The sequence below is a fragment of the Corallococcus macrosporus genome, assembly GCF_017302985.1.
Lineage (GTDB): Bacteria > Myxococcota > Myxococcia > Myxococcales > Myxococcaceae > Corallococcus > Corallococcus macrosporus_A.
Window position 1 is genome coordinate 111,043 of sequence record NZ_JAFIMU010000007.1, and the last position, 56,658, is coordinate 167,700.

At 70.8% G+C, this 56,658-nt stretch carries 48 protein-coding genes and 1 pseudogene (2 of these 49 cut by a window edge); 23 read left to right on the forward strand and 26 right to left on the reverse strand.

Annotated elements, in window-relative coordinates:
• On the forward strand, nucleotides 1-247 hold the 3' end of the coding sequence (locus JYK02_RS12750) for an SH3 domain-containing protein (RefSeq protein WP_207051202.1). It extends 1,208 nt beyond the left edge of the window; the window shows 247 of its 1,455 coding nt (coding positions 1,209-1,455); its start codon lies beyond the left edge, outside the window; its stop codon occupies nucleotides 245-247.
• A gap of 1 nt (nucleotide 248) precedes the next feature.
• Here JYK02_RS12750 and JYK02_RS12755 read toward each other — a convergent pair whose 3' ends face one another.
• A complete protein-coding gene (locus JYK02_RS12755) occupies nucleotides 249-617 on the reverse strand; it encodes a winged helix-turn-helix transcriptional regulator (RefSeq protein WP_207051203.1) in 369 nt (122 codons plus the stop codon).
• Nucleotides 618-714: 97 nt separating this feature from the next.
• On the opposite strand from JYK02_RS12755, the gene JYK02_RS12760 reads away from it, so the two are divergent.
• Nucleotides 715-1,530 (forward strand): alpha/beta fold hydrolase, encoded by an 816-nt coding sequence (locus tag JYK02_RS12760; protein ID WP_207051204.1) that lies wholly within the window; start codon nucleotides 715-717, stop codon nucleotides 1,528-1,530.
• 119 nt (nucleotides 1,531-1,649) lie between these two features.
• Entirely contained in the window at nucleotides 1,650-2,273 is a 624-nt protein-coding gene (locus JYK02_RS12765; RefSeq protein ID WP_242588925.1) for a methyltransferase domain-containing protein, read from the forward strand.
• Between the two features lie 4 nt (nucleotides 2,274-2,277).
• Here JYK02_RS12765 and JYK02_RS12770 read toward each other — a convergent pair whose 3' ends face one another.
• The 4 genes from JYK02_RS12770 to JYK02_RS12785 are packed head-to-tail and all read right to left on the reverse strand — an operon-like array spanning nucleotide 2,278 to nucleotide 3,980.
• Nucleotides 2,278-2,679: a DUF1801 domain-containing protein gene (locus tag JYK02_RS12770; protein ID WP_207051206.1), complete on the reverse strand. Its 402-nt coding sequence runs from the start codon at nucleotides 2,677-2,679 to the stop codon at nucleotides 2,278-2,280.
• Nucleotides 2,672-3,076, reverse strand: coding sequence for a DoxX family protein (locus JYK02_RS12775; RefSeq protein ID WP_207051207.1), 405 nt, complete (start codon nucleotides 3,074-3,076; stop codon nucleotides 2,672-2,674). Before JYK02_RS12775 ends, JYK02_RS12770 begins: the two co-directional genes overlap by 8 nt.
• Nucleotides 3,077-3,078: 2 nt before the next feature.
• Nucleotides 3,079-3,642, reverse strand: coding sequence for an SRPBCC family protein (locus tag JYK02_RS12780; RefSeq protein WP_207051208.1), 564 nt, complete (start codon nucleotides 3,640-3,642; stop codon nucleotides 3,079-3,081).
• Nucleotides 3,639-3,980: an ArsR/SmtB family transcription factor gene (locus JYK02_RS12785; RefSeq protein WP_207051209.1), complete on the reverse strand. Its 342-nt coding sequence runs from the start codon at nucleotides 3,978-3,980 to the stop codon at nucleotides 3,639-3,641. The genes JYK02_RS12780 and JYK02_RS12785 overlap by 4 nt, the downstream gene beginning before the upstream one ends.
• 54 nt (nucleotides 3,981-4,034) lie before the next feature.
• Here JYK02_RS12785 and JYK02_RS12790 point away from each other — a divergent pair, with 54 nt between their 5' ends.
• The 5 genes from JYK02_RS12790 to JYK02_RS12810 all read left to right on the forward strand — a co-directional run bounded on the left by JYK02_RS12790 (nucleotide 4,035) and on the right by JYK02_RS12810 (nucleotide 10,810).
• Nucleotides 4,035-6,338 carry an ATP-binding cassette domain-containing protein gene (locus JYK02_RS12790; protein WP_207051210.1) on the forward strand — a complete coding sequence of 768 codons (2,304 nt, stop codon included), beginning with the start codon at nucleotides 4,035-4,037 and terminating at the stop codon, nucleotides 6,336-6,338.
• A 194-nt stretch (nucleotides 6,339-6,532) separates the two neighbouring features.
• Nucleotides 6,533-7,045, forward strand: a complete 513-nt coding sequence (locus JYK02_RS12795; RefSeq protein ID WP_242588723.1) for a hypothetical protein — start codon at nucleotides 6,533-6,535, stop codon at nucleotides 7,043-7,045.
• 9 nt (nucleotides 7,046-7,054) lie between these two features.
• Nucleotides 7,055-8,071 carry a hypothetical protein gene (locus JYK02_RS12800; protein ID WP_207051212.1) on the forward strand — a complete coding sequence of 339 codons (1,017 nt, stop codon included), beginning with the start codon at nucleotides 7,055-7,057 and terminating at the stop codon, nucleotides 8,069-8,071.
• A gap of 1 nt (nucleotide 8,072) precedes the next feature.
• Nucleotides 8,073-9,386 (forward strand): Dyp-type peroxidase, encoded by a 1,314-nt coding sequence (locus JYK02_RS12805; RefSeq protein ID WP_207051213.1) that lies wholly within the window; start codon nucleotides 8,073-8,075, stop codon nucleotides 9,384-9,386.
• The gene (locus JYK02_RS12810) at nucleotides 9,383-10,810 is read left to right on the forward strand and encodes a dihydrolipoyl dehydrogenase family protein (protein ID WP_207051214.1); all 1,428 of its coding nucleotides are present in this window, start codon (nucleotides 9,383-9,385) and stop codon (nucleotides 10,808-10,810) included. Before JYK02_RS12805 ends, JYK02_RS12810 begins: the two co-directional genes overlap by 4 nt.
• A 1-nt stretch (nucleotide 10,811) precedes the next feature.
• Here JYK02_RS12810 and JYK02_RS12815 read toward each other — a convergent pair whose 3' ends face one another.
• From JYK02_RS12815 to JYK02_RS12825, 3 genes are read right to left on the reverse strand one after another with little or no spacing between them, the layout of a single operon-like run.
• The gene (locus JYK02_RS12815) at nucleotides 10,812-11,186 is read right to left on the reverse strand and encodes a VOC family protein (RefSeq protein WP_207051215.1); all 375 of its coding nucleotides are present in this window, start codon (nucleotides 11,184-11,186) and stop codon (nucleotides 10,812-10,814) included.
• Nucleotides 11,187-11,235: 49 nt separating this feature from the next.
• A complete protein-coding gene (locus JYK02_RS12820) occupies nucleotides 11,236-11,928 on the reverse strand; it encodes a helix-turn-helix transcriptional regulator (protein WP_207051216.1) in 693 nt (230 codons plus the stop codon).
• Nucleotides 11,929-11,971: 43 nt separating this feature from the next.
• Nucleotides 11,972-12,577, reverse strand: coding sequence for a glutathione S-transferase family protein (locus JYK02_RS12825; protein WP_207051217.1), 606 nt, complete (start codon nucleotides 12,575-12,577; stop codon nucleotides 11,972-11,974).
• Between the two features lie 104 nt (nucleotides 12,578-12,681).
• Between JYK02_RS12825 and JYK02_RS12830 the strand changes: the two genes are divergently transcribed.
• On the forward strand, nucleotides 12,682-13,575 hold the full coding sequence (locus JYK02_RS12830; protein ID WP_207051218.1) for a LysR family transcriptional regulator: 894 nt from the start codon (nucleotides 12,682-12,684) through the stop codon (nucleotides 13,573-13,575).
• A gap of 3 nt (nucleotides 13,576-13,578) precedes the next feature.
• Here JYK02_RS12830 and JYK02_RS12835 read toward each other — a convergent pair whose 3' ends face one another.
• The 4 genes from JYK02_RS12835 to JYK02_RS12850 form a co-directional block, all read right to left on the reverse strand.
• A complete protein-coding gene (locus tag JYK02_RS12835; RefSeq protein WP_207051219.1) occupies nucleotides 13,579-14,718 on the reverse strand; it encodes a serine hydrolase in 1,140 nt (379 codons plus the stop codon).
• Between the two features lie 122 nt (nucleotides 14,719-14,840).
• Entirely contained in the window at nucleotides 14,841-15,641 is an 801-nt protein-coding gene (locus tag JYK02_RS12840; protein WP_207051220.1) for a LytR/AlgR family response regulator transcription factor, read from the reverse strand.
• Entirely contained in the window at nucleotides 15,638-16,780 is a 1,143-nt protein-coding gene (locus JYK02_RS12845) for a histidine kinase (RefSeq protein ID WP_207051221.1), read from the reverse strand. The genes JYK02_RS12840 and JYK02_RS12845 overlap by 4 nt, the downstream gene beginning before the upstream one ends.
• Nucleotides 16,781-16,863: 83 nt before the next feature.
• Entirely contained in the window at nucleotides 16,864-17,862 is a 999-nt protein-coding gene (locus JYK02_RS12850; protein ID WP_347402478.1) for a GlxA family transcriptional regulator, read from the reverse strand.
• Between the two features lie 75 nt (nucleotides 17,863-17,937).
• Between JYK02_RS12850 and JYK02_RS12855 the strand changes: the two genes are divergently transcribed.
• A complete protein-coding gene (locus tag JYK02_RS12855) occupies nucleotides 17,938-18,765 on the forward strand; it encodes a dienelactone hydrolase family protein (RefSeq protein WP_207051222.1) in 828 nt (275 codons plus the stop codon).
• 51 nt (nucleotides 18,766-18,816) lie between these two features.
• Complete coding sequence (locus JYK02_RS12860; protein ID WP_207051223.1) at nucleotides 18,817-20,064, forward strand: hypothetical protein; 1,248 nt, start codon at nucleotides 18,817-18,819, stop codon at nucleotides 20,062-20,064.
• Here JYK02_RS12860 and JYK02_RS12865 read toward each other — a convergent pair.
• From JYK02_RS12865 to JYK02_RS12875, 3 genes are all read right to left on the reverse strand, one after another.
• Complete coding sequence (locus tag JYK02_RS12865) at nucleotides 20,061-22,169, reverse strand: WD40 repeat domain-containing protein (RefSeq protein WP_207051224.1); 2,109 nt, start codon at nucleotides 22,167-22,169, stop codon at nucleotides 20,061-20,063. The genes JYK02_RS12860 and JYK02_RS12865 overlap by 4 nt on opposite strands.
• Before the next feature lie 197 nt (nucleotides 22,170-22,366).
• Nucleotides 22,367-22,783 (reverse strand): hypothetical protein, encoded by a 417-nt coding sequence (locus tag JYK02_RS12870; protein ID WP_207051225.1) that lies wholly within the window; start codon nucleotides 22,781-22,783, stop codon nucleotides 22,367-22,369.
• Between the two features lie 22 nt (nucleotides 22,784-22,805).
• On the reverse strand, nucleotides 22,806-25,265 hold the full coding sequence (locus JYK02_RS12875) for an RCC1 domain-containing protein (protein WP_242588928.1): 2,460 nt from the start codon (nucleotides 25,263-25,265) through the stop codon (nucleotides 22,806-22,808).
• A gap of 236 nt (nucleotides 25,266-25,501) precedes the next feature.
• Between JYK02_RS12875 and JYK02_RS12880 the strand changes: the two genes are divergently transcribed.
• The 6 genes from JYK02_RS12880 (at nucleotide 25,502) to JYK02_RS12905 (ending at nucleotide 33,148) form a co-directional block, all read left to right on the forward strand.
• Complete coding sequence (locus JYK02_RS12880; protein WP_207051226.1) at nucleotides 25,502-26,398, forward strand: hypothetical protein; 897 nt, start codon at nucleotides 25,502-25,504, stop codon at nucleotides 26,396-26,398.
• 11 nt (nucleotides 26,399-26,409) lie between these two features.
• A complete protein-coding gene (locus JYK02_RS12885) occupies nucleotides 26,410-27,750 on the forward strand; it encodes a hypothetical protein (RefSeq protein ID WP_207051227.1) in 1,341 nt (446 codons plus the stop codon).
• A 122-nt stretch (nucleotides 27,751-27,872) separates the two neighbouring features.
• Nucleotides 27,873-28,961: an SGNH/GDSL hydrolase family protein gene (locus JYK02_RS12890; RefSeq protein WP_207051228.1), complete on the forward strand. Its 1,089-nt coding sequence runs from the start codon at nucleotides 27,873-27,875 to the stop codon at nucleotides 28,959-28,961.
• Nucleotides 28,962-29,115: 154 nt separating this feature from the next.
• Nucleotides 29,116-29,931 carry a DUF481 domain-containing protein gene (locus JYK02_RS12895; protein WP_207051229.1) on the forward strand — a complete coding sequence of 272 codons (816 nt, stop codon included), beginning with the start codon at nucleotides 29,116-29,118 and terminating at the stop codon, nucleotides 29,929-29,931.
• 25 nt (nucleotides 29,932-29,956) lie between these two features.
• Nucleotides 29,957-31,549: an AbgT family transporter gene (locus tag JYK02_RS12900; RefSeq protein WP_207051230.1), complete on the forward strand. Its 1,593-nt coding sequence runs from the start codon at nucleotides 29,957-29,959 to the stop codon at nucleotides 31,547-31,549.
• A gap of 36 nt (nucleotides 31,550-31,585) precedes the next feature.
• On the forward strand, nucleotides 31,586-33,148 hold the full coding sequence (locus tag JYK02_RS12905; RefSeq protein WP_207051231.1) for a leucyl aminopeptidase: 1,563 nt from the start codon (nucleotides 31,586-31,588) through the stop codon (nucleotides 33,146-33,148).
• 13 nt (nucleotides 33,149-33,161) lie between these two features.
• Here JYK02_RS12905 and JYK02_RS12910 read toward each other — a convergent pair whose 3' ends face one another.
• From JYK02_RS12910 to JYK02_RS12925, 4 genes are all read right to left on the reverse strand, one after another.
• Entirely contained in the window at nucleotides 33,162-34,505 is a 1,344-nt protein-coding gene (locus tag JYK02_RS12910; protein ID WP_207051232.1) for a DUF2254 domain-containing protein, read from the reverse strand.
• A 32-nt stretch (nucleotides 34,506-34,537) separates the two neighbouring features.
• On the reverse strand, nucleotides 34,538-36,025 hold the full coding sequence (locus JYK02_RS12915; RefSeq protein ID WP_207051233.1) for an aspartate ammonia-lyase: 1,488 nt from the start codon (nucleotides 36,023-36,025) through the stop codon (nucleotides 34,538-34,540).
• A gap of 87 nt (nucleotides 36,026-36,112) precedes the next feature.
• Nucleotides 36,113-37,987 carry a bifunctional metallophosphatase/5'-nucleotidase gene (locus JYK02_RS12920; protein ID WP_207051234.1) on the reverse strand — a complete coding sequence of 625 codons (1,875 nt, stop codon included), beginning with the start codon at nucleotides 37,985-37,987 and terminating at the stop codon, nucleotides 36,113-36,115.
• 72 nt (nucleotides 37,988-38,059) lie between these two features.
• Entirely contained in the window at nucleotides 38,060-38,461 is a 402-nt protein-coding gene (locus JYK02_RS12925; RefSeq protein ID WP_207051235.1) for a hypothetical protein, read from the reverse strand.
• Nucleotides 38,462-38,677: 216 nt separating this feature from the next.
• Between JYK02_RS12925 and JYK02_RS12930 the strand changes: the two genes are divergently transcribed.
• The 4 genes from JYK02_RS12930 (at nucleotide 38,678) to JYK02_RS12945 (ending at nucleotide 43,469) form a co-directional block, all read left to right on the forward strand.
• Complete coding sequence (locus tag JYK02_RS12930) at nucleotides 38,678-40,528, forward strand: glycoside hydrolase family 15 protein (protein ID WP_207051236.1); 1,851 nt, start codon at nucleotides 38,678-38,680, stop codon at nucleotides 40,526-40,528.
• Between the two features lie 179 nt (nucleotides 40,529-40,707).
• Nucleotides 40,708-42,132 (forward strand): RtcB family protein, encoded by a 1,425-nt coding sequence (locus tag JYK02_RS12935; protein WP_207051237.1) that lies wholly within the window; start codon nucleotides 40,708-40,710, stop codon nucleotides 42,130-42,132.
• Between the two features lie 128 nt (nucleotides 42,133-42,260).
• Nucleotides 42,261-42,857, forward strand: coding sequence for a hypothetical protein (locus tag JYK02_RS12940; RefSeq protein ID WP_207051238.1), 597 nt, complete (start codon nucleotides 42,261-42,263; stop codon nucleotides 42,855-42,857).
• 129 nt (nucleotides 42,858-42,986) lie between these two features.
• Nucleotides 42,987-43,469, forward strand: a complete 483-nt coding sequence (locus tag JYK02_RS12945) for a DUF1993 domain-containing protein (protein ID WP_242588724.1) — start codon at nucleotides 42,987-42,989, stop codon at nucleotides 43,467-43,469.
• Here JYK02_RS12945 and JYK02_RS12950 read toward each other — a convergent pair.
• Nucleotides 43,417-45,381 carry a 2,3-oxidosqualene cyclase gene (locus JYK02_RS12950; protein ID WP_207051240.1) on the reverse strand — a complete coding sequence of 655 codons (1,965 nt, stop codon included), beginning with the start codon at nucleotides 45,379-45,381 and terminating at the stop codon, nucleotides 43,417-43,419. The genes JYK02_RS12945 and JYK02_RS12950 overlap by 53 nt on opposite strands.
• Entirely contained in the window at nucleotides 45,381-46,427 is a 1,047-nt protein-coding gene (locus tag JYK02_RS12955; RefSeq protein ID WP_207051241.1) for a squalene/phytoene synthase family protein, read from the reverse strand. Before JYK02_RS12955 ends, JYK02_RS12950 begins: the two co-directional genes overlap by 1 nt.
• 57 nt (nucleotides 46,428-46,484) lie before the next feature.
• Here JYK02_RS12955 and JYK02_RS12960 point away from each other — a divergent pair, with 57 nt between their 5' ends.
• Nucleotides 46,485-48,014 carry an FAD-dependent monooxygenase gene (locus tag JYK02_RS12960; RefSeq protein WP_207051242.1) on the forward strand — a complete coding sequence of 510 codons (1,530 nt, stop codon included), beginning with the start codon at nucleotides 46,485-46,487 and terminating at the stop codon, nucleotides 48,012-48,014.
• A 131-nt stretch (nucleotides 48,015-48,145) separates the two neighbouring features.
• Here the strand turns inward: JYK02_RS12960 and JYK02_RS39625 are convergent.
• The 5 genes and pseudogenes from JYK02_RS39625 to JYK02_RS12980 form a co-directional block, all read right to left on the reverse strand.
• Nucleotides 48,146-49,054: pseudogene (locus JYK02_RS39625) on the reverse strand (glycosyltransferase); the annotation flags it as partial.
• Complete coding sequence (locus tag JYK02_RS12965; protein WP_207051243.1) at nucleotides 49,051-51,333, reverse strand: MMPL family transporter; 2,283 nt, start codon at nucleotides 51,331-51,333, stop codon at nucleotides 49,051-49,053. The pseudogene JYK02_RS39625 and the gene JYK02_RS12965, both read right to left, overlap by 4 nt.
• A gap of 194 nt (nucleotides 51,334-51,527) precedes the next feature.
• Entirely contained in the window at nucleotides 51,528-52,487 is a 960-nt protein-coding gene (locus JYK02_RS12970) for a sigma-70 family RNA polymerase sigma factor (protein WP_207051244.1), read from the reverse strand.
• Between the two features lie 492 nt (nucleotides 52,488-52,979).
• On the reverse strand, nucleotides 52,980-54,284 hold the full coding sequence (locus JYK02_RS12975; RefSeq protein ID WP_207051245.1) for a phytoene desaturase family protein: 1,305 nt from the start codon (nucleotides 54,282-54,284) through the stop codon (nucleotides 52,980-52,982).
• An 89-nt stretch (nucleotides 54,285-54,373) separates the two neighbouring features.
• On the reverse strand, nucleotides 54,374-54,841 hold the full coding sequence (locus JYK02_RS12980; RefSeq protein WP_207051246.1) for an Lrp/AsnC family transcriptional regulator: 468 nt from the start codon (nucleotides 54,839-54,841) through the stop codon (nucleotides 54,374-54,376).
• Nucleotides 54,842-54,905: 64 nt separating this feature from the next.
• On the opposite strand from JYK02_RS12980, the gene JYK02_RS12985 reads away from it, so the two are divergent.
• Nucleotides 54,906-56,658, forward strand: partial view of a M3 family metallopeptidase gene (locus JYK02_RS12985; RefSeq protein ID WP_242588726.1) — the 5' portion only. 362 nt of this gene lie beyond the right edge of the window; only the first 1,753 of its 2,115 coding nucleotides appear in the window; the start codon lies at nucleotides 54,906-54,908; its stop codon lies beyond the right edge, outside the window.

Genomic DNA, 56,658 nt, shown 5'->3' on the forward strand with positions numbered 1-56,658 from the left:
GCGGGCGGACGTGGGCGACCTCGTCGTCGTCCCCGGCCATGTGTTGATGATCATTGGCCACGTGAACGGCGAGCCCTACGTCATCCAGGACGTTCCCTACGCCGTGTTCAAGGACCCGGCCACGCAGCAGCTCCGCAAGACGAAGCTGAACCAGGTGTCCGTCACGCCCCTGCTGCCGCTGTATGCCGACGACACGACCCTGTACGTGGACGCGATGACCAGCCTCGTGCACGTCACGCGGCCATAGGCTAACGGGTCGAATCGAAGCGCTCGCGCGCCTTCTTGACGACGCCGATGTTGTCGATGGACCAGTTCCGGAGTGCGTCGACGACGCCATAGAGCGAGCGGCCGAGTGGCGTCACCTCGTACTCCACGGTGACGGGGACCGTCGCGAAGACGCGGCGCTCGACGAGTCCGTTCCGCTCCAGCCGGCGCAGCGTCTGTCCGAGCATCTTCTGGGTGATGCCTTCGACCTTGCGCTTCAGCGCGTTGAAGCGCACCGGTCCGTCAGACAGGGCCAGCAGGAGCAACACCGACCACTTGTCAGCGAGCTGGTCGAGCAGCTCGCGCGTCGGGCACGTGGCGACGAAGGGGCCTTCCGGTCTGCGTGCGGCCATCGTGGTTTCCTCCAGGTGCGCTGGTCCCATCCAGGTACCCTGGACTCCTCCTGGTATCCTCTTGATACCAGATATCCCGAAGCACATGGTTGGCCCCATGAACGACTTCCAGCATGACGCCGTCGAGGCCAACGGAATCGGGATCCACGTCGCGTCGGCGGGCAGGGGTCCGCCGCTCGTCTTCCTCCACGGGTTTCCGCACACCTGGTTCGTCTGGAGGAACGTGATGCGCGCGCTCGCCAGCGAGCATCAGGTCATCGCACCGGACCTCCGGGGCCTGGGCGCGACGACGCGCGCGACGTCGGGCTATGACCTCGACACGCTCGTCGCGGACGTGCTCGCCGTGCTCGCCGCGCGCACGAAGGAGCCCGCGGTCGTCATCGGCCTCGACCTCGGCGCGCCGATCGCGTTCCTCACCGCCGCGCGCCATCCCGAGCGGGTGAAGAAGCTCGTCGTGATGGAGGCGATCCTCGGCGGGCTCGCAGGCGCCGAGTCCTTCCGTCCGCCGTGGTGGTTCGCGTTCCACGCGATCCCCGACATGCCGGAGGCGGTCATCTCGGGCCACGAGGAGGCGTACTTCGACCACTTCTTCGCCATCGGCACGAAGCGCGGCCTCTCCGCCGAGGCACGCGCCGCGTTCCTCGATGCCTACCGAGGCCACGACGCGCTCCGCTGCGCCTTCGCGCACTACCGGGCGTTCCCCGAGAACGCCCGGCTCCTCGCGAAGGTCGAGCGCCTGACCGTCCCGACGCTCGCGGTCGCCGGAGGAGTCGTCGGCGACGCCCTCGCGCGGCAGATCGCACCGCTGTGTGACCACCTCGTGACCGCGCGCCTCCCCGACGCCGCGCACATCCTCCCCGAGGACCAACCCGAGGCGCTCGCCGAGCTCCTGCGTGATTTCGCCCGGTCATGAGCCGCCGGCTGTATCCTGCGGGCCTCCGGCAGGAGCGAAAGCGTGCATGACCAATCCAACGTGTCGCGCGGCAATGGGTCGATGACGACGGACTCCGCTCCAGCCTTCTCCTGTCCGTGATGACGCGCGCCGACATCCAGTCCGGTGCGTTGAGGGGCGACGCGTTCCGCGAACTCCTGCTCTCGGTGCCACTGGTCGAGCGGGACGGCTGGGTCGACGCGCTGCTCGGGTTTGATGCGCCACCGCCCGACAGCGCGGACCTTCCACGCGGTGCGGTGCCCTATCTGCCGTGCGGCGTGGACGAGATTCTCGCGATGGTGGCCGAGGTGCCGCTCCGGCGCGATGACACGTTCGTCGACCTTGGCTCAGGGATGGGACGCGTGGCGATCCTCGCGCACCTCCTGTCCGGTGCGCGAGCGCAGGGGGTGGAGGTCCAGGAGCCTCTCGTCCACCTCGCAAGGGCGCGCTGCGCGGAACTGGCCCTGCCGCGCGTCTCGTTCGTTCACGCCAACGCCGCCGACACCGACCTCGATGGCTCGGTGTTCTTCCTCTACGCCCCCTTCAACGGCGAGATGCTGTCGGCCGTGCTCCGCCGCATCGAGGAAGTCGCCCGGAGAAGGCCCATCGTCGTCTGTACGGTGGACCTGGAGCTTCACGGCGTGCCCTGGCTGCGGGCACGGACGACCGGGAACGTTTCGCTGACGCTCTACGACTCATGCGTGCGCGGCGTCCCCGTCCGCTGACGCGCTACCGCTTCTTCTTCGCCGGGCCGTTCAGCGCCACCGCGGCCTTCACCAGCGCCTTGAAGGCCCGCGCGTCGACCTTCTCGCCTTCGTGGATGTCGATGGCCCGGCGCGTGTTGCCCTCCAGGCTGGAGTTGAAGAGGCCCGACGGGTCCGGGACGCTGGCCCCCTTGATGAAGGTCAGCTTCACGGCCTTCTTGTAGGACTCACCCGTGCAGACGATGCCGTGGTGCGACCAGACCGGGGTGCCCATCCACTTCCACTCCTCGGTCATCTCCGGGTCGGCCTCCAGGATGAGCGCCCGCATGCGGGCCAGGGTCTCCCCGCGCCAGTCGCCCAGGTCGACGATGCGCTGATCAATCAGCTTGGACGCGGCGGCTCCGGTGGCCTGGTCACTGCTAGCCATGGGCGACCTCCAGCGAAGGGGCGTGCGCCCGGACCTGCAGTTGGCGCCAGAGGACATACGAGAGCCCCCAGAGCCCGCCGGTGCCCACCGCGAAGCCCCACGCCTGCGGGCCATCCCCCACCGCGACGTGGGCAACGAACGCGGCAATCAGGTTGAAGGCGAAGCCCGCGTAGGCCCACTCCTTCAACCGCGCCGGCACCGGCGCCAGCAGCACCGCCACGCCCAGGAACTTGGCCCAGGAGAGCCCCACCCGGAAGTAGCCCGGGAAGCCGAGGTGGGCGAACGACTCCGCCACCTGCGGCAGGGCCAGCTGCGCGTAGGCGGTGAAGCCGATCTGCAGGCAGAACAGCGCGGTGACGACCCAGAAGCCGATGAGGATTCCCTTGTTGCGGTGCATGGTCAGCTCCGGGGAGCGGAAGGAGGGTTGGGAGCTTCGACGCCGAACTGCTTCGCGTACTCGACGTTCAAGCGCTGCCATTCGAACTTCATGGCCTCGGCGCCGACGATGCGCCCCAGGGGCTCTCCGGCGAGCAGCTGATCCAGCACGTCGAAGCAGATGTGCCAGCCCGCGGCGCCCATCGAGATGAAGCCCCGCTGGATGTTGTGCCAGAGCGTGAGCCGGGTGCCGCCGCTGTCCAGCGGCTCCAGCTCCCAGCGCATGTCGTTCCCACCCCAGCCGTACTCGAGCAGCTTCGGCGCCTCCGCGCGCTTCACCTGGCTCTCGGAGACCATTTCCTTCGGCGCGCCCACGGTGGTCAGCTTCACGGCCCCCACGGCGCCCAGGTTCCGGCTGGAATCGAACGGCGCCCACTCGCGCAGGTGCTCCGGAGCCGTGATGGCCTCCCAGACCTTCGTGGGCGGATGGCGCAGGTCCCGGACGAGCACCAGCGTCCACTTCTCCCCTTCCTTCTGGATCCGGGCTCCCGCCGCGGGGCCGGGCGTGTACTTCGCACGGTGGCTCATCGCTTCTTTCCTTTCGTGGGTGTCTCGGGGGTCGCGTCCATCCGGTCCAGATGGCGCTCCAGCGCATCGACGTGGGCCGTCCAGAAGCGCCGGAAGGGCGTCAGCCATTCGTCCACCTCCATCAGCGGCTCGGGCCGCAGCCGGTAGACGCGCCGCTGGGCATCGACGCGCGCCTCCACGAAGCCGGCCTCGCGCAACACCTTCAGGTGCTTGGACACGGAGGACTGGGGCATCCTCAGCTGGCGCTCCAGCTCACCCACGGAGCACTCCGACGCCGCCAGCAGGCTGAGGATGCTCCGTCGGTTCGGCTCCGCGATGATCGCGAACGAAGATTCCATGCGGTTCATATACGCACTGGTTCATATTCCCGTCAAGGCATATACCCCACGCCCATGAACAAGCCCAAGACCGCCGCCCCGCCGCACCCCTCCGACAGCCACGACCTCATCCGCGTCCGGGGGGCCCGGGAGAACAACCTCAAGGACGTGAGCGTGGAGATTCCCAAGCGCCGGCTGACGGTGTTCACCGGCGTCTCGGGGTCCGGCAAGTCGTCGCTGGTGTTCGGCACCATCGCGGCGGAGTCGCAGCGGCTGATCAACGAGACCTACAGCACCTTCGTGCAGGGCTTCATGCCGTCGCTCGGCCGGCCGGAGGTGGACGTGCTGGAGGGGCTGACGACGGCCATCATCGTCGACCAGGAGCGGATGGGCGCCAACTCCCGCTCCACCGTTGGCACGGCGACGGACGCCAACGCGATGCTGCGGGTGCTCTTCAGCCGGCTGGGCAAGCCGCACATCGGCTCATCCAACGCCTTCTCGTTCAACCTCGCGGGCACCGGCGGCATGTGCCCGCGGTGCGAGGGCATGGGCTCGGTGAACGACATCGACCTGTCCCAGCTGTACGACGACACGAAGTCGCTCGCCGACGGTGCGCTCACCATCCCGGGTTACACCGTCGATGGCTGGCAGGTGCGCATCTTCACGGCCTCGGGGTTCCTGGACCCCCACAAGCCGATCCGGAAGTACACGAAGCAGGAGCTGCACGACTTCCTCTACCGGGAACCGACCAAGGTGAAGGTGGAGAGCATGAACCTGACCTACGAGGGGCTGGTTCCGCGCATCCAGAAGTCGTTCCTGTCCAAGGACGTCGAGGCGATGCAGCCGCACATCCGCGCGTTCGTGGAGCGCGCGGTGACGTTCAGCCCCTGCCCCGAGTGCGGCGGAACGCGGCTTAACGCGGCCGCGCGGTCCAGCAAGATCAAAGGCATCAACATCGCCGAGGCCTGCGCGATGCAGATCAACGACCTGGCCGCTTGGGTGCGCGGCCTGGACGAGCCGTCCGTCGCGCCGCTGCTGGCGACGCTGCGGCAGACGCTCGACTCGTTCGTGGAGATTGGCCTGGGCTACCTCAGCCTGGACCGGCCGTCGGGGACCCTGTCGGGCGGCGAGGCCCAGCGCACCCAGATGGTCCGCCACCTCGGGTCCGCGCTCACCGACGTGACGTACGTGTTCGACGAGCCGACGGTGGGGCTGCACCCGCACGACATCCAGCGGATGAACGGCCTGCTGCTGCGGCTGCGCGACAAGGGCAACACCGTGCTGGTCGTCGAGCACAAGCCGGAGGCCATCGAGATCGCCGACCACGTCGTCGACCTGGGTCCGGGCGCGGGCACCGCCGGCGGTGAGGTCGTGTTCGAGGGCACCGTCGAAGGGCTGCGCGCCAGCAAGACGCTCACCGGGCGGCACCTGGGCTACCGGGCCCGGCTGAAGCCGTCGGTGCGCAAGCCCTCGGGGACGCTGAAGGTGCGGGGCGCCAGCGCCCACAACCTGCGGAAGGTCGACGTCGACATTCCCATGGGCGTGCTGGTGGTGGTGACCGGCGTGGCCGGGTCGGGGAAGAGCTCGCTCATCCACGGTTCGGTGTCCGGCCGGGACGGCGTGGTGACGGTCGACCAGGGCGCCATCAAGGGCTCGCGGCGCAGCAACCCGGCGACGTACACCGGCCTGCTGGAGCCGGTGCGCAAGGCGTTCGCGAAGGCCAACGGCGTGAAGCCCGCGCTGTTCAGCGCCAACTCGGAGGGCGCGTGCCCGACGTGCAACGGCGCCGGGGTCATCTACACCGACCTGGCGATGATGGCCGGCGTCAGCACGGTCTGCGAGGACTGCGAGGGCAAGCGCTTCCAGGCGGCGGTGCTGGACTACCGGCTGGGCGGGCTCAACATCGCGGAGGTGCTCGACCTGCCCGTCGCGGACGCGGTCACCTTCTTCGGCACCGGCGAGGCGAAGACGCCGGCCGCGCACGCCATCCTGAAGCGCATGACGGACGTGGGCATCGGCTATCTGCGGCTCGGTCAGCCCCTCACCACGCTGTCGGGAGGTGAGCGGCAGCGGCTGAAGCTCGCGACGCACATGGGCGAGGACGGCGGCGTCTACGTGCTGGACGAGCCGACCACCGGCCTGCACCTGGCCGACGTCGAGCAACTGCTCGGGCTGATGGACCGGCTGGTGGACTCCGGCAAGTCGGTCATCGTCATCGAGCACCACCAGGCGGTCATGGCGCACGCGGACTGGATCATCGACCTGGGGCCGGGCGCGGGCCACGACGGCGGGCGGGTCGTGTTCGAGGGCACCCCCGCCAGTCTGGTCGCGAAGCCGTCAACGCTGACCGGCAAGCACCTGGCGGCGTACGTCGGCTAGGGATTGAACGACCGCCCCCTGCTCCGCCCAGTGGGGGGCGCGTGCCGCGTGCCGCCGCCCTGAATGCCGGGACGACGGGACGGCCTGTGCTCTCCCGCTCGAAGGCGCTGTCCCCCTTGCAGGTGCGGATCCCCACCCCGAGCTTGAAGTGCACGAGCAATGGGAGACGGGCAATGGAAATCAAACCCCAGGCCATGGCGATACCCAGGTCGACGGACCATCTGGAGAAGGGGAAGTACGGTCCCATCTTCCCGAAGACCCCCGCCTGTTATGGCTTCACGATTGTCGCCAACGTCAAGCCGGGGCGCGCCGATACGCTGCGCGGCTACGGTCAGAGCCTGGCCGAAGCGCTCAAGGGCGCCCCGGACCTGCTCGCACCGCTCAAGCTCCACTACCTGCGCTGGGTGCTCTTCGATGACGACACCCGGTTCATGTATCAGGGCATCTTCGACACCGACTTCGACAAATACACCGAGGACGCGGTCGTCCTCTTCACGAAGTCCGGCATCAACACCGCCTTCGAAAACCTCGAGGGGTTTCCCATGGACTGGAAGACCAACGCGCCCGCGTTCGTCAAGTTCATCCGGGACCACCAGTGCAACAGCTTCCTCGAATACGGCGAGTATCCCTACTTCACGAGCGATGAGATCAAGAAGGCCCTGAAGCTCAAGGCCTCGTTCACCGAGATGCTCGAGCAGATGCAGTAGGGGCCTGTCATGAGCGAGCCATCCGGGCGCACGTACAACCAGAGCCACACTCCCAGGAAGTACTCGCGGGACCATCGGCGGGTCAGCGTGTACACGTCCTGGAGCTACCCCGGAGAGGCCAATCGCAACACCGCCGAGATGGACAACCGGTTCTCGACGATGGTCGAGGTCCGCCGGGTGCTCTGGCCCGCCTACGAGTCCCCTCAGTGGTCGGACGCGCGGAGGTTCCAGCAGGGGATCGCGGGCTCGCTGGAGCTCTTCTTCTGGGCGTGGGTGAAGTTCCAGCAGGTCATCGAAGAGGTCACCGGGCACAAGGTCCCCATGTTCCAGCGGGTGGACCAGGCGGGCTTCTCCCTGCCGCTCGACGAGCGGGTCCTCGGGGATGCGGACACGCTGCTCATCTTCGGTCTGGACCACGACGTCACCGAGCAGGAGGCCGCCCCGGAGGAGATCGAAGCGGTCCGCGCCTTCCTCGAGCGCGAAGGCACCTGTCTGGTGATTGGCCCCCACCATGACGTCGGGCACTCTCCGGACCTGGACGAGCGTGCCCAGGAATACGCCCACCATGGCGATGCGCTGGTGCCGCGGCAGCAACGCTTCGGCCGCTATGCGCGCTCGTTGATGAAGGGGCTGGGAATCCCCGTGGAGAATCGCTGGGGTCTGCGCCCCGCCGTCGTCGCGGGGACGAACCGGAGCGCCCCGCTGACGGTGATGGCGGACCTGGACACGCGCGGCTGGCTGACCGGGGTCCAGAACTTCAACTTCCACCTGCACCTGCCGCACTACGCGGTCACTTCGGAGGACTCCGGTTCGGCTCGCGTCCTGGCGAAGCAGCCCATCGACCGGACCCGGCCCCACCCGTTCACGAGCGCGGGCAACACCGAGTTCAACGCGCTGGTGTGGATGCCGCCAGGCGATGGCAGGGCCGGCGACGTGCTGGTGGCGGACTCCACCGTCTTCAGCACCCTGTTCGGGGCGGACGAGAGCCTCGTGCGTTTCTGGAAGAACCTCGCCACGGCCCACTGAGATGCTCGAACTGGACGACATCCAGAGCGGCGTGCTGCGGCCCCGGCCATCTCCGTACGTCGCGACGTACATCCTCCTGCGCATCGATGAGCGGAGCGCGGGACGGGAGTTGATGCGGCGGCTCGGCGCGGCGGTGACCCCGGCCAGCGATCCCGGCAGCGCGGCCGCCGACCCCGGGCTCGGCGTCGCGCTCACGTATCACGGGCTCGAGGCGCTGGGCGTTCCGCGGGACTCCCTGGACAGCTTCGCGTGGGAGTTCCGGCAGGGCATGGCCGCCCGGGCGAAGACCCTGGGCGACGACGGTGAGAGCAGCCCCGAACACTGGGAACCACCCCTGGGAACGAGCGAGGTCCACGTCGTATTGACGGCGCTTTCGCCCAATCAGGCCCGGCTCGAAGCCGCGCTGGACCGCGCGCACACGGCCCTGCGGGCGCTTGGCGGCATCACGGCCCTGTGGCGTCAGGACTGCCACGCCCTGAGCACGGGCAAGGAGCCGTTCGGGTTCAGGGACGGCATCAGCCATCCGGCCATCGAGGGGAGCGGCATTCCCGGGAGCAATCCCCATGAGGCGCCGCTCAAGCCAGGCGAATTCGTCCTCGGCTACCCGGATGAGACGGGCGGCATCTCCCCGATGCCCCGGCCCGACGTCCTGGGGCGCAATGGAACCTACGTCGCCTTCCGCAAGCTTCATCAGCGCGTGGCCGCGTTCAGGCAGTACCTGAAGGACGCCGCGAGCAGCCCGGAGGACGAGGAGGTCCTGGCGGCGAAGATGATGGGGAGGTGGCGGAGCGGCGCGCCGCTGGCGCTGTGCCCCCACCACGACGTTCCCGGCCTGGGCGCCGATGCGTCGCGAAACAATGACTTCCACTATTCCGATGACCCGACCGGATACAAGACACCTCCCGCGTCGCATATCCGGCGAGCGAATCCCCGCGACGCGTCGGTCGCTGGCGTGGTCAGGCTCCACCGGATGATCCGGCGCGGGACGGCCTACGGCCCCGAGCTGCCCGACGGCGTCCTCGAGGACGATGGCGTCGACCGGGGGTTGATGTTCGCCTTCATCGGCGCGCACCTCGGACGGCAGTTCGAGTTCGTGCAAGCGGAGTGGGTCAACGGCGGTGAGTTCCTGGGGCTGGGCGATGCGAAGGACCCCATCGCTGGCGCGCACGACGGGGCGGGCGACTTCTCCTTCCCGAAGCGGCCCATCCCCAGGCGGCTGCAGGGCCTTTCGCGGTTCGTGGTCACGCGCGGAGGCGAGTACTGCTTCATGCCCGGGTTGCGCGCGTTGCGGTGGCTGGCGGAGCTCCAGACATGAACGATTCAATCCCCATGGATGTGGTGGTCATCGGTGCCGGACCCGCGGGACTGCTCGCGGCGCTCCGCGCTGGCGACCTGGGTGCCCGGACCGCCCTGGTCACCCGCGACGAGTTCGGCGGCATGGCGGCCCACGACGGACCGGTTCCGGTGCGGACGCTGGCGCAGGCGGCGCGGCTGCTCCGCGACGCCCGGCAACTGGGGCGCTATGGCATCGCGGTGACAGAGCCCGTGCTGGACTACGAGCGGCTGCTCGAGCGCGTGCGCGAAGTGTCCGGCGACGTTCGCACCCACGCGGCCCTGCGCGAGCAGATCGCCGCGGCGGGGGTCACCGTGCACGAGCACGCCGGCGCCGCGCGCTTCACGGACCCGTACACGCTCGAGACCGGGCGTGGGCTCCGGTTTCGAGCGGAGAAGTTCATCCTCTGCTCCGGCGGCGTGAGCCGGCGCCTCCCCATCCCGGGATTCGAGCTCACGAAGACCCACAGCGATGCGTGGAGCCTGACCGCCGTTCCACCGACGATGCTGGTCGTCGGCGGTGGCGCCACGGGCGTCCAGGTGGCGTCGGTCTTCAATGACTTCGGCACACGGGTGCAGCTCTTCGAGGCGGGAGCACGCATCCTGCCCACCGAGGACGAAGACGTGGCCGCCGCCGTCGCGGAGTCCTTCCGTCAGGCCGGCATGGAGGTGCGCGAGGACTTCGGCAGGATTGAACGCTTCGAAGCGACGCCAGGGGGCGTGCGGATGGTCTTCTCCAAGGATGGTGTGCAGGACAGCGCCGAGGCCGCGCTCGTCGTCGCCGCCGTGGGCTGGATGGCGGACACCTCCGCGCTCAACCTCGCGGCCGCGGGCGTCGAGACCGACCCGCGAGGCTTCGTTCGCGTCGATGCCCAGCTGCGCACCTCCACGCCGCACATCTTCGCCGCCGGAGACGTGACGGGGCGCATGATGCTGGTCCCCCAGGCATTGCAGGACGGGTTCGTGGCGGGCTCCAACGCGGCACGGGCACCGATGATCTCCGTCACGGACGAGGTGAGTCCCATGGGCAGCTTCACCGATCCCGAGTATGCGCAAGCGGGCCTGACCGAAGCGAAGGCACGTCAAACCCACGACGTCGTCGTGGCGGTGGTGCCCTTCGACTCGACGACGCGGACCCTCATCGATGGTCGAACGACCGGGTTCTGCAAGCTCATCGTCGACCGCGCCACGCGGACCATCCTCGGCTGCCACGTGGTGGGAGAGCGCGCGGTCGACCTGGTCCAGACCGCGGCGATCGCCATCGAGGCGGGGATGCGCGTGGAACAACTGGCTCGCATTCCCCTCTCGTTTCCCACCTATACCGGCGTCCTGGGTCGTGCGGCGGCCATCGCGGCCCGCCAGCTCCAGGTCGACGTGGAGCGGTCCCACCTCGCGGAGCTGCTCTGACTCAGCGCGGCCGTTCGGCCAGCACGAGCGGCCGCAGCCGGTGCCCGTCGGGGTCCTCCACCACGAACGTGAACCCGAATGGCATGTCCGTGGGCTGCTGCAACACCTTCAGCCCCAGCCCGGTCCAGGCCTCATAGGTCTGGAGCACCGCCTCCCGGCTCGTCTCGCTGAAGGCGAGTTCGATGCCTCCGGGTGTGACGGGCCTGGGCTCGATGTCATTCGCGGCCCACAGCCCGACCTTGATGCCGTTGGGCAGGACGTACAGGACGAACGTCTCCGAGTTCTCCACGGGCTCGCGGCCCAGGAGCTGGGTGTAGAGCCGGGCGCTCTCTCGCGGGCTGCGGACGGGGAGCAGCAGGTAGTTCAAGGTTCGCATCGGATGTTCCTCCTGGCTGGGGACACCCGAGAGGTAGCGCCTGCGTGTGTCAGTTCCTGGCAGTGGCCGGCTTCTTCTGCCGCTTCCGCCACTCCTCCACGAGGGTGTGCCGCCTGCCTGGATAGCGGGCGTCGGAGGGCTCGGCGCTGGCGATGCGGTCGACGCGGAATGCGCGGAAGTCCTCGCGCAGCTCGCACCAGGCGGCCAGGACCATCACCCGGTCGAAGAAGCCGATGACGAGCGGCCAGACCGTGCGCCGGGTCGCGGCTCCGGCTTCGTTCCGGTACGTGAGCGTGACCTTGCGCTCCGCGCGGATGGCCTCGCGGATGACGGAGAGGTCGACCGTGGCGGGCGCTTCCAGGACCGGCACCGTCAGCATCACGTCGTCCACCTGGTCTCGCATCGCGGTGGGCAGCACCGCGCGGATCTTCGCGACCACGTCCTCGGCGGCGGTCCGCAGGCGCGAGTCGCCGCGCGCGGCCACCCACCGTGCGCCGAGCACGACGGCTTCAATCTCCTCCACGGAGAACATCATCGGCGGCAGCGTGAACCCCGGCCGCAGCACGTAGCCGAGCCCGGGCTCGCCCTGGATCTCCGCCCCCTGCTCCTGAAGCAGCGCGATGTCGCGATACAGCGTGCGGATGGAGATGCCGAGCGCCTTGGAGAGCTCCTGACCGCTGACCGGCGTGCGCCGGCGACGCAGGATCTGCATGAGCTCCAGCAAGCGGGATGCGCGCGGCATGGCGCCATGCTGCCCGCGACCGGTGCGCACGGGAAGCCTTCGCTCACCCGGTCACGGCCCTGCGCACCGCGGGACGCAGGCTGTGACGCCGGACGTACGCCACCAGCTCCGGATGGCCGCCCAGCAGCATCAGCGTGTTCGCGAGGTGGAGGATGGAGGCCATCACCACGTCGGCGGCGGTGAACGTCTGGCCCACCAGGACCTCACGGCCCCCGAGCCCCTTCTGGATGACGTCGAGCACGGCCGTGAGCCGCGCCCTGTGCTTCTCGACCGCCGCGTCCGAGGGCTCGCGCTCCGCGGGCGCCTGCATGTCCCGGTGGAACACCATCACCACGGGGTCGAGGCTCAGCTCGGCGAAGGCCATCCAGCCGTAATAGGCAGCGCGCTCCGCGGACCCCACCGGTGGTGCCAGGTGCTTCTCCGGGAAGCGGTCGGCCAGATGGAGACAGATGGCCAGGGACTCCAGCAGCGTGACGTCTCCGTCCACCAGGGCGGGCAGCTCGCCCAGGGGGTTCACCGCCAGATAGGCGGGCGCGGTGTTCTCCTGCCGGGCGAGGTCCAACCTCACCAGCTCGTAGGGCACTCCGAGTTCTTCCAACAACCAGCGGGGACGGACCGCTCGGGTCCTGGGGGCGAAGTAGAGCTTCATGTGGGGCACTCCTGGATGTCGCGGGAGACAACAAGATGCGGCGGTCGGAGTGCCCGGACAATGCGGCCCCCGTCGAACTCATTGTCAGGCTAGGCTTGACGGTCATGATTCCTCCCGCTGACATGGTCCTCTTCGCGGTGGTCGTCCGGGAGGAGAGCTTCACCCGGGCGGCGCTCAAGCTCGGCATCACCAAGCAGACCGTCAGCGAGCGCATCCGCCAACTGGAAGAGCGCCTGGGCGTGCGACTCCTGGAGCGGACCACGCGCCGTCTGCGGGTCACCGGCGCCGGGGTGATGTACTCCGAGCGCTGTGCCGCCATCGCCGCGCTCATCGACGAGGCGAACAGCGAGGTGCAGCAGGGACAGGCGGACCCCACCGGCCTGCTGCGGGTCTCCGCGCCCGTGCTCTACGGCCGCCGGTACCTCACCCCCGTGATCTCGAAGTACCTCGCCCGCTATCCCCAGGCGCGGGTGGAGCTGGTGCTGGCGGACCGCCGGCCCCACCTCATCGAGGAGGGCTTCGACGTCGCCATCCACATCGGCCCGCTCAATGACTCATCGCTCGTGGCGCGGAAGCTGGGAGAGGGCGCGGTCCGCTTCGTGGCCAGTCCGCGCTTCCTGTCGAAGCACGGGACGCCGGATGCCCGGGGGCTCGGCTCCGCGCGCTGCATCGGCTTCAGCGCGTTCGAGACGTGGGAGGCCGAGGGCGTGAAGTCCCGGATCGATCCGGTCCTGATGGTGAATGACAGCGAGCTCGCGTGCGAGGCGGCCATCGCCGGGGTCGGCATCGCGCGGGTGCCGGACATCGTCTGCCAGGAGGCCGTCCGCGATGGCCGGCTCAAGGTCCTCTTCGGGCCCAAGCCCGCCGCGATGCGGCCCATCCACGTCGTCTATCCCAGCCGGCGGAACCTGCCGCACAAGGTCCGCCTCTTCGTGGATGCGCTGGCGACGCTGGCCGAACTGCCTCCTCCGAAGCCTCGCGGCCGGAAGCGGAAGTGAGCCTCACTTCGTGACAGGCATGAAGAGCTCTCCCAGCTGCGCGGCCTGCTCCTCGGCGAAGTCCGCGTAGGTGTTGCCCAGCAGGGCCACGACGAGCTGGGAGTCCGGGAAGAGCATCAGCATGGCGCGTCCCCCTTCGATGGCGCCCCGGTGGTGGAAGATGCGCCGCCCCTGGGCGGAGACACCCACCCGCCAGCCCATGCCCACGCCCGTCTCCTTGCCGGACTTCAGCTTCCGCGGCGTGAAGAGGAGGGCCAGTGTCTCCTTGCGCAGGAAGCCGGGCTGGAGGTGCGCGGAGCCGAAGAGGACCAGGTCCTCGGCGGTGGAGAGGAACCCGCCACCGGGCCACTTGTAGCTGTTGTCCACGTGGGCGGCGTGCTGATGGCTTCCCTCCGGGCCGTTCGCGTAGAAGCGCGTGCGGTGGGGCACCAGTTGATGCGGGTGGTCCGCCCCGGTGTGGCGCATGCCCAGCGGTTCGAAGACGGCGCGCTGCATGTAGCGGAGGAACTCCTCGTGAGCGGCGCCTTCCACCACCGCGCCCACCAGGTTGAAGCCATAGCTGGAGTAGGCGTAGGCCGTGCCGGGCTCGGACAGCAGCGGGTCGTCCCGGAAGAGCTCCAGGCCCTGCGTGACGCTCGTGAAGTGCTTCGCCTCCTTGAAGACGGCTTCATCCCGGTCCAGGTAGTGGCGGATGCCCGCCAGGTGTCCGGTGAGCTGTCTTGTGGTGATGGGCCAGGGCTTCACGGGGAATGACGGCACGTACTGCTGGATGGGAGCGTCCAGGTTCAGGCGCCCCTCCTCCACCAGCCGCGCCACGCCCGCGGTGGTGAGCACCTTGGACACGCTGCCCACGCGGAAGCGCGTCAACGGCGTGACGGGAAGGCCCTGCTCCAGGTCCGCGAAGCCAAAGCCCTCCGACCAGACAATCCGGCCGCGATGCGCGACGGCCACGGAGAGGCCCGGCAACTGGAAGTCCTTGAGCAGCTTCTGTGCGAAGGCGCGTGCCTGCTGGACCTGTGCTTCATGGCGGGAGGAGACCGGGGGGAGCGGATACGACCCGGCGTGCGCGGCGGGCAGCGCGAGCAGCGTGCCCAGGAACAGGGAGCACGCGAACCGCCGGATGGATACGGACGAGAGGAGCACGGAGCATTCCTTGGAAGCGGAGCCGGAATGCAACGTGCCCGCGCGCGCGTCACACGGGGAAAGTGTTCAGCCAGTGGGACCCGGGGCGCGGCGAAGCGGTGCCCGCGCGCCGCGAACGGGCTTCAGCGCAGGTGCTGGAACTTCTCACGGTGGCTGCGGGCGACGCGCAGCTCCGCGCCGGAGGTGAGCACCACCACCAGGTCCCTGCGCCCCTCGCTGCGCAGCTCCCGGATGCGGCGCGCGTTGACGATGGCCGAGCGGTGGATGCGCATGAAGCGCTCCGGCTCCAGGCGCGCCTCCAGGCTCTGCATCGTCTCGCGGTGGAGGTACGCCTTCCCGCCCGCGTGGATCTGCACGTAGTAGTCGGCCGCCTCGATGTATTCGATTTCGTCCACGTCCAGGAACACCACGCGGCCCGCGTCGCGGATGGCCAGCCGCCGCACCCACGGGTCAGGCGTGGCGGGAGTTGGCGCGGGCGTGGCGTCGCGCTCGCCGTAGGTGGAGAGCACGGACATCAGCCGTTGGCCGAGGTCGGACATCCTCGCCAGGCGGATCTGCGCCTTCGCGCGGCCGATGGCGTCGTGGAAGCGGTCGTCGCGGAAGGGCTTGAGCAGGTAGTCGAGCGCGTGGATGTCGAAGGCGCGCAGCGCGTACTGGTCATACGCGGTGACGAAGATGACGGCGGGGACTTCCGAGGGGTTCAGCCGGGCCAGCACCTCGAAGCCGTTGAGCTCCGGCATCTGCACGTCCAGCAGGACCAGGTCCGGCCGCTGCTCGCGGATGAGGCGCACGGCCTCCGGGCCGTTGCCAGCCTCGCCCACCACGCGGACCTCGGAGTCCGTGGCCAGCAGCAGGCGCAGGCCCTCGCGGGCCAGGGGCTCGTCATCCACGACGAGCGTGCGGATGGCGGCGGCCGCGTTCATGCCCCGACCGCCTCCGCCGGAGTGGCGGCCTGGAAGGGCAGCTCCAGCCGGGCGCGCACGCCGCCTCCCTCCCGGTTCTCCAGCGTGAAGACGTGGCGGTCGCCGTAGAGCGGGTGCAAACGGGCGCGCACGTTGGCCACGCCGATGCGGCCGTCCTGGCGGTCCCAGCCGGGCGCGAGCCCCGGGCCGTCGTCGAGCACCTCCAGCACCAGCCGCGCGCCCTCACGCGAGGCGCGCAGCTCCACGCGGCCCGCGCCGGAGCGGGTGGCGATGCCGTGCTTGATGGCGTTCTCCACCAGCGGCTGGAGGATGAGGCTGGGCACGAGCGCCCCCAGCGTCGCGGGGTCGATGGCGCGGATCACCTGGAGCCGGTCCTGGAAGCGGGTCTGCTCGATGTCGAGGTAGCGCTCCAGGAAGTCCACGTCCTCGTGGAAGGGAACGAGCTGGCGGCCCGTGGTGTGGAGGGCCATGCGCAAAAGCTCGCTGACGCCCGTGAGCATGCGGATGGAGCCGGCGGTGTCCTGCTTGCGCACCAGCACGGAGATGGCGTTGAGCGTGTTGAAGAGGAAGTGCGGGTGGAGCTGGGCGCGCAGGACGTCCAGCTGCGCGTGCGCCAGTCGCGTCTCCAGTTGGGCCTGGACCAGCTCTCCCTCACGGTAGCGGCGGTGGTAGTCCACGGCGTAGCCGATGGCGAGGATGCCGCCGTAGATGAGCAGGGACAGGACGCTGTACTTCGCCATCATCAAGGGCAGCATCCGTCCCCAGGAGGCATCGAGGAGCCACGTCTCTCCCGCGGCCCGGGCGGCGAAGAAGATGAGGCTCACGTAGGGGACCATCACCGCGACCAGGCCTGCCAGGAGGACCGCGAGGCTCCGGGGCCAGACGCGTCGCTCCAGGCGGAAGCGCTGTCCGAGCGCGAGGACGAACGGCGTGGCCAGCGCCCAGTACTGCCATTGCGGCACCTGCACCAGCAGCGCCCGGCCCAGTGGATAGCCCGGCTCCCGGGCCTGCGCGTACACCCAGGTGTGGAGCGCGGTGACGACGCCCGGCACGGCATAGGCCAGCATCAGCAGCGGCAGGCGGCGCAGCAGGGGCAGCAGCACGGACGGCGCCTGCGCGGAGGGAGCGGTGGTTTCCACGGCGCGTGGAGTCTACGCCCGAACCGGCGCCCCTTCCGGGCGGGTGCAGCCAAAGGGCTCCGGGGTGCAGCGAACGGGCCGGCTCAGCGCTTCCGGGCGCCCGCGGGTGCCCTTCCCCGGGGAGTCTCACCGGCGTACCGGCGATACACGCGGCGGAACGCGGCCGCATCGGCGTAGCCCACCCGTGCGGAGACCTCCTCGACGGACTCGCGCGTCGTCTCCAGGAGGTGGGAGGCGTGAGCCATGCGGACCCGCTGCACGAATTCGAGCGGCGTCATGCCGAGGCCTGCCTGGACCCGCCGGGCGAGCGTCCGCGTGGAGGTGGCGGCGGCGTGGGCCAGCTCATCGAGCGACAGCTGCCGGCCGAGGTTCGCGGCGACGAAGCGCTCGACCGCGCTCAGCGCCGGATCCGAGACGCGCAGGTGCTCCATGACCATGTACCGGGCCTGGGAAGCGCGCTCATCGAGCACGAGGTAGCGCGCCACCAGGTGCGCCAGTGACGGGCTGGCGACTCGCGCGACGAGGGCCAGCATCAGGTCCGCGTGCGCGAAGGCCGAGCCCGCCGTGAGGACGCCCTCGCTTTCCACGACCATCCGGTCCGCGCGGACGGTGACCTGCGGGAAGCGGCGCACGAACGCGGGCACGAGCCACCAGGTCGTCGTCGCGCTCCGTCCCGTCAGCAGTCCCGACGCGGCGAGGACGAAGGTCGCCGAGCACGACGCCGCGACCACCGCCCCTTTCGCCGCCGCCCGGGCCAGCAGCTCGGCGCCGCGCGCGGCATCGTCGCGGGAGAGCAGGTGCCCGACGGCGCGCTCGGTGGCGGCGGAGAGCCCCGGCACCACCAGCACGTCTCCCGCCTTCACGCCGCGAAGGCTGAGCGCGCCGTCCACGGACACGGGGCGCCCCGTGCCGGAGCGGACAGGACGGCCATCCAGGGACACCACCCGCTGACGCAGCGGCTTCGCCTGACGGAGCCCCGGGACGAGGCCCGCCTCCGCGAGCCGCGCCGCCGTGCCGACCACGTCGAGCCCCACGCCCAGCGGGCCCTCGGCTACGCCATCCAGGACGACATGCGTGATCACCCTGGCAAGACTAGACCGAAGAGTGTCAATCCCGCCACTGGCCGTGGAGAGGGCTTCTTCTGCATCTTCCAGGGCATGCGCGCTTCCACTCCCGACTCCACCGCCGACGACCCGCTCGATGACTTCGAGCGGCGGTCCATCACCCTCCGCTCGGCCATGCGGACGGTCTACGTCACCGGCCGCGGCCCCGCGGTCATCGTCATGGCCGAGATGCCCGGCATCAGCCCCCACGTCGCGCGCTTCGCGCGATGGGTGCGTGACGCCGGCTTCACGGTCTACATGCCGTCGCTGTTCGGGAAGGACGGGGCCTACCCTCAAGCGGAGGCAGGGCTCGCCGTGATGAAGCGCGCCTGCGTGAGCGCGGAGTTCCGCGCGTTCGCGGCGAACGAATCCAGCCCCGTGACGCAGTGGCTGCGGGAGCTGGCCCGGCTGGCGCACGCGGAATGCGGAGGCCCTGGCGTCGGCGCCATCGGCATGTGCTTCACGGGCAACTTCGCGCTCAGCATGATGCTCGAGCCCTCGGTGCTGGCGCCTGTCCTGTGCCAGCCCTCGCTGCCACTCGACGACACGGGGGCCATCCAGATTGCCCCGGAGGAAGCAGCGGCCGTGAAGGAGCGGCTCGAGCGCGAGGACCTGACGGTGCTCGCGTACCGCTTCGAGGGGGACCGCTACTGCCCGGCGCAGCGCTTCGCGGCCTACACCCAGGCGCTGGGGCCGCGCTTCGTCCCGAAGGTGCTGCCCGCTTCGGCCGCGAACCCTACACCTCCGCCCTTCTTCGCGAAGGTCGTCGGCGGAGCCCACAGCGTCGTGACGGCCCACCTCATCGACGCGGCCGGAGAGCCGACGCTCGCGGCGCGCGATGAAATCCTGGCCTTCTTCGCGCGGAGGCTCCATCCGGGGTGAGTCCCCGGAGGCCGCACCCAGGGCCGGGCCGCGCTACATTGCCGGCCGCGCATGCCGTCCTGGTCCCGCCTCCTCCGCCGCTCCCCTGCCCTCGCGCTGGCCGTGCTGCTCTCCAGCCGGGCCGCGCTCGCGGACAACCCGCCGCTGACCAGCTCGAACTACGCCATCGACGTGTTCCAGGGCCCGGTGCTGGCGCCGGTGCGGGTGTCGGGTCTCGCCGGCGCGTACGCCCCCATCGCGGAGGGCGTGGAAGGCATCGCCGTCAACACGGCCGCTCCCGCCGTGCGCTCGCTCTATTCGAGCGAGCACGTCGACTACGACCTGTCGCTGGGCTTCACGTTCCCCAGCTCCGTGCGCAACACCGACTTCGACAACAACGGCTCGGTGGGCTTCACCTTCAAGGACTTCGTCTTCCCGCAGCTTGGAGGCCTCATCCAATGGGGCCCCTGGGGCTTCGGCGGCCTCGCGTCCATCCAGACCTATACGCTGGGCCAGGACGCGAACGGGCAGACGCTGCTCCTGAACACCAGCCGCTTCCAGCTCCAGCTCGCGCGCACGTTCCTCGACGGTGAGCTGTCGGCCGGAGTCGGCCTGCGCGCGGTGTCCCTCACCCTCGACTCCGACGCGGCTCCGGAGGCAGGCCTCGCGTCCATGCTCGGCGGCAACCTCGAGGCCGGAGCCCTCTGGACTCCCATGGCCCTGCCGCTGCGCGCGGCCCTGACGTTCCGCGCCCCCGTCCAGGGCCGGCTCACGCCCGACAGTCCGGCCGCCGCCGACGCGGAGGGCAACGTGAAGGTCGCCGACCTCTACCTGCCCTCCACCATCAAGCTCCCCTGGGAGGTGGAAGCGGGCATCGCCTGGCAGTTCGGCGGCCGCCCCCTCCAGATGCCGTGGGGACCGGACCGCGCCGAGCGCTACCGGGCCCTGCCGCGCGAGAAGCTGCTGCTGACGGGCTCGGTGCTCATCAGCGGCGCATCTTCAAACGCCATCGGCTTCGAGTCGTTCCTCTCGCAGCAGTTGGAGCGCTCCGGACGCCGGCTCGTCATCTCCCCGCGCGTCGGCGCGGAGTGGGAGCCCCTGGAGAACCGGCTCCAACTGCGCGCGGGCAGCTACCTGGAGCCCAGCCGCTTCGACTCCATTGGCCCCCGGCTGCATGGCACCGCGGGCGCGGAGCTGCGGCTGTTCAGCTGGTCCGTCTTCGGCCTGATGTCGCCCGGCACGTCATGGCGCATCAGCGGCTTCGCCGACGTGTCCCGCCTCTACTTCGGCTGGGGCTTCGGCGTGGGCACCTGGCACTAACCCTCCGTCGTCTCCAGCGGCACCGCCGGTCCAATCCAGAGGATGTCCCGGAAGGACAGGAGCCGTTCGCGGTACGAGCCGATGGGCGCGCGCGGGTGGAGGAGGATTCCCTCGTCGGTGACTTCGAGCAGGGCCCCGAGCGCGTACCACGTCCCGTACTGCGTCTGGCGCAGCATCACGCCCTGGCCGAGATACTTCTTGAGATTGTCGCGGTTGATGGCGGGGCCGTGCGTGAACACGGGCTCGGCCCGGTAGTGATCCAGCGGCCACGTGGGCGCGTTGTATTGCTTCAGGAAGCCCCACTTCGCGTGCCGGGCGTCTCTCGCGGCCAGCGTCTCGCCCTCGGGCACGGGGACGTGGCGCTCCTCGAATGGGGCCTCCGCCGGAGGCGTGACGGGCCAGGGGGCCGCGTCCTCCCAGCGCGCGTGCCGGGTCCCCACGGCCCAGCGCCAGGGCCAGGCATGGCGCCCCGCCACCGAGAACATCAGCCGGGGCTCCAGCTTCTCCCGCGAGCCCGGGGGACACACCACGGCGCCGTCCTGCTGCACCCGCGTGAAGTCCCAGCCGCGCGCGGTCGGGATGAAGCGTGCGTCTTCGTCCGGCCAGGGGTTCCAGTCGCTCGGGGGCGGCACGCGGCCCGGCTCCAGCTCCAACGAGGTCTGGAAGCGCAGCAGTCCGGTGTTCACGTCCCAGAAGGCGATGTCGTGGTGCCCCGTCCCCACGAGCGTGTCGTCCGCGCCCCAGGCCAGTCCGTCGATGCCGCGCACGCCTTCGATCTTCCGAAGCAGCCTGGCCGAGGCCCCCACCTTCCACAGCTCGATGGTGCCGCCTCCCTCGCGCAGCAGGCATGCGCCCATGGAGCCATCCGGAGACCAGGCCCAGCGGCCCAGGTCGCCGCTGCGGGAAGCCGGCCCGAACGAGCGGCGCTTCAGGTCCACGTGGCACAGGAGCTTGCCGGACTCGAAGATGAGGACCTGGGGGAACTCGTAGCCGTTGATGAGCACGGCCAGGCGCTGGCCGTCGCGCGACCAGACGTACTCCTCGATCGCGTGGATGCGCACCTTGGTGTGCTGGCCCAGGTCGGCCACCGTCTGGCCCGTGTGTCCATCCGCGAGCCGGGGCGGCTCCTTGCCATAGGCAAGGCCGGCGCCGTCCGGTGAGAACGCCACGGGCAGCTTCAGCTCATCGAAGCGGTACGCGAGGTCGCCGCTCCGCAGGTCGATGACGGAGGCGGACGGATGGGGCTCCTGGGACGAGGCGGCGCCCGGCTCGAGCACGAACTCGTCCTTGCAATAGCCATGGATGCGGGAGCCATCCGGGCTCCACCGCACCCAGGTGTGCGGGCGCGACCTGGAGGGCTGTCCGCCCAGCCGGGCCGGGCACCAGCGCAGCCCTTCACTGTCCTCGTCGACCCGGGTCCCCTCCTTGAACGGGACGACGCAGCCCAGCGCACCGTCGGGGCCGAGGGTGGAGATGAACAGGCGGGTTTCATCCGGAGACCAGCACCACGCGGGCAGGTGCCCCGTGTTCGCCACGTGCGCGGGGTTGCTCACCGACCACGCCGGGGGCGAGCCCCAGCGCCGGGTGACGTCGGCGGTGAAGGACGGCAGCGTTCCGGCGAAGGCCCGCAGCACGCCGACGACGACCTGATTCAGGATGACGCCGAGCCACTCGCCCGACGGAGACCACTGGAGGCAGGAGGGCTCCCGCGTCGAACCGACGAGCGTCGTCTCGAACCCGACCGCGTCGACCACGCGCCCGGTCGCCAGCTCCCAGATGCGCACGTCCCCACCGTGGGACTCCTCGAGGCGGTTGCTCGCGATGGCGAGGTGGCGTCCATCCGGGCTGAGCGCGAAGCAGCGCTGCATGCCGATGTAGCGCGGGGTCTCCACGAGCCGCGCGCCCGTGGCCAGGAGCTTGTCGGAGAAGCGCCGGTGGACGTCCGTGATGCCCTGCTCGCGCTCGAGCCGCAGGAGCCGCTCCCGCAGGGGTGGAAGGTCCCGGCTGGCCACGAAGGCGCCGAAGTCGGCCTGCTCCACCAGCGTTTCGAGCTCGGCGTCGGAGCAATGGACCAACTGGGAGAGGTTCGCGAAGGGGCCGGTCATCCCCGCCAGGATACCCGCCTCGGGGCCAACATGCGCGAGGCGCGGTCCACCCTCCCGGGGGTCAATCGCCCGCGTCCTCCGCCGTGAAGCACAGCGCCTGGATCCGCGCCTCGAGCTCGGGTGCCACCCGGACGCGCGGCTCGAACCAGTTGGCGTACATGGAGACCTCCCGTGTCGGCCGGGGAAGCGGCTCCGCGTCACGCACGTCGACGCGGAGCACCTCCTCGAACCGTGACTCGAGGACGCCGAACATCCCGGCCCTCAGCACGGGGAGAGGCGTCCTCCCTGCCGATGAACGGGCCCGTCTCCTGGACGAACAACGGGCGCCCCTCCTCCGCCACGCCGTTCACGGCCACCCACTCCGTGGAGCACCCATCCTCCGTGGAGCAGGCCCACAGGGGCACGAGCGTCAGCTTCACCGTGACGGGCCCGGCGAGCGACCGCTCGGCGAGCGCCAGGCAGCGGTCGTGGTCCAGGCGCCCCGCGAGCATCGGTCTCGCCGGTGCGGCCTTGCGGACGAACTCCGCCCACTCGCCCCGCTGGCACGCCTGGAGCGCCGCGGAGGCCTGCATCCACTCTCCGCCCAAAATCCGCTGCGCGATCTCGATGCTCATGTCGGCTCCGCTCATTCGCGGCCTACGGCAGCGTCACAGGGAGGGGACGGGGACTGTTCGCCGCCTCTCCGTTGCCCAGCTGGCCCACGAGATTGCTACCCCATGACCAGACGGTGCCGTCCTTGGCCACGGCGAGGGTGTGCTTGGCACCCGCCGAGAGTGCCCGGACGCCGAGGAGCGCGACGACCAGCCCGCGCGACTGACCCTGGGCGTCCGCGCCCAGCCCCAGCTGTCCGGAGGCGTTCCAGCCAAAGGTGACGAGCGGAGCGCCGTCCAGCGCGGCCAGCGAGTGGTAATCCCCCGCGGCGATGCGCTCGATGTCCGAAAGCCCCAGGACCTTCTCCGGTGACGTGCGCTCAAGGACAAGCAGGTCGCCATGCTGCCCGGCCGAATTGCTCCCCCAGGCCCAGACGGTGCCGTCCTCACGCAGGGCCAGCGAGTGGTACCGGCCCGCGGCCACGGCGATGATGCTCGCCAGTCCCGGGACCTGCGCCGCCACGTCACGCCGGGTGTGCGTTCCATCCCCGAGCTGGCCCTGGCTGTTGTCCCCCAGGGCCCAGACGGTGCCGTTCTGACGCAGGGCCAGCGTGTGGTAGCCACCCGCCGCGATGGCGGTCACCTGCGTCAGCCCCGCCACCTGCACCGGCGTGGTCTGCCTGAGGGCCGCCGCGGCCCCCAGCTGCCCGCCGTCGTTGCGCCCCCAGCCCCACACCGTGCCGTCCTGACGCAGGGCCAGCGAATACCCGGAGGACGCGGCCACGGCCGAGACACCGGTCAGCGACGCGACGGCGGTGGGCTTGGACGTCCCGAACCCGGTCAACTCGCTCCCCAGCTGCCCATCGCCATTGAATCCCCAGGCCATGACGGAGCCATCGTCGAGCACCACCAGCGAATGGGACGTGCCCGCGGCGACGCCCCGGACCCCGGCCAGTCCCGGCACCTGGACCGGTGCCGGGCTGGCGCTGCGGTCTTCCGAGAGCCCCAGAACGCCCGCGCCGTTGCTCCCCCAGCCCCAGACGGTGCCATCCGCCCGCAGGGCCAGGGAATGGGACGGGCCCGCGGCCACGGTCGACACCTCCGTCAGCCCCAGCACCCGCACGGGCGCGCTGCGATTCGCGGCGTCCGGATCGCTTGCGAGCTGGGCCAGCCGGTTGTCGCCCCAGGCCCGCAGGCTTCCGTCCGCGAGCACGGCCAGGACATGCTCACTGCCCGCCGCCACGGCCCTCACGTCCGCGAGCCCCGGCACCAACTCCGGAGTCACCCGGCGCGTGTACTTCCCATCCCCCAACTGGCCGAAGGTGTTGACGCCCCAGGTGCGGACGGTGCCGTCCTCCATCAGGGCCACCGCCAGGCGGCTCCCCAGCGACAGGGCACTCACACGGTTCAACCCGGGCACCCGGTCCGGAAGGCTCCAGTTCAACCGGTCCTCGGGCCCCAGGGTGGCGTACCCGGCCGTGCCCCACGAGGACACCCCGCCGTCGGCGTGCAGGACGAACGACAGGCCATTGCCCGCGCTGACGGAGACGACCTCCTTCACCCCGGGCACCGGGACAGGGACACGGCTGCCGGACGCGCTGGCCCGTCCATCCCCGAACTCACCGTAGGTGTTGCTCCCCCACGCCCGGAGCGTTCCATCCGGAAGCAGGGCCAGGGCGTGGTCCCAGCCCATGGCCACGGCGGTGACACGGGGCAGGCCGTGCACCTGCACGGGCGTGAGCCGGTCCTCGGTCGTCCCGTCCCCGAGCTGTCCCGCGCCGTTGCGTCCCCACGCCCAGACGGTGCCGTCCTTGCGCAGGGCCAGCGTGGCGTAGAGGCTGGCGGAGATGGCGATGATGTCCCTCAGCCCCTCCACCTGCGCCGGCACGCCGCGCGCGGTGAACGTGCCATCCCCCAGCTGGCCGTAGTTGTTGGCGCCCCAGGCCCAGACGGTGCCGTCCCTTCGCAGGGCCAGGGAGTGGAGGACGCCGGAGGCCACGGCCTGGACGTCCGTCAGCCCCGGCACCTTCCGGGGCACGGCGGCGCGCTCATCGCCGAGGGCGCCGAACGAGCCCCACTCCCAGACCGTGCCGTCAGGGCGCGCGACCACGGAGTAGGTGCCGCCCGAGGCGATGGACGGCAGGGCCGGGCACGCGACGACGGACACCGGGAAGGTGCGCAGGGTGGCGGGCGCCACGCCATTGGTGATGGTCACCGTCACCTTGACGCGCGTCCCGGCGGGCAGGCACTCCGGGCCCTTCCAGCTCACGTCGCTGGCCGTCGCGGTGCTCTGCGCCGGCTCGAGGACGCCCGCGCTGGCCTCCCAGCTGAAGCCCAGGCTCCGCTGCGCGTCATCCGTCGCGGCGACGTGGAACGTCACCGTCTCGCTCGCCAGCACGTTGATGGCGGACTGCGTGCTCTCGACGAGCTTGGGGGACGGGGCCTCCGGCGGGGGGGCCGGGTCGGAGCCACAGCCCATCCCCAGGAGCGCCACCACGGCCAGCATCACGAGGTTGAAACAAGGGCGACCCCAGGGGTGCCAGGAGGAAAAGCCAGTCAGTCGGTTCATGCAGGGTCCGCGTGGAGAACAGGGAACGCGGGGCGTTTATCACGGATGGCTCGGGGTCGAAGCTGACCGCGAGCCCCAGCCCGATAGTCTTTGGGGGCCCCGAGCAAACACTGGCGGACTGTTTACAGCCGGACACGTCATCACTACGCTGCCGCGCGATGCCGCATGCGCGAGTGATTGGCTTTTTCGTGCTGGCGGCGGTCCTTGCGTTGCCTGGGATTGCCCACGCGCAGACCGTTGTCGGCCTCTACCCCATCCAGGGAAAACTCGAACCCGGTCCGCGTGCGGACGCGGAAGGGCTCATCGTGTCCGGAGTCCGCGCCAGTGAGCGGCGCTTCGGCGCGTTCATCCTGCGGGGACCCGTGCCGCTGAAGGCGTCGTGCGACCCCACGCCGACGACGGAGTGCCTGGCGGGGCTGAACCGGGGAGGCGCGACCCTCTTCGCGGAAGGGGCCATGGGGGCGGACGGCGTGGTCACCGTCACCCTGACGGCCATCCGCGGAGCGCAGCGGACGCGCCCCATTTCGTTCCGCTTCATCCCGGGCTTCCTGGACCTGCGGCCGGCGCACTTCGCCGTCGACCAGTTGGAGAAGGCCTTCGCGGAGCTGGGCACGCCCCTCGCGGACAGCGCGGCGCCCAGGACGGAGGCCCCCGTGGCGCAGGCCCCCGTCGCGGACGCGGCTCCCAGCGAAGCGGACCCGGTGTCGCTCACCTCCGGGTCGCCCTATGAGGACGACGCGCCGGCCCCCACGTCCTCCGGGTGGATGCGCAAGACGGGCATCTACGCGTCCATTGGCGGCGCGGTGCTGGTGGGCGCGGGCGGCGTCTTCGGGCTGCGCAGCCGCAGCCTGAACAACGACCTGTCCACCCGCTACACGGAGGGCCGCCTGGTGCCGGGGGACCGCTCGAGGTTCGACCGGGCGAAGACGTCCAGCACGCTGGCGAACACGCTGATGATTGGCGGCGGCGTCATCGCGCTCACCGGGCTCACCTTCTGGGGCCTGTCGGCCGTGTCGTTCGACTCGGATGGCCGCGGCGGCGGCAAGCTCAACGTGGGGGGACGCTTTTGATTCGCGCATTCATGGTGTGGGGAGCGGTGCTGTTCCTGGCGTCGTGCTCGAGCACGGTGGAGGGACTGTGCGAGGACGACTCGGACTGTCTGGCGGGCCTGAGCTGCCAGGGCGGCGTCTGCGTCGGGTGCGGCGGCGACGACCAGTGCAAGGCCTGGCAGGCCTGCACGGCGGACCGGCGGTGCGAGCTGCGCGAGGGCATGTGCGAGAAGAGCGCGCAGTGCAAGTCGTGGGAGACGTGCGGGGCCAACAACACCTGCGTCGTCGCGTCGGGCGCGTGCGCGACCGCGGCGGACTGCAAGGCCCACGAGAGCTGCGACGAGGCGGCGAAGCGCTGCGTGCTCCAGGAGGGCCGGTGCAACACCGCCGATGACTGCAACGAGGGCGCCCTCTGGACGTCCGCGTGCGGGGCCGACAACCAGTGCCACACGGAAGAGGCGTCCGGGAACGACGTGCTCATCTGGGGCACGCTCATGGAGGGCATCTGCGGCTACGACGCGATCTCCAGCGTCCTGACGCCCTTGCGCGTGCAGGTGGGCTTCGGCTGCTACACCACCAGCGTCTACGACGACGCGGTGGTCTCCCCCAACGGCCGCGTCTACTACGTCGACCGGGCCGCGGACCCGCAGCGCGTGAAGATCTTCAACCCGGATCCCTTCAAGGTCGAAGGTGGAAAGCGCACGTACCCGCCCCAGGCCACCGACAACGACACCAAGCTGCCGGCCCCGGGCTGCAAGGCGGACCAGGACCTCGGGACCTTCGTGCTCCAGGCGGGAACCGGCGCCATCGCCTACAGCTGCAACCTCGCCGGCACCGACACCACGTACTACGACACCAACGGGGCGGTCGTGGCGGCCGGCTACGAGCTGCTGGCGTGGAACGCCGACAACCACCTGCTCGCGCAGACCGGCGGCTTCAAGCTGTTCGTGCTGACGCCGGACCGGACGCCGCTCCCGGTGACGGGGCTGCCGAGCGGCTGGGCCTTCCGCGACGCGCGCGCGACCACGGCGGGCTTCTGGCTGGCCATCTCCCTGTCGGGGACCGACTTCCAGCTGTGGCGCGTCGGCCACGACGGCGTGGCGACCCTCCAGGGGAACTACGGCGCGCTCCCGCAGGGCGTCACCGGGTACTCGGCGGGCGTGCTGGACCGCTCGGGCGCCCTGTACGTGGAAGGGACCTTGCGGGATGCCACGGGCGACCTCGTCGACATCGTCGTCCAGCGGCCGCCCGACGGCACCACGGCCACCATCGTGTACTCCGAGGCCAACGCCCCGGAGAAGGTGAACTACGCGGCGGACTACAAGGTGCTCTTCAACTTCATGCACATCTCGTATCTCTTCGCGGGCCCCTGACGCGCGTGCCCGCCCCGGAGTCCATCGGCGCTGTCGCACGGGGACTCCGGGCCGGCTGGCTCTGCACCGGCCTCCTGCTGGCCGCGTGCAGGGCCCCCGCGCCCCCGCCGGAGAGTCCTTCCATGACCTGGGTGAGCATCGCGGCGTCGGACGCGCGGGTGCGGTACGTGGGCCGGACGTACCGCTCCGCCGCGGGCGTCGTCTTCTCCCACCCGGGCGTCACGGTGCGCGCGCGCTTCTGGGGGGACGCGGTGCGGATGCGGCTGGACGACGCGGGCACCGGCGGCGACGTGGGGACGAACCACTTCGACGTCGTGGTGGACGGGGCGCCTGCGCGCCTGCTGGCGGTGCGGCCCGGCCAGGGCAGCTACGTGCTCGCCAGCGGCCTCCCCGTGGGCCTGCACACGGTGGAGGTCCTCAAGCGCACCGAGTCCCTGGTGGGCGCCAGCACGCTCCTGTCGCTGGAGGTGCACGGCGAGCTGCGGGAGCCGCCCCCGCGCACCGGGCCGCGGCTGGAGTTCATCGGGGACTCCATCACCTGCGGCTACGGCACCGACGTCACCTTCGTCCCGGAGTCGTCCTCCTCGAAGGTGCCTGGGTTCACGGCGAAGCACCAGAATCCCAGACGCGGCTATGGCTGGCTCACGGCGCAGCGCCTGGGCGCGGAGGCGGAGCTCGTCTGTTATTCGGGCCACGGCGTGTACCGCAACCTGGACCTGACCACGTCCGCGTTGATCCCCGCCCTCTACGAGCAGGCCGTCCCGGACCATCCCGCCGTCTGGGATTTCCCCAGCGGCTCGCCGGATGTGATTGTCCTCAACGCCGGCACCAATGACACGTTCGCGGGCAGCGGCACGCCCGCGTTCCTCCCGGACGAAGCGGCCTTCAAGGCCGCCTACCGCGGCTTCCTCGCGCGGCTCCGCGCGCTGCATCCGCGCGCGCACATCGTGTGCACGCTGGGCAGCATGACGGATGGCTTCAAGCGGATGGAGCAGCAGGGCGTGGTGAGGTCCGTGCACGTCGGCGACTGGATTTCGGAGCTGGTGGCGGAGCGCCAGCGCGACGGCGACACGCGAATCCACCGCCACGTCATGGCCGTGCAGAACCCCTTCGCCGACGGCGTGGGCGAGGACTGGCATCCCTCCGCCGCCACGCACCAGAAGATGGCGGAGTCGCTGGGCCGCTTCCTCCAGGACGTCGTCCGGCCCTGAACCGCCACGCATGAGCGACGGGGCGAGGGGGCCAACCCCTGGCATCCCGCCATGCGATTGCAGCACTCAGAGTGCGTGTCGAAGGTTGCGTGGAACCCGAGGAGGCCTCCGAGAACCACCGAGGCCGGCAGGCTCCTCCTTCCACAGGGCATGTATGAGTCCCGTCCTCTTCCTCTTCGCGGCCCTGGCCCAGACACCCACGCCTCCTGACGACGCGGCGGATGCTCCCTCCGCGGCTTCCGTCGAGTCCGAAGCAGACGACGAAGAGGACGCGGGCTGGACGGGCTCCGTTGGGCTGGGTGCGTCCTTCTTCACCGGCAACAGCCGCGCCTTCACCCTCACGGGCGATGCCCTGGCGGAGTACGACTCTCCGGTGTGGGCGCTGACGGTGGAGGCGGATGGTGCGTACGGCAACGCCGCCGCCGAGGACGCGGAGGAGCGCGAGGTCACGGCCAAGACGCTGGGCGGCTGGGCGCGCGGTGACTACCGCTTCACGCCCCTGGTCAGCGCCTACACCTTCCTGGGCGCGCAGGCCGACCACCCCGCGAGCCTGGAGCTGCGCACCGAGGCGGAGCTGGGCGTGGGCCTCACGTTCCTCGAGCGGCACGAGGCGTCGAACGAGCTCCTGCTGCGCACGTACATTGGCGGCAGCTACGCGCGCGACCGCCGGTTCCAGTACTTCCCCACGCGGCAGAACCTGCCGGACGTGAACCTGTGGTCGCCCGCGGTGGGCGTGGCGTTCCGCTACGACATCAACGAACGGGTGCACCTGCGCGAGGACGCCCTGCTGCTGCCGGATGTCTTTGGCGACGCCCGCGTGCTCCTGGACTCCACCACGAAGCTGTCCGTGCACCTGACGGACCGCTTCGCGCTCACCACGTTCTTCGAAGTGCAACACGACAGCGCACCCGCGGCGGGAAAGGTCCGGACGGACACTTCGCTTTCGCTGGGAGGCGAGCTGACGCTCTGAGGGATTGGAAAGGAGCAGCACTCCCATGGCCAAAGCGGCTCATTTCGACGACATCGACGTCCCCGGCGAGACGAAGAAGAAGCGGAGCGCGACGCCGCCGAAGAAGAAGGGCATGGAGCGGGTGCTCGACACCATCGAGCGGGTGGGCAACAAGGTCCCCCACCCCGCGGTCATCTTCGTGGCGCTGATTGCCATCGTGATGGTGCTCTCCCACGTCTTCTACCGGCTGGGCGCCAGCGTCACCTACGAGGCCATCAACCCGGAGACGCACCAACTGGAGCAGACGACCACCGCCGCGAAGAGCCTGCTCACCGGCGAGGGGCTGCGCTTCATGTTCGCGGGCGTCGTCCAGCACTTCATGGACTTCAACGCGGTGGGCGTCATCATCGTCGCCATGCTGGGCGTGGGCGTCGCGGACGCGGCGGGCCTGGTGGGTGCGCTCATCCGCAAGCTCGTCGCCGTCGCGCCGGCCCGGGCCCTCACGTACATCCTGGTGTTCGTGGGCATCCTGTCGAGCATCGCCGCGGATGCCGGCTACCTGGTGCTGATTCCCCTGGCGGCGGCGGCCTACCTCACCGTGGGCAGGCATCCGTTGGCGGGGCTGGCGGCGTCCTTCGCGGGCGTCGCCGCGGTCTTCACCGTCAACATCCTGATCAAACCCCTGGATGGCATCCTGACGGAGATCACCAACGACGCCATCCACATCATGGCGCCGGACCGCTCCATCGACCTGACGGCGAACTTCTGGTTCTCCGCCGCGTCGGTGGTCATGCTGACCCTCGTCGTGTCGCTCATCAGCGACCGGCTGATTGAACCCCGGCTGGGGCCCTACGCGGGAGAGAAGCCCGCCGCGACGGGCGCGAAGCTGTCCCCGGAGGAGTCGCGGGGGCTGAAGTTCGCGTTCTGGGGGCTCGTGGGCGTCCTGGTGTTCTTCGGGCTGCTGGCGCTTCCTCCGGGGGCTCCGCTGCGCAACCCGGAGACGGGCGCGCTCGTGGGGGATTCGCCGTTCATGAACGGCCTCATCGTCGCCATCACCGTGCTGTTCCTGGTGACGGGGGCCGCCTACGGCGTTGGCGCCGGGACGCTCAAGAACAGCGTGGACGTCATCAAGGCCATGGAGAAGGCCGTCGCGGGGCTGGGCGGCCTCATCTTCCTGCTCTTCATCATCAGCCAGTTCATCGCCCTGTTCACCTACACGAACATGGCGACCATCGCGGCCGTGAAGGTGGGTGACGCGCTGGAGCACGCGGGCCTGGGCGCGCTGCCGCTGCTCATCGGGTTCGTGCTGGTCGTCGCCGTCCTGGACCTCATCATGACGGGGGCCATTCCCAAGTGGGCCATCTTCGCGCCCGTGTTCGTGCCGCTGCTGATGCGGCTGAACGTGGACCCGGAGGCCGTGCTCGCCGCCTACCGCGTGGGCGACGGCCCGTTCAATGCCATCTCACCGCTCAACGCCTACTTCGCGCTCATCGTCACCTTCGCCCAGAAGTACCAGAAGGACGCGGGCGTCGGGACGGTCGTGGCCCTGATGCTGCCGTACGTCATCGTCGTCTTCGCCGTGTGGATTGCCCTCCTGGTGGCCTGGCAGGTGCTGGGGTTGCCATGGGGGCTTGGGTAGGCCCGTCTCATTCGCCATCTTCCTCAGGAGGCTTCCATGTTGACGTCGTTCCATTCGCGCGCGCAGGCCGAGTTCCACCCCGCTCCCTCCATTGAACCCCCGGAGGAGACGAAGCTCGCCGTGTCGTCCTCGCTCCCCGCCAACGCCGGCTGCATCGGCGCGCTCGTGGGGGTGGATGAAGGGTTGAAGTTGAAGGACGCCCAGGTCGACCGCGCGTTCCTGAAGGCCGCGGGCTTCGAGGGCAAGGCCGGGCAGACGCTCGTCATCCCCCGCACGGACGGACCGCCCCTCGTCGCCGTCGGCGTTGGAGCCATCGCGAAGCTCGACGCGGGCACGCTCCGGGATGCGGGCGCCGCGTTCGCGCGGGCCGCGGGCAGGCAGCCGCACCTCGCGCTCCGGCTGCCGGACACGGTGGGCGTCCCGGTGGACGTCGCCGCGCAGGCGCTGACCGAGGGCGTGCTGCTCGCCCGCTACCGCTACCGGCCCTACAAGCAGCACTCGGAGCAGGAGCCGCCGCTCGAAGCCCTGACGCTCGTCACGGACTCGAAGGACACCGCGAAGGTCGAACAGGGACTGCTGCGCGGAGGCATCCACGCCCGCGCCACGATGTTCGCGCGCGACCTGGCCAACGCTCCCGCCACGCTGCTGACCGCCGCCCGCATGGCCGAGGTGGCCGAGTCCCTGGCCGAGCGCTGCGGACTCAAAGTCGAGGTCTTCGACGGAGAGGCGCTGGCCCGGCTGGGCTGCGGCGGCCTGCTGGGCGTCAACGCGGGCAGCGCGGAGCCGCCCCGGATGATCAAGCTGACGTACACGCCCGAGGCGAGCCGGCAGGGCCCTGTCACGGGCGTGGGCCGGGTCGCGCTGGTGGGCAAGGGCATCATGTTCGACTCGGGCGGCCTGGGCCTGAAGCCCAACGACCTGGTCCACGCCACCATGAAGGGCGACATGTCCGGCGCGGGCGCCATCCTCGCGGCGATGACGGCGCTCAAGTCCCTGGGCTGCAAGGCGGAGGTGACGGCTTACCTCATGTGCACCGACAACATGCCCTCGGGCACCGCCATGAAGCTGGGGGACGTGCTGACGGTGCGCGGCGGCAAGACGGTGGAGGTCATCAACACGGACGCGGAGGGCCGCCTGGTGATGTCGGACGGGCTCGTGCTGGCCACCGAGCAGACGCCCCGGCCGGACGCCATCGTGGACATCGCCACGCTCACCGGCGCCTGCCAGCGCGCGCTGGGCGTCCTGAGCGCGGGGGTCATGGGCAATGACCAGTCCCTCGTGGACCAGGTGCGCGGCGCCGGGGAGCGGACCGGCGACACCGTGTGGCAGCTCCCGCTGGACCGGCGCCTGCGCCCGGAGCTGGAGTCGGAGGTGGCGGACCTGAAGAACGTCGGCGGCGACAACGCCGGGGCCATCACCGCGGCCCTCTTCCTGGAGGAGTTCGTGGACGGCCTGCCCTGGGCCCACATCGACATGGCGGGGACGGCACGGGCCGAGCGCGACAACGCGTGGCGCAGCAAGGGAGCGACGGGCTACGGCACGCGCCTGCTCATCGACTTCCTCATGGGCTTCACGCCCCCGCGCCAGGGCCGCAACTGACAGAGGCGCGCCGTCAGTCCGGAAGCCAGTCCGCGCGGCACCGCTCGATGCGCGTGCGGCGCTCACCCTGGAAGGAGGCCCGGACGCGCTCCGCCTGGGTGAGCAGCCGGTGGAAGCGGTCGCGCTCCGGAGAGCCCTGGACGTCCGCGAGCACGCGGGCCAGCAGCGCGTGCGCCGCGGCGCGGTCCTGCGCGTCGCGCGCGACCAGGCCCACGGTGAGGGCCATCTGGAGCACCTCCTCCAGGACCTCGGGGTCGCCCCCCGCGTAGTGCAGGGGGCCGTCCACGGCGAGGAAGAGGTAGTCGCGCAGCCGCAGGGCCGCGAGCGAGACGCGCGCCCTGCCGTCGGGGTCCACGACGTTCCAGTCCCCCAGCGGCAGGCTCGCCAGCCGGCGCATCACCGAGCGGATCTGCTGGAGCGCCTGCCGCGCCGTGTACGGGTCGTTCGAGGACGAGGACAGGGCCCGGTTCGCCACGTCGACGAGGATGCGCAAGCCCAGGGCGGGGTCGCAGTCGGGCTCGCGCACCGGGGTGATGGCCAGCGTGTCCGCGAGGTCGCGGAGCACGTGCGCGTCCACGGGCCCGCGGCCGTCCCTCACCACCCAGCCGGCGACCTCCTCCCGGTCGATGTACTCGCCCACGGTGATGCCGATGCGGACCCGCACGCCCCACTTCCGGGCCCGCGCCGCGAGGGCCGGCAGGTCCACCTCCGCGAGGTAGCCCGACGTGGGCGCCACGAGCGAGGTGGCGTCCGCCGGCAGCCGCAGCGCCGCCGACGGGTCCAGCGGAAGCCGCTCCAGGCGGGCCTGGATGCGGCGCTCCGTCGCGGAGACGATGAGGTGCTGGACGAGCCCCAGGACGCGCTCCACCCGCAGGAAGCGGAAGGTGCGGACCAGGAAGACGATGAGCAGACCCAGCGCCACGAGCACCAGGACGATGGCCGCGGACAGCACGGGCCGGGGTTTGACGCCGGCGTCCTCCATGACGCCCAGCTCCCGGATGGCCGCCAGGAGGAAGCTGCTGGAGAGGGCGAAGAAGGGAATGGCCCGGCGCAGCGGCGCGCTCTTCAGGTAGATGGGCACCAGCCGGGGCGAGTACTGGTTCGCCGCGGACTGGATGACCGGCGCGTTCAGGGACAGGACCAGCGTCAGCACGGTGACCTGGAACCCGAGCAGCGTCCCCAGCGCGCCCCGCGTGTCGTCCAGGTCCCCCGGCCACGCGTGGCCCACCAGCGCCCAGCCGGTGTCGGCCTGCACACGCGCGAGCGCGGTTCCCAGCACCACGCCCACGCAAATCATGCCGCCCAGCACCAGCCAGTAGGGCTCGCGGAACAGCCGGCGCAGGCGGTGGGTGGGCATGGGGACTCGCGCTCCAGGCAGGTGCTGGCCGCCTAGTGCGTGCCCTCCTCGTCCTGCGCGGCCATCGCCTGGGCCCGAGTCAGCCGCTCCGGGGAGAGCAGCTCGGCCAGTTGCTCGCGCGTCAGCAGCCCGGCGGACACCACCAGGTCCGCGATGCTGGCGTTCGTGGCCAGGGCCTCCCGCGCCAGCCGCGCCGCCGGGGCGTAGCCGATGTGCGGCATGAGGGCGGTGATGATGCCCACGAAGGAGTCCACCTGGTGCGCGAGCCGCTCCTTGTTGGCGGTGATGCCCGTCACGCAGTTGAGCCGCAGCGTCGCCATGGCGGCGGTCATGTACTTGAGGTTCTCGAAGAGCACGTGGGCCATGACCGGCCCGAAGGCGTTGAGCTGGAGCTGCCCCGCCTCCGCGGCCATGGTCAGCGTCACGTCTCCCCCGGCGACCACGAAGGCCACCTCGTTCACGACCTCCGGGATGACCGGGTTCACCTTGCCCGGCATGATGCTGGAGCCCGCCTGCCGGGGCGGGAGGTTGATTTCGTGGAAGCCCGCCTGGGGCCCGGAGGCGAGCAGCCGCAGGTCGTTGCAGATCTTCGACAGCTTCATCGCGCTGCGCTTGAGGGTGCCGGACACCTCCATGAAGACGCCCACGTCGGTGGTCGCCTCAATCAGGTCCGGCGCGGTGACGATGGCCCGCCCGGTGATGTCCGCCAGGTGCTTGCGGGCCGCCTCCGCGAAGCCGGGGTCCGCCGCGATTCCGGTGCCAATCGCCGTCGCCCCCAGGTTGATCTCCCCCAGGCGGCGGGTGACGTCCGTCAGGCTCGCGTGGTCCTCGGCCAGCGTGACGGCGAAGCCCTCGAACTCCTGCTGGAGCGTCATGGGCACGGCATCCTGGAGCTGCGTGCGGCCAATCTTCACGATGCCCGCGAACTGCTGCCCCTTGTCGCGGAAGGCCTGCTCCAGGCGCTGGAGCTCCTCCAGCAGCCGCTCGATGGACAGCATCAGCCCGACCTTGAGCGCCGTCGGGTAGGTGTCGTTCGTGCTCTGGCTCCGGTTCACGTGGTCGTTCGGATCCAGGTGCGCGTAGGCCCCCCGGGGATGGCCCGCCAGCTCCAGGCCCCGGTTGGCGATGACCTCGTTGAAGTTCATGTTCGTGGAGGTGCCCGCGCCGCCCTGCATGACGTCCACGATGAACTGCTCGTGCAGCCCGCCGGACTTGATCTCCTCGCACACGCGGTCGATGAGCGCGGCCCGCTCCGGGTCCAGCGCCCCCACCTCCGCGTTCGCGCGCGCGGCGGCCTGCTTCACGCAGGCGTAGCCATAAAGCAGGTCGGGGTAGACGGAGATGGGGCGCCCGCTGATGGCGAAGTTGTCCAGGGCGCGGCAGACGTTGATGCCCCAGTAGGCCCCCGCCGGAATCTGGCGGGAGCCCAGGCTGTCCATCTCCGTCCGGGGCGGGGCGCCGTCCGGCGACACCGTCTGGGTGCTCTTCCTGAACGTCTCTTCCGCGCGTGGGTCCGCCATCCGCGGGAAGGTAGGGACACGGGAGGCCCGGTGGACGTGCCCTCCGGGGAGGAGGACCGTCCTCCGGGCGTCCCTTGTGGCCCTACGTCACTTCGCGGGTGCGCACTTCGCGGGACCGACCGAGGCCCCGAAGTACGGCGTGTAGAGGTCCGGCACGAGCGTGAAGTTGCAGGTGTTCACCGTGTCCGGCGACAGGTCCTGGTGCGCCCGCATGTAGCGCTCGACGTAGTCCCGCACGCCGTCCGCGGAGGACCACAGCAGGCGGCCCTCCTTGAACATGCTGTACCCGCCGCCGCCACCGCCGCGGTAGTTGTTCACCGCGATGCGGAAGACCTGGTCGTCCCGCACGTCCTGGCCCTGGAAGCGCAGGTGCGTGAGCCGGGAGCCCGCGGGCTTCGTCAGGTCGTAGCCGTAGTCGATGCGCGAGTAGAGGTCCCAGTTGTAGTCCGCGACGGAGGGCGTGGTGGCCTTCGCGTCCTGGGGCTTCGCGGGCAGGTTGGCCGCGTCCAACTGCTTGAAGTACAGCGTGTTCATCTCCAGCGCGCGGCGGAGGATGGAGCCGTTGATCTCCATCACGTAGAGCGTGTTGTCGTAGATGTAGACGCTGTAGGCGTCACGCAGGGTGACGTCCCCCTTCGGCAGCGCGACGTCGTTGCTGAACAGGGCGGTCGCGGACAGGTCCACCGGGAACCCGGCCTCTTCCGAGGCCTCTTCCTGCACGGTGTTGAGCAGGTCCCCCAGGGCACTGTCCACGTAGCGTCCGGGGAAGCCGCCCGTGAAGGCCGCGGTGGTGCTGCCGATCTTCTGGTTCACGTAGGCCACCGTGGTGTCGTGGTAGCTCTGGGTGAGCCCCTTGACGGTGGCGTCCTCCACCACCGTCTCGTCCACCGCGTGGAGCAGCGAGTCGTGCGCGTCCACGCCCCAGCGCTCGCCGTTCCAGGTGACGTTGAGCTGCACGTGGGCCAGGTGGCTGCCCCAGCGGTTGGGCTGCGTGAGGAGGACCTCGCGGCCCTGCGCGTTCTTCAGCAGCATCTTCGGGATGGGCTGGTGGGTGTGGCCGGTGAGGAGCACGTCCACGTCCGCCACCTGCTGGGCGATCTGCGCGGCCTCGTTCTCACCGGCGATATTGCCCCGGTCGGTCCACTTGGTGGCGTCCGCGTAGTCCGCGAGCCACGACTCGGGGAGGCTCGCGTTGCCGGTGGGCTGCTTGTCCGGGCCGCTGTGGATGGCCACCACCACGACGTCCGCGCCGGCCTGCTTCATCTTCGGCACGTAGAGCTTCGCGGTCTCCAGCGGGTCGTCGAAGCGCAGCCCGGTGATGTTGTCCTTGCGCTCCCACGTCGCCACGCCCGGCGTCACCAGGCCAAGGATGCCGACCTTCACGTCGCACACCGTGGTCATCACGTACGGGGTGAAGGCCTCGGAGCCGTCCGCGACCTTGCGCACGTTGGCGCCCAGCAGGGGGAAGTTCGCCTCGCTCTTGAACTTTCCGAGGACGTCCTGGCCGTAGTTGAACTCGTGGTTGCCCAGGGCCATGGCCGCGTAGCCCAGCTCGTTCATGGCGGTGGCCATGGGGTGCTTGGGCGCGTTGTCCACCAGGGCGTAGTAGGTGCCGAGCGGCGAGCCCTGGATGGTGTCACCGGTATCCACCAGCAGCGTGCAGTCCGGGTTCTTCGCGCGCTCCTGCTTGATGAGCGTGGCCACCCTGGCGAGGCCGCGCTTCGCGTCCGGCTTCCCGGTGAAGTAGTCCCACGGGAAGATGTTGGTGTGCAGGTCGCTCGTCTGCAGCAGCGTCAGCGTGCGCGGCGAGGTGTCCACCGGGGGCGGATTGGGAGGGGGCGGGTCGTCGTTGGAATCACAGCCGGCCATCAGCGAGCTGGCGCCCACGAGACAGAACGTGCCGGTGCGCAGCGCGCGCAGCAGGAAGGAGGAGCGGTTCAAGAGGCCTCGACCTTGAGCCATGCCGGAAGGGAATCTTCCGGAGGGGCGCGCACCCTACAGGCTCGCTCTGACATTCTCCCTGGAAATGATTGCTCAATCCTCGTCGGCGGTCGGATAGGCGGACACCGCCAGCGCGATGCCCTGGTCCGCGAACCACTGGACGTCCTCGGGTGGGAAGTGGATGGAGCTGGCGAAGTGCAGGGCGCTGCCGACGAAGAGGCCGAAGTCCACGACGCACGGGACGGACAGCTGCCGCAGCTCCATGAGCAGCGGGGCCAGCACCTCCAACTGCCGGCGGGCCGCGGCGACGGGCCCGTGCAGCGTGCCCTCCCCGTCCTCCACCAGCGTGAGGTTGAAGCCAGAGGTCGAATGTCTCCCCGACAGCCGCTGCTCCCCTTGAAGCCAGACGGCATCCGGGTGGCAATCCGGAAAGCGGTCCAGGACAGACGCCACATCGAACTCCGGGGCCTGGGCCCGCAGGACTGCCACCGTCATGAGAACACTCCCTTCCAATCCGCCCGCGCCTGCCATCCCGGAGCAGGCCCTCGAGGTTCATATCGCAGCCCGGGCGGGAGCGGCTTCGTTGGCGCTCCCGCACTGTTCAGGCGCACGACCCGGGTGGCCCCCGCCCGCTGCCCTCCCCGCGATTGCATCAGGGGGGCTGGTACCTACCTTTTTCCTGGACCCCCACCCCAGGCCGAGAGGCATGCCATGATTTCGACAGAGACGACGCCGCGGAAGAGCGAAGCCCCCAGGACCGGATGGGGGAGCAGCCTCCAGGCGGAGCCGGGCCCGCTCATCGAGGACCACGCGCTCCTCGGAGACCTCTACACGGCCGCGCTCGTGGCCCGGGATGGCTCCATCGACTTCCTCTGCCTCCCGGACTTCGACTCGGACGCGTGCTTCGCGTCCCTGCTGGGCACCTCCGACAATGGCCGGTGGAAGCTCGCACCGAAGGCGTCCGTGCGCGAGGTGAAGCGCCGCTACCGGGGCAAGACGCTCATCCTGGAGACGGAGTTCGTGACGGACGAGGGCGCGGTGCGCGTCGTGGACTTCATGCCCATCCGCAAGGGAGTCCCCCACCTGGTGCGCTGGGTGGAGGGCGTCCGGGGCACGGTGACCCTGCGCTCCGAGCTGCGCCCCCGGTTCGCCAACGGCTTCACCCTGCCCCTCATCGCCAGGAGGGATGGCGCCTCCTCCGCTGTCGCCGGGCCGGACGCGGTGTTCCTCCGGGGAGGCCTCAGCAAGGATCCGCCTGACTTCGAGTCGGAGTTCACGGTCAAGGCCGGCCAGCGGATCCCCTTCGTGCTCTCCTGGGCCCGGCCCTATGACGGCGTCCCCGCGGCGCTCGATCCAGAGGTCGCCCTGCGTGAGACGGAGGCCTACTGGGAGGACTGGGCCTCGCGGCTGCGCCTGCCCCCCCATCACCAGGACGTGGTCGTCCGCTCCCTGCTCACCCTCAAGGCGTGCAGCTACCAGCCCTCGGGAGCTCTGGTCGCCGCGCCCACGTTCGGTCTTCCGGAGACGCCCGGCGGAGAGCGCAACTGGGACTACCGCTTCTGCTGGATCCGCGACTCGGTCCTGACGCTGAACGCGCTCATGCGCGCGGACCTCATGGAGGAAGCGGGGGCGTTCGGGAACTGGCTGGAGGACGCCATTGGTGGCGCGCCGGACCAACTGCAGATCATGTACGGCATCCGTGGCGAGCGCCGCCTCACCGAGGTCACGCTGGACTGGCTGGCGGGTTACGAGGGGGCCCGGCCCGTGCGGATCGGCAACGGGGCCTACTCGCAGTTCCAGCTCGACGTGCTCGGCGAGTTCGCCGCGGTCCTCTACATCCACGCGCAACAGGCGGGCAAGATGAAGGAGCGCGCACAGAAGGCGCTCAAGATCCTCGCGAACCGCGTGTCCGAGGTCTGGACGGAGCCGGACCACGGCATCTGGGAGATGCGCGGCCCGAAGCACTCGTTCACCGCCTCCAAGGTGTCGGCGTGGATCGTCATCGATTGCTGGGTGCGGGCCATCGATCAGTACGGCCTGAAGGAGGACAAGGCGCCGTGGGTGGAGCTGCGGCAGACCATCCACGATGAGGTGTGCAGCAAGGGCTACGACGCCCAGCGGGGCACCTTCACGCAGTACTACGGCTCCAAGGGCGTGGACGCGAGCCTGCTCATCATCGCGCTCAGCGGGTTCCTCCCGCCGGAGGATCCCCGCATCGCCGGAACGGTGCGGGCCATCGAGGAGGAGCTGATGCCGGAAGGGCTGGTGCTGCGCTACCGGACGGAGGAGAGCGTCGACGGCCTCGCGGGCGAGGAGGGCGCGTTCCTCGCCTGCTCCTTCTGGCTCGCGAACACCTACCAACTGATGGGGCGGACCGAGGACGCGTGGAGGCTCTTCGAAAAGCTGGTGGGGCTCTGCAACGACGTGGGGCTGCTCGCGGAGGAGTACCTGCCGAAGGAGCGCAGGCAGATTGGCAACTTCCCCCAGGCGTTCAGCCACCTGGCGCTCGTGAACAGCGCCTACTTCCTCGACGGAGGAAGCAGGGCGACGATGTATTCCTAGACGCTTCCCCGTAGCGCCGCCCCGTCCCGCCCCTGGCCTTGTCAGGCCGCGCGGGCCGGGGCGTCCCTGCGGGCGCGGACGCTCCGGCGTCCCGACCGCGGCTGCTGACCCGAGGTCTCGAATCCATCGCTCACGTCCCCCGGGCCGCAAGTCCGCCCGGGTCAGATTCCGAGAAGGTCATGCAGCCGAACCTGAACCGGCTCCTGCGGGCACTCGCCCGCGAGGGGCTCGACGTCACCTACGACGGACGTGTGTACACCGTCCGCCTCCAGACCCATCCCCATGCTCCGCCCGCCGAGGTCCTGCTTCCGCCGGACCTGCCGGTGGAGGGCAAGGCGCTCCAACAACTCGCGGCGCTCGCCGCGCTTCACCATCCCAACGGCGGCCGCGTGAAGCAGGTGCGCGCGACGCCAGACTTCCATCCGGGCGACTCCGGGGTGGCCATCGGGTCGGTGGTCCACACGGAAGGCCTGGTGGTGCCCGGCGCCGTGGGCACGGACATCAACTGCGGCATGCGCCTGCACGTCGCGGACATCCCCGTGGACGCCTTCCTCGCCCGCCGCGACGCCTTCGTCGAGCGGATGAAGGGGCACTGCTTCTTCGGCACGCGCGACGTCCCCCAGGGCTCGCGCGCGCTGGAGGCGCTGCTGCGCGACGGCCTGCCCGGCTGGCTCCAGGAGACGGTGGAGCAGCCGCTGGGCATGGCGGCCCGGGTGGACCTGGGCCAGTTGGACCGCGAGTCCGGGCGCGTCCACCTGGGAGGCGCGCTGGAGGGCGACCCGGCCTGGGCGCCCACGGGGCTGCGGCGCGAGGGCGTGGTGCGGGACCCGGGGCTGGCCACCATTGGCGGCGGCAACCACTTCGTGGAGGTGCAGCGCGTGGAGGCCGTGGTGGACCGCGCGCGGGCCTGGGCATGGGGCGTGCGAGAGGGCCAGCTCGCCTTCATGGTGCACTCCGGCTCGCGGGACATGGGCAAGCACGTGGGGAGAGCGTGGCAGGAGCGGGCGCGGGCCGCGTGGCCCCCGGGGGCGGCGCACCCGGGGAGCGGCATCTTCCCGCTCGCGGATCCCGTGAAGGTGCGCGAGTACCTGAAAGCGGAGGCCACGGCGGCCAACTACGCCTTCCTCAACCGGCTGCTGCTCGCGGAGCTGGTGCGGCAGACGCTGCGGGAGCTGTTCGGGGACGTGGAGGCGCCGCTCGTCTACGACGTGCCCCACAACATCACCCTGCCCTGGGAAGGCGGCTGGCTGGCGCGCAAGGGCGCCTGCCCGGCCGAGGAGGACCAGCCGGTCATCATCCCCGGCTCCATGGGCGCGACGTCCTACCTGATGCGGGGGCTGGGCAACGCGAAGGCGCTGGCGTCGGCCTCGCACGGGGCGGGCCGGGCGCACTCGCGCTTCTCCCTGTCGCGCGGCGGCGCGAAGCACCGTGAGGAGGACCTGGGCCTCACGGGGGTGGACTGCATCGCGCTGCGGGCCGAGCGCCGCATCGAGGAGGCCCCCGCCGCCTACAAGCCCATTGGCCCGGTCATCGACTCGCAGGTGGAAGCGGACATCGTGCGGGAGGTGGCCCGGCTCAAGCCGCTGATGACGTTCAAGGCCTGATGGGCAGCTCGCCACCGCCCTGGGCCAGCTCGCCACGGATTGAGAGCCATTGGCGTCAGGGGCGTTCCGACTGTCATTGAGGCCCGGTACTCCTGGGCGCGTCTTCCACCCGCGTCCAGGAGTCACCCATGTCGAAGCGTTTCGTGTCCTACGCCATGCCGGCGGCCGCGCTGTTGCTGGGGGCCTGCGGCGGCCCTGAGACCCTCGAGTCCGAGGTCCCGGCGGAGCCGTCCGTGGCCACCACGGAGCAGGGCCTGTCCAGCATCACCATCAACGACTTCCCGCTGGCCTTCTACGTCCCGCCGAAGACGCCGGGAGGTGACGCGGACTTCGCCGGTCACGGCCCGCGGATGGCCCTCAACTTCGAGTTCGAGGTGCGCAACGCCAACGAGCTGTGGGTCGGCATGTTCATCTGGGGAGACGAAACGGGCGGACGGGACACCCATGTCTTCGGGGGCCAGTGGTACCACATCGCCACCACCGCGACGCCCATCGTGGGCGTGACGCCGGCGCCGTGGCCCGTCGCGGACTACTGGCAGGGCGCCGAATTCACCTTCACGTACACGGACTCGGGACACTACCAGGACGCCTATGGCTTCCCGCAGCTGTCGTCGAACACGCGCATGGTGCAGAACATCACCTGCGTGGGTGACACCTCGGGCGACGAGGCCGGGACGAAGACGGGCTGCTCGGCCGTGCTGCACGACCTGACCATCACCTTCTGACACCCCGCGTGAGCGCGGCGTGACGCGGGGCGTCCGGTTCGAGGGGGCCGGACGCCCCGCCGATTGGCTCGCGCGGCAACGGCGGTCCCGTTAGCTTGCGCGCCCATGTACTTCGAGACCTTTTCCCAGATGAAGAAGCAGCTCGGGCAGTTGGGCAAGTGGCTGGAGGCGGGCGCTGCCCATGCCAAGGCGAAGTCCTTCGACCCCAACCTCTACCTGGGCTTCCGGCTGGCGCCGGATCAGCTCCCGTTCGTCAAGCAGGTGCAGATCGCCTGTGACGCCGCGAAGCTGGGGGCCTCGCGGCTGACCGGCAAGCCCGCGCCGTCGCACGCGGACACGGAGCAGACGCTGGAGGAGCTCGGCGCCCGCGTCCGGTCCACCATCGAGTACCTGGACACGCTCACGGCGAAGGACTTCGAGGGCGCGGCCACCCGCGTCATCACCAATCCCCGGTGGGAGGGCAAGGTGATGAGCGGCGCGGACAACTTCCAGGAGCACATCATCCCGAACTTCTACTTCCACCTCACCCACACGTACGCGCTGCTGCGGCACAACGGCGTCAACCTGGGCAAGGCGGACTACCTGGGGACGCTGAGCCTTCGCGCGCCGTGAGGCCTGGGCCTGTCGCTTCCGCGAGCGACAGCGCCCACAGCGGGAAGATGCGCAGGTAGGCGTCGTAGTGGATGGCGCAGGTGCGGTTGAACACGCCGGCCAGGGGCTCCGGGGGCCACTGGCCGTGCGGCCCCTGGGTCGCGCGCAGCCACGCCACGCCCCTTCGTGTGGCATCGCTGTCCCGCTCGCCCGCCGCCACCAGTGCCAGCACGGCCCAGGACGTCGTCACCGCGTGGCCGGTGCGCCCCTCCACCCAGCGGCGCTCGCGGCAGGACTGGAGGGTCTCACTCCAGGAGCCGTCCTCGCGCTGGTGGGCCCCGAGGAACGTGACCGCCTTGCGCAGCGCGGGGTCCCTGGCACTCGCGCCCGCGGCCACCAGTCCGGTAACGCCGAACCAGGTGCCATAGCTGAAGCACACGCCCCACGAACCCTCCCAGCTTCCGTCCGCACGCTGCTGGCGGCGCAGGAAGTCCGCGCCCCGCGCGATGGCCCGTCCCACTGGCGCCTCCGGCCACGCGTTCCGCCACGCGGCCAGCGCCTGCACGCAGGCCGACGTGCACTCCACGTAGCTGGGGTCCACCATGATGCTGGCGAACACGTCCGAGGGATTGAACCGCTCCAGCCAGCGCGGGCCCCGCTGCCGCTCGTAGGTGGCCCAGCCTCCGTCCCGGTTCTGCAAGGACAGGATGAATGCCACCGCCTGCTCCAGGCGCTCGTGCGGCACGCGGTTGAGCCTGAGCGGCTGCAACAACAGACACGCCTTCAGTGCCTCCGCCGTGCAATCGCTGATGGGCCAGCCGTGCGCGCGCGTGCTGAAGGGCCACCCTCCCCGGCTCGGGTGCCGGTGGTGGCGCGCGGCGTCTGGCGAATCCTCCAGCACCTGCTGCGCTTCCAGGAAGCGGCCCGCGCGCTCCAGCGTGTCCCGCGCTCCAGCCGCCTCGCCGGACGCCACCAGCGCCTGCACCGCGAAGGCGGTGTCCCAGAGCTGCGAGGAGTTGTAGCCGTTGAACGTGATGCCTTCCCGGGTGTGTTGGAGGTAGTCCGGCAGGCGCTCCAGGTGGGCGCGCACCTCGGGGCCGTCCGGCCGCGCCACGTGCCACACCACCATGTCGAGGACCTTGTTGATGGGCCCGATGCAGATGGCGTGCGTCGCCGTGTCCTCCCCGCGAATCAACGCCAGGGACTCGTCCAGCGCGCGGGCCCGCAGCCGCTTCGAGTGGAAGCGCTCATACCACCCCAGCACCCGGTGCACGGCGCGCAGCCCCAGGCCGTGGGGCGTGTACGCATCCGTCCCGGCCACCCGGCCGCGCGCCGCCTTCCAGTCCACGTCCGCGTAGGGCTGGGGATACAGCTCGCGCCGCAGCTCGGCCAGCAGCGGCGTTTCCCTGGCGCGGACCCGGCGGCCATAGAGCCAGCCCATGGGCAGGTACACCATGCGGCAGTGACACCAGAGCCGCGACGGATGGAACGGCAGCGCTCGCGGCAGCAGCCAGAGCTCCGGCGGCACGGGCGCCAGGCCCGCGTAGTCGTAGAGCCCCAGCAGGGCGAGGACGAACTTCCCCCAGGACGCGCTGCCCCGCGGGCCGCCCCGGGGAAGGAACCACGCCCGCGCGCGGAGCAGGTCCGCGTCCTCCGCGCCGACGCCCAGCAGCCGCTGCGCGACGTAGTTGAGCACCGTCGTGAAGACGAGGCTGGGCGACTCCACGTCCAGCCCCCAGCCGCCGTCCGCGTTCTGGCGCGCGCGCATGTACGCGATGAGCCCGTCCCTCACGCGCGCGTCCGGCGAGCGGCCCATCACGTACAGCCCGGCCACGTACACCGGGGCCAGGAAGAGCGGGCCGCTGTAGTCCCCCTTCCAGGAGCCGTCCGCCTCCTGCGTCCGGGCCAGCACGTCGCGCGCGTGGCGAAGCATCAGAGCCGGGCCTCCATGCCGTGCCGGGGCGCTCGCGAGCACCAGGCGTAGAGCGCCCGCAGCGCCTCATCCGAGTCGACGTTCTCCTGCGTGAGCCGCATCAGCGCCTCCACCGTCTCCCGGCGGATCTTCACCGGCTCCGGTTCGAGCACCGCGGGGTTGCCCTCCAGCGCGTCCAGCGTCGCGGCCGCGAAGAAGAGCGGGTAGAGGCAGAACAGCCGCAGGCCGGGCTCCTCGCGCGGAAGGGCCAGGGAGTATTCGAGCGCGACCTCCAGCTCACCGCGCGCCACCGCCACCAGCTCGTCCATCAGCGCCACCGCCCGCGAGCGCAGGGACGGCAGGGCCAGCGTGGCGGGCGTGAGGCCATGCGCGGCCATGCGGTCCCTGGGCAGCCAGCAACTGCCCCGGTCCAGGTCCTCGCGCACGTCCTTCAGGATGTTGGTGAGCTGCAGGGCGCGGCCAAAGGCAGGCGCCCGCGACGTCAGGCCCTCCTGGCGCCAGGCCACCCGGGGTGAGCTGGCGATGAAGAGCCCGGTCAGCATCTCGCCCACGACGCCGGCCACGTAATAGCAATACCTGAACGTCGCCTGGAGGTCGGGCAGCCCCATCACCTGCCCGCTCCCGCCGTGCATCCGCTGCATCTGGTTCATCCCGCCGGTCATCGTGCGCACGCACCGGGCGATGGGCGGGTGGACCCAGGTGGGAAGCGAGGCCAGGGTCTCGAGCACCGTCAGGGTCTCCAGCACCAGCTCGGCCTCCGGGGCGGGCGCCTCGTCCCGCAGGGCGAGCCGCGCCCTCCGCGCGAAGGAACGGGCCTGGGCCTCCCAGCCCGGCCCCAATGACACCAGGGCGCCCAGCTCGTCGAGCAGCGCGGATTGGGATGGCGCGGGGGACTCGTCCTCCAGCGTGTCCGCGATGCGGCACAGCAGGTAGGCCACCGTGACCGCGAGGTCCAGGGGCTCGGGCAGCAACGGGATGTTGAGCGCGAACGTCCGGGAAACCCGGGGCAGTTGCGTGCGACAGAATGACGCTCCCTGCTCTTTCATGCCTGCCTCCTCTGCGTGCGATGCCGCGATTCAATGGCTAAGTAGTCAATGCCAGACATGGTGTCTGGGAACCCGAGCGGAGGCCACGTGGAGGACGCCGAGGTGGTGATAGCCGGAGGTGGGCCCGCGGGCTGCACGGTGGCGGCGGCGCTCGTCGAGCTGGGGTTGTCCGTCCTGCTGCTGGACGCGGGCGTGGACCGGCACAAACAGCTCGCGGGCGAGCTCCTGCACCCCGCCGGCATCCGGGACCTGCGCGCGCTGGGCTTCGGGGACGTCGTGGAGGGCTGGAAGGCCCAGCCCGTGCGCGGCTTCGCGGTGCGCTTCCATGCCCCTGCCCGCACCCTCGTCCTGCCCTACGGCCGGGGTGCCACGGGGCTGTCGCTGGAGCACGCCACGCTCACGGAGCCCCTGCTGGAGGCGGTGTCGCGGCGGCGCGGCGTCACCGTGCGCACCCGGGCCCGCGTGACGGCGGTGGAGCACAACGGCGAGCACGGCGTGCGCCTGCGCTACACGCACGCGGGCGCCGAGCACACCGTGCGCGCCCGGCTGCTCGTGGCCGCGGACGGACGCGCGTCGCCGGTGCGGCGGATGCTGGGCATCGCCGAGCACCACACGCGCCTGTCCACCATGCTGGGAGTGACGGTGGACAGCGCCTGCCTGACCCACCCGGACCACGGCCACCAGTTCGTGGGCGGCGCCGTGCACGCGCTGGCCTACGGCATCCAGCCCGGCGTGGCGCGCGTGATGGTGGACCTGCCCCTGGGCAGCACCGTCCAGACGCTGCGGGACAGGCCGGAGCTGCTGCTCGCCCTGCCCTCCAGTCTGAGGCACGCCGTCTGGCGGGCGCTGGAGCAACGGCCCGCCGTGCGCATGGCGTCCAACGACGACTGGCTGGCGGAGACCGTCTGGATGGGCAGCGCCGTGCTCGTCGGCGACGCCGCGGCGTGCTGCCACCCGCTCACCGCGAGCGGCATGGCGTCCTGCTTCCACGACGCCCGCGCCCTCCAGGAATCGCTGGAGCGCCACCCGGGCCACATCGCCCGCGCGCTGGAGCACTACGCGCACGCGCGGCGTCCCGCCCAGCGCACGCGCGTCGCGCTCGCGTCCGCGCTCTACAGCGCCTTCGCCGGACAGGACGAGGGCATGCGGGCCCTGCGCATGGGCCTGTTGCACTACTGGGAGCACAGCCCTCGCGGCGCGCGGGCCTCCATGGCGCTGCTCTCCTCCGAGGAGCCCCGCATGCGGGTGATGGCCCGCGAGTACCTGCGCGTCATCGCGCATGCCTTCGCCGCGATGCTCTCGCCCAGCGGCCCCGGAGGCAGCCTCCGGTCCGCCGGGCCTCTGTTGCGCTCGGCCGGGCCGCCCCTGCGGGGCACGGTGGCGAGCGCGGTGGAACAGGTGGGGAGCTGGCTGCATCGTCGCGTCCGCCGTCCCGTCTACACGCTGGCCCGCGCCGGCTGGGTTTCACCGAGGCGCGCCTTCGCGTCCAACCGGTACCCCCGGCCGCGCCAGTCCACCTGCCGCGACAGCCGCGCGGACAGCGCCACGCCGGCCCCCAGCAGCGGAAGGACCGCCGGCACCCAGTAGTGCCGGGGCGCCACGTCCGGCCCGTGGCAGGCCCGCTGGAGCCGCAGCTGGCTCCACACGCAGAAGCCGATGGGCACCGCCGCCAGGGCCGCCGTCTCCCAGGCCCTCCGCGCCACCGCCGCCGCCAGGCTGCCCCAGGACAGCCAGCTCACCCCGCCGCGCACCCAGTGCGTCCGGGCGAAGGCCCCCGGCAGCCCCGCCTCCGAGAAGAGGATCCACCGCCGGAAGATGCGCAGGAAGGCGCCCAGCTCCAGGTGCCCCGTGACGACGCGCAGGGGCGCGTGCACGACGCGGTTCTTCCACCCGGCCTCGTGCAGCCGGCGCCCCAGGTACATGTCATCCACGAACTGCCCGGCCGCGCAGCCCACGCCCCCGATGGCTGCGAGCGCCTCACGGCGGAAGACCATCAACTGCCCCATGATGAAGGGCAGCGCGCCATCCGGCTTTGCCGCGCACGCGACCGACGCGCCGTACCACGCGTTCACCAGCAGCCCGTAGCCCACGTCCCCCGCGAGGGGCGCGTCCGCCGCCGCGTAGATGGGCGCGAACGTGGCGCCCGTCCGGCCATCCTCCAGGAGGGCCCCCACCAGCGCCGTGAGCACGCCGGGCGTGGGCCGCGTGTCTGAATCGCTGAAGGCCAGGAGCTCACACCGGGAGCGGGCCACGCCCACCTGCATCGCGTTGAGCTTGCCGGTCATCCCTTCCGGAGGCTCGCCCGCGACCACCAGCTCCACCCGCTTCGCGCGCGTGGAGCGCGCGGCCACCTCCTCGCGGGTGGGGAGGAACGCCGGGTCCTCCTCGCTGTCGAAGACGAAGAGCACCTCCCACTCGCCGGGATAGTCCAGGTCCAGCAGCGCGCGCACGTTCGCTCGCGCGTCCACGTCCAGGCCGCGGATGGGACGGATGACCGTCACGGAGGGCGGCTCGAAGCGCCTCGAAGGTGGCACCGGGCGCCGTCGCAGGCCGGCCATCAATTCCAGGTGGCCCTGCACGAGCACGCCCAGCGCCGCCGCCGTCCACCCCAGGTTCCGCGCGTTCATGGCCGCACCTCCGTGCCGCGAGGCCCTGGCGCCCGCGCGTGCGAGCGCCGCCAGTGGCCCGGCCCCCACCAGTTGAAGTCCCCCATCAGCCGCATCATCGCGGGGACGATGAGCACCCGGACCAGCGTCGCATCCAGCGCGACCGCGATGGCCATGCCCAGCCCCATCGCCTTCACCACCACCACCGACGCCAGCGTGAAGGCCGCGAACACCGCCACCATGATGGCCGCCGCGCTGGTGATGAGGCCGCCGGTGCGCTCCAGGCCTTCGGCCACCGCGTGGGTGTTGTCGCCCGTGCGCAGCCACTCCTCGCGGATGCGGCTGAGCAGCAGCACCTCGTAGTCCATGGACAGGCCGAACAGCGCGCAGAACAGCAGGATGGGCAGCGACGGTTCGATGGGCCCGGGCTCGAAGCGCAGCAGCCGGTGCAGGTGGCCTTCCTGGAAGATGAACACCAGGGCCCCGAACGAACCGCACAGCGACAGCAGGTTCATCAGGAGCGCCTTCAACGGCAGCACCACCGAGCGCAGGAGCACGAAGAGGACGATGCACGTCATCCCCATCACGAACCCCACGGCCGCGGGCGTGTGCTGCTTCACGAAGGCCGCCGCGTCCACGTCCGTCGCGGTCTGCCCGCCCACCTGCCACCGGCCGTCCCCCACCGCGCGGTCCTCGCGCAGCGCGCGCACCAGGTTCCGGGCCTCGACGCTGCTGGGCGCCGAGGACGTCAGCACCTGCATCACCGCGACGTTGCCGGTGACGTACGCGGCGCGCGCGGCCTGGAGCTCCGGCGGAAGGAACTGGGGCGGAGCGGCGGCCATCCGTTGAACGGTCGCCCGGTCCATGCCGGGGACCAGGGTCACCGCGCTCTCCACGCCGAGCACCCCGGGCAGCGCGGCGATCCTCCGGCTGGCGTCATGAAGCGCGCCCGCGCGCTCCGGCGTGAGGGGTGTGCCGCCCGGGAACTCCACGGCCACCAGCACGCGGGTGGCGGCCTCGCGGGGAAACAGGCGGGCCAGGGTCTCCGCGCCCCGGCGGGCCTCGGTGCCCTCGGGCAGCGCCGTGATGTCCGTGGCCGCCAATTGCAGACGCCGGAACGGCAGCCCCATGGCCAGCAGCAGCGCCAGCGTCGGCAAGAGCACCCACCAGGGATGCCGCATCACCCAGGTGGCCAGCGCGTGCCAGCCCCCGCCGCGCCCCTCCGCGCGCGCGAAGGGCAGCCGCCCCCGGTCCACGCGAGGCCCCAGCCAGGCCAGGAGCGCGGGCAGCACGGTGAGCGCGAAGAGGACCGCGAAGGCCACCACCAGGGCGCCCCCCAGCCCCATGGCGCTCAGGTACGAGCCCCGGAAGAACAGCAGGCCTCCCAGCCCCACCGTGACCGCCAGTCCGGAGAACGCCACCGCGCGCCCGGCGGTGTCCAGGGTGCGCGTCAGCGCCTGCTCCGTGGAGAGCCCGTGGGCAAGCTCCGCGCGGAAGCGGCTCACGATGAAGAGCGAGTAGTCGATGGCCACGCCCAGCCCGATGAGCGACACCACGTTGAGCGTGTACTGGGCCATGTTCGTGACGTGCGACAACAGCAGCACGCCCGCCACGCCGCAGAGCACCGCCAGCCCGCCCACCACCAGGGGCAGCATGGCCGCGACCACCGTGCGGAACACCCACAGCAACACGAGCAGCGCCAGCGGGAACGACAGCAACTCCGCGCGCAGCAGGTCGTGCTCCAGCAGTTCGTTGAGCGCGGCCAGGAAGGCCACCTTGCCGGTGAGCGTCGTCTGGAGGCCCGAGTCATCCAGCGCCGCGCGCACGGCGGGGAACGCGGCGGTGGCCTCGCGCTCGCCGCCCTTGAGCCGCACCAGCGCCAGCAGGTCGTGGCCCGTCGGCGCCACGAAGCGGGCCCGGAAGGCCTCGGGCGCCCCGATGGGTGACACCACCGACGCGACCTCCGGCAGCCGCTGCACGCGCGACAGCGCGGACGTCACCGCCTGGGCGAAGCGCGGATCCTCCGTCGCCCAGGCGTCGTGGTGGAAGATGACCGCCAGGGTCTGGTCGTTGGACCCGGCGGCGGCGCCCCGCGCGAGCGACTCGGCCCGCGCGGCTTCGATGCCCTCGATGGTCCCGGTGGTGAGGTGCCCGCCCCGGAGCAGCGCCCACACCGCCGCGCCGAGGAGCAGGAGCGTGCCCACCAGCACCCGGCCCCGGTGCCGGAACACGCCCACCGCCAGCCGGGCGAACAGGGACGGCGCGCCCCCCGCTGATGAGTCGTCCCCCCGTGTCCCCATGCCCGCCCTCCGTTCGCTCGCCCCGCCGTGCACCCAGGAACTGGTGACGGGCGGAGCGCTTGGACAGGGGCTTCATCCCTTGGGGCCATGCGGGAGTGGACGGCACGGCCGCGCGCCTGCCCCTCCCTTCGGGCCTGGACCAGGATGGACTACTGGAAGGTCACCTTGCCCTCCCCATTTCCCAGAGGCTCAGGTCACTCCGGCACGGGCATGCGCACGCCCGCGAGCTTCCGCTCCTCCAGCACGGAGTGCAGCGCATGGATGCGTCCGTGCGCGTCCACGTCCACGCGAATCACGGTGTGCAGGGCCATGAGCGGGTCCTTCGCCGGAGGGTACACGGCGACGAAGGCGGGCAGTCCGTTGAGCATCCGGGCCTCCCACGCCACCGGAGCGCCACGCATCTCCATCAAGCGGCGGACGACGAGGACGACGCGCGGTGCCCCCACGATGGGCACCAGGGCCGCACGCACCTTGCCGCCTCCGTCCGAAAGGGCACGAGCATCGGAGGTCAGCAACGCCTCCGCGGCGGCGACGTCGCCCGTCATCATCGCCGCGAGGAACGCCTCCAACGCGGCCCGGGTGCGGGCCTGCAGCTCGCGCGTGGGCACGCAGCGGGACTGGTCATACGAGGCCATCGCCGCACGTGCGCGGTGGTGCACCACCTTCACGTTCGCTTCGCTCATGCGAAGCGCCTCGGCCACTTCCAGCACCGAGTAGTCAAAGACATCCCGCAGCAGCAGCACGGCCCGCTGCTTGGGCGACAGGGCCTCCAGCGCCAGCAGGAAGGCGAAGGAGACGCTCTCCAGCAACTCATAGCGCCCCTCCGTCGAGCCGCCACCGGGAAGCCGTGCCTCCGCCGAGGGAGGGACCTCCTCGTCGCCGGTCTCCACGGGCGAAGGCAGCCAGGGTCCGATGTAGCCCTCGCGCCGTCGCCGCCGCAGGTGGTCACGGGCCAGGTTCACCGCCACGCGGGTCAGCCAGGGCCGCAGGGTGTCCAGGCGCTCCGGGGGAGTCGCGAGCGCGCGAGCATAGACCTCCTGCACCAGGTCATCCGCGTCCGCCGCCACACCGGTCATCCGGTAGCAGAGCCCCCAGAGGAAGCGCTCATGCTCGCGTGCGGCCTGTCCCAGTGCCCCTCGCGCCTGTGAATCCATCCCGTTCAAGCCTCCACCGCGCATTGGAAGGGAGCGCCCAGGCCCAGGCCCTCGGACATCCCTCCTGTCTTCACGAATGAGAAGGTGAGATCCCGATTGCAGCGCCCCGTCAACGGAGCACCGCACAAACCTGTCCGACTGTCGGACAGGTTCAGAGAGCCATCCTGGCCAGCCCCCTCCGCGCCATCCGGACCGCGGAAACCTGCCCGACTGTCGGACCCGTTGGGAGAGCCGCGCTGGCCGGGCCCCTGCGCCATCCAGGCAGCCGAAACCTGTCCGACTGTCGGACAGGTTGGGAGAACCGCGCTGGCCGGGGCCCTGCCCCAGCCGGTCCGCGGAAACCTGTCCGACTGTCGGACCCGTTGGGAACGCGTCGGCCGGGGGGCCCTCCTGGATATCCGTGGGTCTGGTGCCTGCGCGTCCATGCCGTGGTCTCTCTCGGCGGTGAAGTGCTTACGCTGGGTGCCCTTCCCTCCTGTGCTCCCATTCAGCTCAAGCTCCCGCTACGCGACGCTGTGGCGTCGCGATGCGTTGCAGCAGGGCGTGCTCCACGGCTTCGGCGCTTGCCAGGGACGCGTCCGCGAGCATTCCCTCCGCGCCCACCCAGTCACCTACGCGGTACAGCCCTCCGAGGTGCGGCACCTCCACGGCGGGACGCCCCGCGAGTCCACCCTTGGCGGCCTGGGGCAGTCCGGCGCTGACGGTGAGTGACGGACGGAAGCGCCGCGCCACCAACTTCGCTCGCCAACCTGGCTGGAGCGCGTCCATCACGGCTTCCAGTTCGGACTCGCGGCACTCCGTGTCCGCTCCGCCCAGGTACTTGGCCACGTGCACCATCGCGCCTCCTTCCGGCGCCAGCTTCGCGGAGGCCGAATGCACCGACGCGTACCAGGGCCCGTCCACCCCCAACGCGAAGAACGCATCCGGCCTCGGCAGCTCCGACAACCCAAGCTCCAGCGTCGCGGCGTGAATGGGCACCGCCTCCCGCGCCTCCCGGGCCAGCGCCGCGTCCCCTGGCACGAGCGCCGCCACGTCCGCGGGACTGCCCGCCAACACCACCGCGTCCGCGCCTCGCACCGTGCCGTCCGCGAGCCGTACGCCTTCGACCTTCGTGCTCCCTTCCTGGAGGACGACGGACTCCACCCGCGTGGACAGCTCCAGCCGGACTCCGGCCTCTCGCCCCAGTTGCTCCACCGCGTCCACCAGGGTGCTCCAGCCACCGTCCACGTACAGCACGTTCGCCGCGGTCGCGGCCTGGAGCTGTCTCACCGCCGCCTCCGCGCTGAGGGCTTCCAGGTCCGCGCAGTACGTCGCCACGCGCACCAGCGCCGCGATGAGCGCCTGACTGTCCCTTCGTGCCAGGCGCGTCTCCAGCCACGCCCGCGTCGACAGGGGCCCCAGCGGCCCCGTGTCGATTCGCGCCAGCCCCGCCAGCAGCTTCGCCACCTCCAGCTTCCCGGCGAGCGACAGCACGTCCGTCGTCATGAGCGTCACCGGCCCGCGCGGCAGCGTGTGCAGCCGGCCCGCTCGCAGCGCGTGGGAGCCCGTTCCCACCGGCACACCGCCCTGGGGCTTCACGCCCAGGCGGCCCAGCACCCGCAGCGCCGCGCCCGCCCGGTACAGGGCATGCGGCCCCAGGTTGAAGCGGAAGCCCTCCACCTCCGTCGTCCGCGCCCGCCCGCCCAGGGACTTCGAGCGTTCGTACAGCGTCACCTCGCAGCCGCCGCGCGCCAGCAACGCCGCCGCCGTGAGCCCGCCCAGCCCTCCTCCCACCACGGCCACCTTCATCGCCTGCATGTCCGTCCTCCGTCCCGGCGCCCGGCGCATTCCGGGCATCCGACGGCCTCCACGAAAGAGGACGCCAAAAGGTTACAGCGCGGGTTGCATCAGGCTCCCCGGTCGACCGGCAGCCCGGAGCGCGCGAAGGAGAACACCAGCGACGTCTCGATGCGGCTCACCTCCGGGCGGCTGGTGAAGGACTGGATGGTGAGCACCCGCAGGTGTTCCGTGTCCCGACACACGACGTGCACCAGGAAGTCCGTCGTCCCGCCCAGGCAGTAGACGGCCACCGTCTCCGGCAGCGAGCGCAGGTGGTCACCGATGCTGCCGAACGCCTCTCCCACGTGGAGCCGCAGCTGCACGGCGATGAGCGCCTGGAGCCCCAACCCCAGCGAGCGCGCATCCAGGTCCGCTCGATAGGACTTGATGACCCCGTCCGTCTCCAGCCGCTTCACCCTCGCGAGGCACGACGAGGGAGCCAGCCCCACCCGCGCGGCCAGCTCCTTGTTGGACAGCCGTGCATTGTTCTGGAGGGCCTCCAGAATCTGGCGATCGATTCGGTCGAGTGCGGCCATTCGAGGCTCCCGGGCGAATTCCATTCGATGGATGCCGCTCAATCCTGGCTCCTATTCTGTCCGCATGCCACGACACAGAATCGCTGCATGCCTCCTCCTCCTGGCGGGCACGGCCTTCGCGGGCCCTGCTCCGTCGCCGGATGTCCTGCTCGCGCCCTGGTCGGGGGCCCACGGCGGCGTCCCGCCCTTCGACCGCGCGCAGGTGGCGGACTTCGCACCGGCGCTCGAAGCCGCGATGGCGCAGGCACGGCGCGAGCTGGCCGCCATCGCGGACTCGAAGGAGCCGCCCACGTTCGAGAACACCATCGCCGCGCTGGAGGACTCGGGCCGCGCGTTCAACCGCGTCTACGAGGTCTACAACGCGTGGTCGTCGTTCGTGAGCTCACCGGAGTACCAGGCCGTGGAACGCCAGATGGCGCCCCGGCTGTCGGCCTTCTGGGATGAGCAGTCCCAGAACCGGAAGCTCTTCCGGCGCGTCAAGGCGGTCCGGGACTCGGCCGGGAAGGCGAAGCTGACGCCCGAGCAGCAGCGCGTCGTGGCGTACTACTACGACGACTTCGTGCGCTCGGGCGCCCTCCTGGACGCGGCGGGTTCGAAGCGGCTGGCCGCGCTCAACCAGCGGCTCGCCACGCTCTACACGGCGTTCAACCAGAACGTGCTCGCGGACGAGAAGCGCTACACGCTCCTGGAGAACGAAGCGGACCTCGCGGGCCTGCCAGAGCCCCTGCGGAAGGCCGCCGCGGCCGAGGCCACCGCGCGCGGACAGCCGGGGAAGTGGGCCGTGGCCAACACCCGCTCGGGGGTGGCGGACTTCCTCACGTACTCGGAGCGGAGGGAGCTTCGCGAGAAGGTGTGGCGCAACTACGACAGCCGGGGGGACCACGGCGACGCTCATGACAACACCGCCGTCATCACGCGCATCCTCGCGGCGCGCGCGGAGGCAGCGAAGCTCATGGGCTACCCCACCCACGCGCACCGCCAGCTCCAGCACGCGATGGTGAAGACGCCTGAGCGCGCCATGCAGTTGCTGGAGACGCTGTGGACGCCCGCCGTCGCGCGCGTGCGCGAAGAGGTCGCCGCGATGACTGTCATTGCGCGGAGCCAGGGCCAGCAGGAGCCCATCGCGCCCTGGGACTACCGCTACTACGCGGAGAAGGTGCGCAAGCAGGCGTATGACTTCGACGACAGCGAGGTGAAGCCCTATCTCCAACTGGAGACCCTGCGTGAAGGCATGTTCTGGGTCGCGGGCGAGCTCTTCGGCCTCACCTTCACGCCCGCGCCGGACGTGCCCGTCTACCACCCGGACGTGCGCGTCTTCGCGGTGAAGGACCGCGAGAGCGGCCGCGAGCGGGGGCTCCTGTACTTCGACCCCTACGCGCGCGAGGGCAAGTACAACGGAGGGCAGACGGAGACGTACCGCGTCCAGGAGCGCTTCCGGGGCGAGGTGCCGGCCCTGGTGGCCATCAGCATGTCCTTCGTGAAGCCAGGGGCCGGGAGCCCCGCGCTGCTGGGCTGGCGCGACGCCCAGACGCTGTTCCATGAGTTCGGCCATGCGCTGCACACGCTGTGCGGGGACGTGACGTACCCGGCGCTCGGGGGCAGCCGGGTGGTGAGTGATTACTCGGAGTTCCCCTCCAAGCTGTTCGAGCATTGGGTTTCCACGCCGGAGGTGCTGGGCCGCTTCGCGGTGCACCACGCGACGGGCCAGCCCATGCCTCGGGCGCTGGTGGCGCGCATCCAGAAGGCGGCGACGTTCAACCAGGGCTTCTACACCGTGGACTTCCTCACCTCCGCGCTGGTGGAGATGAAGCTGCACC

Coding starts and splice junctions, on each gene's coding strand:
- JYK02_RS12775 (WP_207051207.1), bottom strand. CDS start 3,076: ATGCACCGCAACAAGGGAATCCTCATCGGCTTCTGGGTCGTCACCGCG.
- JYK02_RS12800 (WP_207051212.1), top strand. CDS start 7,055: ATGAGCGAGCCATCCGGGCGCACGTACAACCAGAGCCACACTCCCAGG.
- JYK02_RS12960 (WP_207051242.1), top strand. CDS start 46,485: ATGGTGTCTGGGAACCCGAGCGGAGGCCACGTGGAGGACGCCGAGGTG.
- JYK02_RS12815 (WP_207051215.1), bottom strand. CDS start 11,186: ATGCGAACCTTGAACTACCTGCTGCTCCCCGTCCGCAGCCCGCGAGAG.
- JYK02_RS12930 (WP_207051236.1), top strand. CDS start 38,678: ATGATTTCGACAGAGACGACGCCGCGGAAGAGCGAAGCCCCCAGGACC.
- JYK02_RS12925 (WP_207051235.1), bottom strand. CDS start 38,461: ATGACGGTGGCAGTCCTGCGGGCCCAGGCCCCGGAGTTCGATGTGGCG.
- JYK02_RS12905 (WP_207051231.1), top strand. CDS start 31,586: ATGTTGACGTCGTTCCATTCGCGCGCGCAGGCCGAGTTCCACCCCGCT.
- JYK02_RS12935 (WP_207051237.1), top strand. CDS start 40,708: ATGCAGCCGAACCTGAACCGGCTCCTGCGGGCACTCGCCCGCGAGGGG.
- JYK02_RS12970 (WP_207051244.1), bottom strand. CDS start 52,487: ATGGATTCACAGGCGCGAGGGGCACTGGGACAGGCCGCACGCGAGCAT.
- JYK02_RS12820 (WP_207051216.1), bottom strand. CDS start 11,928: ATGCCGCGCGCATCCCGCTTGCTGGAGCTCATGCAGATCCTGCGTCGC.
- JYK02_RS12865 (WP_207051224.1), bottom strand. CDS start 22,169: ATGACCGGCCCCTTCGCGAACCTCTCCCAGTTGGTCCATTGCTCCGAC.
- JYK02_RS12785 (WP_207051209.1), bottom strand. CDS start 3,980: ATGGAATCTTCGTTCGCGATCATCGCGGAGCCGAACCGACGGAGCATC.
- JYK02_RS12965 (WP_207051243.1), bottom strand. CDS start 51,333: ATGGGGACACGGGGGGACGACTCATCAGCGGGGGGCGCGCCGTCCCTG.
- JYK02_RS12825 (WP_207051217.1), bottom strand. CDS start 12,577: ATGAAGCTCTACTTCGCCCCCAGGACCCGAGCGGTCCGTCCCCGCTGG.
- JYK02_RS12875 (WP_242588928.1), bottom strand. CDS start 25,265: ATGCTGGCCGTGGTGGCGCTCCTGGGGATGGGCTGTGGCTCCGACCCG.
- JYK02_RS12870 (WP_207051225.1), bottom strand. CDS start 22,783: ATGAGCATCGAGATCGCGCAGCGGATTTTGGGCGGAGAGTGGATGCAG.
- JYK02_RS12885 (WP_207051227.1), top strand. CDS start 26,410: ATGGTGTGGGGAGCGGTGCTGTTCCTGGCGTCGTGCTCGAGCACGGTG.
- JYK02_RS12795 (WP_242588723.1), top strand. CDS start 6,533: ATGGCGATACCCAGGTCGACGGACCATCTGGAGAAGGGGAAGTACGGT.
- JYK02_RS12940 (WP_207051238.1), top strand. CDS start 42,261: ATGTCGAAGCGTTTCGTGTCCTACGCCATGCCGGCGGCCGCGCTGTTG.
- JYK02_RS12955 (WP_207051241.1), bottom strand. CDS start 46,427: ATGAAAGAGCAGGGAGCGTCATTCTGTCGCACGCAACTGCCCCGGGTT.
- JYK02_RS12950 (WP_207051240.1), bottom strand. CDS start 45,381: ATGCTTCGCCACGCGCGCGACGTGCTGGCCCGGACGCAGGAGGCGGAC.
- JYK02_RS12765 (WP_242588925.1), top strand. CDS start 1,650: ATGACGCGCGCCGACATCCAGTCCGGTGCGTTGAGGGGCGACGCGTTC.
- JYK02_RS12830 (WP_207051218.1), top strand. CDS start 12,682: ATGATTCCTCCCGCTGACATGGTCCTCTTCGCGGTGGTCGTCCGGGAG.
- JYK02_RS12760 (WP_207051204.1), top strand. CDS start 715: ATGAACGACTTCCAGCATGACGCCGTCGAGGCCAACGGAATCGGGATC.
- JYK02_RS12790 (WP_207051210.1), top strand. CDS start 4,035: ATGAACAAGCCCAAGACCGCCGCCCCGCCGCACCCCTCCGACAGCCAC.
- JYK02_RS12780 (WP_207051208.1), bottom strand. CDS start 3,642: ATGAGCCACCGTGCGAAGTACACGCCCGGCCCCGCGGCGGGAGCCCGG.
- JYK02_RS12900 (WP_207051230.1), top strand. CDS start 29,957: ATGGCCAAAGCGGCTCATTTCGACGACATCGACGTCCCCGGCGAGACG.
- JYK02_RS12910 (WP_207051232.1), bottom strand. CDS start 34,505: ATGCCCACCCACCGCCTGCGCCGGCTGTTCCGCGAGCCCTACTGGCTG.
- JYK02_RS12755 (WP_207051203.1), bottom strand. CDS start 617: ATGGCCGCACGCAGACCGGAAGGCCCCTTCGTCGCCACGTGCCCGACG.
- JYK02_RS12920 (WP_207051234.1), bottom strand. CDS start 37,987: ATGGCTCAAGGTCGAGGCCTCTTGAACCGCTCCTCCTTCCTGCTGCGC.
- JYK02_RS12980 (WP_207051246.1), bottom strand. CDS start 54,841: ATGGCCGCACTCGACCGAATCGATCGCCAGATTCTGGAGGCCCTCCAG.
- JYK02_RS12895 (WP_207051229.1), top strand. CDS start 29,116: ATGAGTCCCGTCCTCTTCCTCTTCGCGGCCCTGGCCCAGACACCCACG.
- JYK02_RS12855 (WP_207051222.1), top strand. CDS start 17,938: ATGCGCGCTTCCACTCCCGACTCCACCGCCGACGACCCGCTCGATGAC.
- JYK02_RS12860 (WP_207051223.1), top strand. CDS start 18,817: ATGCCGTCCTGGTCCCGCCTCCTCCGCCGCTCCCCTGCCCTCGCGCTG.
- JYK02_RS12840 (WP_207051220.1), bottom strand. CDS start 15,641: ATGAACGCGGCCGCCGCCATCCGCACGCTCGTCGTGGATGACGAGCCC.
- JYK02_RS12945 (WP_242588724.1), top strand. CDS start 42,987: ATGAAGAAGCAGCTCGGGCAGTTGGGCAAGTGGCTGGAGGCGGGCGCT.
- JYK02_RS12915 (WP_207051233.1), bottom strand. CDS start 36,025: ATGGCGGACCCACGCGCGGAAGAGACGTTCAGGAAGAGCACCCAGACG.
- JYK02_RS12810 (WP_207051214.1), top strand. CDS start 9,383: ATGAACGATTCAATCCCCATGGATGTGGTGGTCATCGGTGCCGGACCC.
- JYK02_RS12890 (WP_207051228.1), top strand. CDS start 27,873: ATGACCTGGGTGAGCATCGCGGCGTCGGACGCGCGGGTGCGGTACGTG.
- JYK02_RS12975 (WP_207051245.1), bottom strand. CDS start 54,284: ATGCAGGCGATGAAGGTGGCCGTGGTGGGAGGAGGGCTGGGCGGGCTC.
- JYK02_RS12770 (WP_207051206.1), bottom strand. CDS start 2,679: ATGGCTAGCAGTGACCAGGCCACCGGAGCCGCCGCGTCCAAGCTGATT.
- JYK02_RS12805 (WP_207051213.1), top strand. CDS start 8,073: ATGCTCGAACTGGACGACATCCAGAGCGGCGTGCTGCGGCCCCGGCCA.